General features: G+C 58.9%; 43 protein-coding genes, 1 tRNA gene and 2 pseudogenes (2 of these 46 cut by a window edge). 20 read left to right on the top strand and 26 right to left on the bottom strand.

The window, feature by feature from the left end:
- The 3 genes from BM400_RS10135 to BM400_RS10125 all read left to right on the top strand — a co-directional run.
- On the top strand, positions 1-600 hold the 3' end of the coding sequence (locus tag BM400_RS10135; RefSeq protein WP_089838988.1) for an efflux transporter outer membrane subunit. The gene continues 939 nt to the left of window position 1, outside the view; 600 of the gene's 1,539 nt are visible here — the last part of the coding sequence; its start codon lies off the left edge, out of view; it ends in the stop codon at positions 598-600.
- Between the two features lie 387 nt (positions 601-987).
- The gene (locus tag BM400_RS10130) at positions 988-1,233 is read left to right on the top strand and encodes a hypothetical protein (RefSeq protein WP_089838986.1); all 246 of its coding nucleotides are present in this window, start codon (positions 988-990) and stop codon (positions 1,231-1,233) included.
- 561 nt (positions 1,234-1,794) lie between these two features.
- Positions 1,795-2,550 (top strand): response regulator transcription factor, encoded by a 756-nt coding sequence (locus BM400_RS10125; protein WP_089841723.1) that lies wholly within the window; start codon positions 1,795-1,797, stop codon positions 2,548-2,550.
- A gap of 764 nt (positions 2,551-3,314) precedes the next feature.
- Here the strand turns inward: BM400_RS10125 and BM400_RS10120 are convergent.
- Positions 3,315-4,700 carry a type II secretion system protein GspD gene (locus BM400_RS10120; RefSeq protein WP_245781802.1) on the bottom strand — a complete coding sequence of 462 codons (1,386 nt, stop codon included), beginning with the start codon at positions 4,698-4,700 and terminating at the stop codon, positions 3,315-3,317.
- A 550-nt stretch (positions 4,701-5,250) separates the two neighbouring features.
- Positions 5,251-7,644, bottom strand: a complete 2,394-nt coding sequence (locus tag BM400_RS10115; RefSeq protein ID WP_089838982.1) for a cohesin domain-containing protein — start codon at positions 7,642-7,644, stop codon at positions 5,251-5,253.
- A gap of 581 nt (positions 7,645-8,225) precedes the next feature.
- Between BM400_RS10115 and BM400_RS10110 the strand changes: the two genes are divergently transcribed.
- Positions 8,226-8,579, top strand: a complete 354-nt coding sequence (locus BM400_RS10110) for a peptidase associated/transthyretin-like domain-containing protein (protein ID WP_175528956.1) — start codon at positions 8,226-8,228, stop codon at positions 8,577-8,579.
- A gap of 511 nt (positions 8,580-9,090) precedes the next feature.
- Positions 9,091-9,156 (top strand): annotated as a pseudogene (locus tag BM400_RS22980) (hypothetical protein); the annotation flags it as partial.
- Positions 9,157-9,942: 786 nt separating this feature from the next.
- On the opposite strand, the gene BM400_RS10095 reads toward BM400_RS22980, so the two are convergent.
- The 3 genes from BM400_RS10095 to BM400_RS22280 all read right to left on the bottom strand — a co-directional run bounded on the left by BM400_RS10095 (position 9,943) and on the right by BM400_RS22280 (position 10,834).
- Entirely contained in the window at positions 9,943-10,449 is a 507-nt protein-coding gene (locus tag BM400_RS10095; RefSeq protein ID WP_425432405.1) for a methyltransferase domain-containing protein, read from the bottom strand.
- Positions 10,450-10,474: 25 nt separating this feature from the next.
- Positions 10,475-10,576: a hypothetical protein gene (locus tag BM400_RS22975; RefSeq protein ID WP_425432390.1), complete on the bottom strand. Its 102-nt coding sequence runs from the start codon at positions 10,574-10,576 to the stop codon at positions 10,475-10,477.
- Positions 10,577-10,639: 63 nt separating this feature from the next.
- A complete protein-coding gene (locus BM400_RS22280) occupies positions 10,640-10,834 on the bottom strand; it encodes a class I SAM-dependent methyltransferase (protein ID WP_217644097.1) in 195 nt (64 codons plus the stop codon).
- A 76-nt stretch (positions 10,835-10,910) separates the two neighbouring features.
- On the opposite strand from BM400_RS22280, the gene BM400_RS22520 reads away from it, so the two are divergent.
- The 6 genes from BM400_RS22520 to BM400_RS10065 all read left to right on the top strand — a co-directional run bounded on the left by BM400_RS22520 (position 10,911) and on the right by BM400_RS10065 (position 18,264).
- On the top strand, positions 10,911-11,123 hold the full coding sequence (locus BM400_RS22520) for an ArsR/SmtB family transcription factor (protein WP_245781801.1): 213 nt from the start codon (positions 10,911-10,913) through the stop codon (positions 11,121-11,123).
- Positions 11,124-11,599: 476 nt separating this feature from the next.
- Positions 11,600-12,289 carry a response regulator transcription factor gene (locus BM400_RS10085; RefSeq protein WP_089838979.1) on the top strand — a complete coding sequence of 230 codons (690 nt, stop codon included), beginning with the start codon at positions 11,600-11,602 and terminating at the stop codon, positions 12,287-12,289.
- Positions 12,255-14,144: an ATP-binding protein gene (locus BM400_RS10080; RefSeq protein ID WP_089838977.1), complete on the top strand. Its 1,890-nt coding sequence runs from the start codon at positions 12,255-12,257 to the stop codon at positions 14,142-14,144. The genes BM400_RS10085 and BM400_RS10080 overlap by 35 nt, the downstream gene beginning before the upstream one ends.
- Positions 14,141-15,703: a hypothetical protein gene (locus BM400_RS10075; protein WP_141223867.1), complete on the top strand. Its 1,563-nt coding sequence runs from the start codon at positions 14,141-14,143 to the stop codon at positions 15,701-15,703. The genes BM400_RS10080 and BM400_RS10075 overlap by 4 nt, the downstream gene beginning before the upstream one ends.
- Before the next feature lie 39 nt (positions 15,704-15,742).
- Positions 15,743-16,477 (top strand): cupredoxin domain-containing protein, encoded by a 735-nt coding sequence (locus BM400_RS10070; protein WP_245781800.1) that lies wholly within the window; start codon positions 15,743-15,745, stop codon positions 16,475-16,477.
- Positions 16,478-16,593: 116 nt separating this feature from the next.
- Complete coding sequence (locus tag BM400_RS10065) at positions 16,594-18,264, top strand: TIGR03118 family protein (RefSeq protein ID WP_089838973.1); 1,671 nt, start codon at positions 16,594-16,596, stop codon at positions 18,262-18,264.
- Between the two features lie 493 nt (positions 18,265-18,757).
- Here BM400_RS10065 and BM400_RS10060 read toward each other — a convergent pair whose 3' ends face one another.
- Entirely contained in the window at positions 18,758-20,497 is a 1,740-nt protein-coding gene (locus BM400_RS10060; RefSeq protein ID WP_175528955.1) for an FG-GAP repeat domain-containing protein, read from the bottom strand.
- Between the two features lie 1,119 nt (positions 20,498-21,616).
- On the opposite strand from BM400_RS10060, the gene BM400_RS22045 reads away from it, so the two are divergent.
- Entirely contained in the window at positions 21,617-21,757 is a 141-nt protein-coding gene (locus tag BM400_RS22045; RefSeq protein ID WP_175528954.1) for a hypothetical protein, read from the top strand.
- Positions 21,758-22,054: 297 nt separating this feature from the next.
- On the opposite strand, the gene BM400_RS21630 is transcribed toward BM400_RS22045, so the two are convergent.
- The 5 genes and pseudogenes from BM400_RS21630 to BM400_RS10030 form a co-directional block, all read right to left on the bottom strand.
- Positions 22,055-22,429, bottom strand: coding sequence for a DoxX family protein (locus BM400_RS21630; RefSeq protein ID WP_175528953.1), 375 nt, complete (start codon positions 22,427-22,429; stop codon positions 22,055-22,057).
- A gap of 166 nt (positions 22,430-22,595) precedes the next feature.
- A complete protein-coding gene (locus BM400_RS10045; RefSeq protein ID WP_089838965.1) occupies positions 22,596-30,332 on the bottom strand; it encodes an ice-binding family protein in 7,737 nt (2,578 codons plus the stop codon).
- A gap of 605 nt (positions 30,333-30,937) precedes the next feature.
- Complete coding sequence (locus BM400_RS22040; protein ID WP_175528952.1) at positions 30,938-31,114, bottom strand: hypothetical protein; 177 nt, start codon at positions 31,112-31,114, stop codon at positions 30,938-30,940.
- 187 nt (positions 31,115-31,301) lie between these two features.
- Positions 31,302-31,590: pseudogene (locus tag BM400_RS22970) on the bottom strand (diguanylate cyclase).
- A gap of 1,035 nt (positions 31,591-32,625) precedes the next feature.
- Positions 32,626-32,699 (bottom strand) — tRNA-Gln (locus BM400_RS10030).
- Positions 32,700-32,900: 201 nt separating this feature from the next.
- Here BM400_RS10030 and BM400_RS10025 point away from each other — a divergent pair.
- Together BM400_RS10025 and BM400_RS10020 are read left to right on the top strand one after the other, a co-directional pair.
- A complete protein-coding gene (locus tag BM400_RS10025) occupies positions 32,901-33,326 on the top strand; it encodes a helix-turn-helix transcriptional regulator (protein ID WP_175528951.1) in 426 nt (141 codons plus the stop codon).
- Between the two features lie 229 nt (positions 33,327-33,555).
- Complete coding sequence (locus BM400_RS10020) at positions 33,556-36,912, top strand: TonB-dependent receptor (RefSeq protein ID WP_245781799.1); 3,357 nt, start codon at positions 33,556-33,558, stop codon at positions 36,910-36,912.
- A 70-nt stretch (positions 36,913-36,982) separates the two neighbouring features.
- On the opposite strand, the gene BM400_RS10015 is transcribed toward BM400_RS10020, so the two are convergent.
- On the bottom strand, positions 36,983-37,189 hold the full coding sequence (locus BM400_RS10015; protein WP_089838957.1) for a hypothetical protein: 207 nt from the start codon (positions 37,187-37,189) through the stop codon (positions 36,983-36,985).
- A 202-nt stretch (positions 37,190-37,391) separates the two neighbouring features.
- Here BM400_RS10015 and BM400_RS10010 point away from each other — a divergent pair, with 202 nt between their 5' ends.
- On the top strand, positions 37,392-39,485 hold the full coding sequence (locus BM400_RS10010; RefSeq protein WP_245781798.1) for a beta-N-acetylhexosaminidase: 2,094 nt from the start codon (positions 37,392-37,394) through the stop codon (positions 39,483-39,485).
- A gap of 39 nt (positions 39,486-39,524) precedes the next feature.
- Here the strand turns inward: BM400_RS10010 and BM400_RS10005 are convergent, their stop codons facing one another.
- From BM400_RS10005 to BM400_RS09995, 4 genes are read right to left on the bottom strand one after another with little or no spacing between them, the layout of a single operon-like run.
- Positions 39,525-40,094, bottom strand: a complete 570-nt coding sequence (locus BM400_RS10005; protein WP_089838954.1) for an ATPase — start codon at positions 40,092-40,094, stop codon at positions 39,525-39,527.
- Positions 40,091-40,246, bottom strand: a complete 156-nt coding sequence (locus BM400_RS22035; RefSeq protein WP_175528950.1) for a hypothetical protein — start codon at positions 40,244-40,246, stop codon at positions 40,091-40,093. Before BM400_RS22035 ends, BM400_RS10005 begins: the two co-directional genes overlap by 4 nt.
- 15 nt (positions 40,247-40,261) lie before the next feature.
- Positions 40,262-40,534 carry an exodeoxyribonuclease VII small subunit gene (gene xseB / locus BM400_RS10000; protein WP_089838952.1) on the bottom strand — a complete coding sequence of 91 codons (273 nt, stop codon included), beginning with the start codon at positions 40,532-40,534 and terminating at the stop codon, positions 40,262-40,264.
- On the bottom strand, positions 40,535-42,460 hold the full coding sequence (locus BM400_RS09995) for a bifunctional homocysteine S-methyltransferase/methylenetetrahydrofolate reductase (RefSeq protein WP_281245494.1): 1,926 nt from the start codon (positions 42,458-42,460) through the stop codon (positions 40,535-40,537).
- Positions 42,461-42,667: 207 nt separating this feature from the next.
- On the opposite strand from BM400_RS09995, the gene BM400_RS09990 reads away from it, so the two are divergent.
- From BM400_RS09990 to BM400_RS09975, 4 genes are all read left to right on the top strand, one after another.
- A complete protein-coding gene (locus tag BM400_RS09990; protein ID WP_089838950.1) occupies positions 42,668-44,104 on the top strand; it encodes a hypothetical protein in 1,437 nt (478 codons plus the stop codon).
- Positions 44,105-44,181: 77 nt separating this feature from the next.
- Entirely contained in the window at positions 44,182-44,889 is a 708-nt protein-coding gene (gene bshB1 / locus BM400_RS09985; protein ID WP_089838949.1) for a bacillithiol biosynthesis deacetylase BshB1, read from the top strand.
- A 403-nt stretch (positions 44,890-45,292) separates the two neighbouring features.
- Complete coding sequence (locus BM400_RS09980) at positions 45,293-46,288, top strand: ferritin-like domain-containing protein (RefSeq protein ID WP_217644096.1); 996 nt, start codon at positions 45,293-45,295, stop codon at positions 46,286-46,288.
- A gap of 14 nt (positions 46,289-46,302) precedes the next feature.
- A complete protein-coding gene (locus BM400_RS09975; RefSeq protein ID WP_089838944.1) occupies positions 46,303-47,313 on the top strand; it encodes a ferritin-like domain-containing protein in 1,011 nt (336 codons plus the stop codon).
- A gap of 59 nt (positions 47,314-47,372) precedes the next feature.
- On the opposite strand, the gene BM400_RS09970 is transcribed toward BM400_RS09975, so the two are convergent.
- From BM400_RS09970 to dcd, 6 genes are all read right to left on the bottom strand, one after another.
- Positions 47,373-47,993 carry a hypothetical protein gene (locus BM400_RS09970; protein ID WP_089838942.1) on the bottom strand — a complete coding sequence of 207 codons (621 nt, stop codon included), beginning with the start codon at positions 47,991-47,993 and terminating at the stop codon, positions 47,373-47,375.
- A 2-nt stretch (positions 47,994-47,995) separates the two neighbouring features.
- Positions 47,996-48,862: a UDP-3-O-(3-hydroxymyristoyl)glucosamine N-acyltransferase gene (locus BM400_RS09965; protein WP_089838940.1), complete on the bottom strand. Its 867-nt coding sequence runs from the start codon at positions 48,860-48,862 to the stop codon at positions 47,996-47,998.
- Positions 48,859-49,797: a lysophospholipid acyltransferase family protein gene (locus BM400_RS09960; RefSeq protein WP_342714575.1), complete on the bottom strand. Its 939-nt coding sequence runs from the start codon at positions 49,795-49,797 to the stop codon at positions 48,859-48,861. The genes BM400_RS09965 and BM400_RS09960 overlap by 4 nt, the downstream gene beginning before the upstream one ends.
- 79 nt (positions 49,798-49,876) lie before the next feature.
- Positions 49,877-50,575 carry a lipid-binding SYLF domain-containing protein gene (locus BM400_RS09955; RefSeq protein WP_089838936.1) on the bottom strand — a complete coding sequence of 233 codons (699 nt, stop codon included), beginning with the start codon at positions 50,573-50,575 and terminating at the stop codon, positions 49,877-49,879.
- A 289-nt stretch (positions 50,576-50,864) separates the two neighbouring features.
- On the bottom strand, positions 50,865-51,494 hold the full coding sequence (locus BM400_RS09950; RefSeq protein ID WP_245781797.1) for a response regulator transcription factor: 630 nt from the start codon (positions 51,492-51,494) through the stop codon (positions 50,865-50,867).
- Between the two features lie 173 nt (positions 51,495-51,667).
- Positions 51,668-52,222, bottom strand: coding sequence for a dCTP deaminase (gene dcd / locus BM400_RS09945; RefSeq protein ID WP_089838932.1), 555 nt, complete (start codon positions 52,220-52,222; stop codon positions 51,668-51,670).
- A gap of 109 nt (positions 52,223-52,331) precedes the next feature.
- Here dcd and BM400_RS09940 point away from each other — a divergent pair, with 109 nt between their 5' ends.
- A complete protein-coding gene (locus BM400_RS09940) occupies positions 52,332-52,673 on the top strand; it encodes an HU family DNA-binding protein (protein WP_483866651.1) in 342 nt (113 codons plus the stop codon).
- Positions 52,674-52,931: 258 nt separating this feature from the next.
- On the opposite strand, the gene priA is transcribed toward BM400_RS09940, so the two are convergent.
- The 4 genes from priA to gmk form a co-directional block, all read right to left on the bottom strand.
- Positions 52,932-55,493, bottom strand: coding sequence for a replication restart helicase PriA (gene priA / locus BM400_RS09935; RefSeq protein WP_089838930.1), 2,562 nt, complete (start codon positions 55,491-55,493; stop codon positions 52,932-52,934).
- 631 nt (positions 55,494-56,124) lie between these two features.
- Positions 56,125-57,072, bottom strand: coding sequence for a uracil-DNA glycosylase (locus BM400_RS09930; protein WP_089838928.1), 948 nt, complete (start codon positions 57,070-57,072; stop codon positions 56,125-56,127).
- A gap of 6 nt (positions 57,073-57,078) precedes the next feature.
- Entirely contained in the window at positions 57,079-57,291 is a 213-nt protein-coding gene (gene rpoZ, locus BM400_RS09925; protein WP_089838926.1) for a DNA-directed RNA polymerase subunit omega, read from the bottom strand.
- 70 nt (positions 57,292-57,361) lie between these two features.
- A protein-coding gene (gene gmk, locus BM400_RS09920) for a guanylate kinase (RefSeq protein ID WP_089838924.1) crosses the window boundary here: on the bottom strand, positions 57,362-57,671 show its end. Its footprint extends 359 nt past the window's final position; 310 of the gene's 669 nt are visible here — the last part of the coding sequence; its start codon lies off the right edge, out of view — the gene reads right to left on this strand; its stop codon occupies positions 57,362-57,364.

Raw genomic sequence — 57,671 nt, 5'->3', positions numbered from 1 at the left:
CAACTTCTAGAACGGCGTCCCGATATCGCAGCCGCCGAGCGAACCATGGCGGAGGCAAATGCTCTGATCGGCATCGGTCAAGCTGCCTATTACCCTGACATCTCGCTGTCAGCGAGTGCCGGGACTCAGAGTTCGAGCATCTCTAAGCTCTTCAATCTCTCCGCAGGATTCTGGTCGCTCGGTTCCAGCGCAACGGAGACGATCTTTGACGGCGGAGCAAGGCGGGCCACTGTCCAGCAGTACAAGGCACTATACAACAGCGATGTCGCGGCATACCGTCAGACGGTCTTGAACGCCTTCAAGGAGGTCGAGGACTATCTGGTCGCAAGCCGGCAACTGGCTGAACAGCAACAACGCCAGCAGTCTGCAATCGCGTCCGCCCAGCGATATCAGCAACTCGCTTTGACCCGCTATAAGACCGGAGTGGATACATATCTGAATGTGCTCACCGCGCAAAATAGCGTCTTCAGCAGCCAGGAGACAGAGGTCAGTCTCCGCACAAGCCGCATGACCTCAGCCGTCCAACTGATAGCGGCCCTGGGTGGCGGCTGGAGCAGCAGCGATCTGCCATCAGAAAAAGAGGTGAACCGAAAGCCTTAGTAACGGGAAAATGGTGTTTCAACGAAACAATTTCAAGTTATCCAAAAGCGCCCTTGTCTCGCGTCAAGCGTCGGTAACATTCGAATCTTGATTCCCTACACTTCATCCATCTCATCCGAGGCGGTGAGGCAGTTCGTCCCGCCTCTCTTCCCTTAGGACATTCACGACGTGTTCTCCCGATATATCACGGTATCCGCTCTCAGCCTCCTCCTGTCCGCCTGGTCGGGCATTGCCTGCGCTGGGCCTCAACCGGTGGATGGCACCATGCGGTCTCCATCGCCCATCTCCCTTGGACAAGCGGATCGCTCAGCAGCCTCTGCGGCCGACCTCAACGGTCTCTGGGACATAAGCTGGCGCCGGGATCGAGAACGAATCCAGCACGCAACGATGAGCATCGATCAAACTGGTTTCAATGTGATCATCATCATCCGCGCAAAGGGCGGTCACGACATCGAAGGTGCGTTCGGGAGCGCAAAGTCCATGAAAGGCACCTTCGATGGGACCGATCTCTTCTTCGAGACGCAACCGCTCCATGGTCCCTCCATCACCTTCCACGGCAGCATGAAGAACGGATTGATTGCAGGGACGTCGGAGGTCGGGGTGAGTTGGTTTGCCATGCGCCACTTTGACTGAGCCCCTCAGAATGGCTCTCCATCGGTGATGGCGTGACCAATCGTTACAGATTGACATGCACCGCTCAAGAGGATTACGCGTCTGCTAAGCAATGGAGTCTTCAATCACAATCAAATTCGGATGTACGGGAAAACGGCTTCTTCGATCCATTTGTTCAGCACTGGTGTCGATCGCGCCAATGGTGGCTGCAGAGACAGCTTAAAGCCAGGCCAAGCTCAGCAGCGTGGCGCGGCAGGCCGCCCGCAACAGTGAACGAGTGAAAGTCGCGGAGAGTGACCTTGCGAAAGCCAAAGCTTGCCGTACTGACAGGGACTGACGAGGGAGTTGTATCCGTCGCCCCCGAGTCGGCAACGCTCAACACGTTTGAGCTGTTCGCAACGCCTCCAGACGTTGTCGAACGAATGAAACGGATCAGATGTATCTCTTCCCATGATTACCCAGAATAGACCTTCGCTCCTGATAGGCGGGAACCATTGAGTAGGGTTCCGTAACGGGGATTCACCTCCAGTAAGATTGGTCACGGCAAGGCGTCGTCGCGGAAAGGACGGATTCATCGAAACGGTGCAGGAGAACCACAATCACGACCTATCGGATCACTACATCCATTCCCGCGAAATCCTCATCGTGGAGGATGACGTAGCTTTGTGCCAGATGATGACGAGCTTTCTCGCAAAGCACGGATGGATCGTCCATGTCGTGCACACCGGCCAACAGGCATTGGAGACCTTCCGGCGCAGCTGTCTCGCCATGATCTTGCTGGACATCGGCCTGCCAGACTACAGTGGGTTCGACCTGATGCGAGAGATGCACCGTTTCGTCGATACCCCGGTCATCGTCATCAGCGCGCACGGGGAAGAGACGGATCGTATCGTGGGCTTGGAACTTGGAGCCGACGACTACCTCGCAAAGCCATTCAGCCTTCGCGAATTGCTCGCACGGATGGAAGCCGTGGCGCGTCGCAGCGTGTCGCGCTCTCGACTGGAGTTCCGTCTCCCTCCCATCGTGATCGACACGTTCCTGATTTACACGGAAACACGCGAAGTCTTCTACGGAACGACGAAACTCGCATTGAGTGCGACGGAGTTTCAACTTCTCCGCTTTCTCCTGCAGAGACCATACGAAGTGTGCAGCCGTGAGCTCTTGGTCCGCACCGTGCTCCTTCGCGCCTACGAGCCCCTCGATAGAAGCCTTGACATGCATATCCTCCGTTTGCGAAGAAAGCTGAAGGGCCTTTCGAAGTTCAGAGGAGGCATCCGGACGGTACGCAGCGGCGGCTACATGCTTGCTCTGCATCCCGAGAAATCCATCGACATTTGATCGCGAAGGCTGAGCATGGAGAGCTGATGACCAATCGCTACATCTTCACAAGCTTCCGCGACAGTCGGCAGCTCATTGCGGCACTAGCATGAGGCCAGGCTGAAGTTTATCCGGTGTTGAAAGCGATTGTCCGATACCATCTCACGAAAGAAGAGAACCGTTGGGAGACCTGCCCACGCGATGGACCGATCGGCGACCGCCGCTCATGGCATACCGTTTCACCCAATGGAATCCGTCGTGGAAGGAAAAACGATGTGGCTCTCCCAGCTTCAATGTCCGACTTTTTATTTTCAGCTCCGATGCTAGACCCTCTCGGCGCCGGCATATCGATTTCCTTCTCAGGCTGATCGCCATCCGGCCGTGTCGGTGTGTCGCATGCGGAACACGCTACTACCGGATTCATCTTTTGGCGGTGTGAGATAGAGCCTGCTCCCGCCGCGTTTGCTGATTGGACAAAGCACTCCAGACGATATTCGCGAATTTAGGAGACTTCAGAATGTGGCCGTTTGCAGGAAATACCAGCTAATGACTGAAGAGTTGCGTACCGCTCTCTATGCACGAACCGCAGCGGTTCCACGGAGACAGACATCGATAGCAGACAAGGCAGCAAAAAAACGCGGAGTCGCGAAGCTCAAGAAAGAGAAGGTGGCTCCCGCTTTCGCCAGGCTATTGGGCCACGTACAAAATTGCCCTCGCTGTAACGGATAAGAAGCCTTGGGAAGTAGCGCTCTCGCATAGTGAACGGCAGCACTGATGCATGTATCTCAGCGGCCAACCACTCGGTACATAGTGCCACGCATCGTTGCGCCGCTCACAATGTGTGGTGTCACCGAAATCAGAATCTGATTCTTCGTTCCATCTGTATTCTTTTCGGTACTCTGAAAGCCCGGGAGTTCATCCAGGCTAGGGACACCGCTCAGAGCATTGACCTCATTGGTGCTGACCAGTGCGGCAAGCATCGTCGATTGTCCGGGCTCGATGGTCACCGCAGACTTCAACGCGCGGTTATTGAGAATCGGTATGTTTTCAATTCCGCTCCCTCCCAAAGATTCAAGTTTCAAATCCAGATCGAGATGCACCTCTCCACTCCGCAACACGCGCGGTGTAACCTTCAGCGTAAGACCGATATCTTCGAACTCAATCTGAGGAATAGTGGTGGTGCTGCTGGCACTCGAACCGGTGAGCTGCGCAATGACGGCGCTGCTCACACCGGCAGCTGCAAGCTCCGTAGCTATCGAGCTGCTCGAAGTGGAAGAGGTTAACGCTGTCAGGATGGGATAGCGGGACCCAATACGGAGCGTGGCTTCCTGTCGATCGCTCGAACGCACTTGAAGAGCATTCAACATGCGCGCATCAGTCGAATCCAGAAGCAGGTTTAGACTCGTCGACCCCATCGAGATGCCGAGCAGAGGAACACCATCAAGGCTTCCCACAGTGCCCAGGATACTCGTCAACGAGCTGCTCCCTGAAACGCCTGCCGCAACCAGAAAAGAAACCTCTTGCAACTCTTGCTGATACGCTGAGCCGGAGAGAGTCAAAGCTCCGCTCGAGATCGATTCGTTGAGAAGGGTTTGATTGTCCGAGATGAGTTTCTGTGCCGTACTCGAAATATCCGTGGCCGTCGCGGTGGTCGGCGGTGCAAACCCGATCTTGCGCGTCGTGGACTTGTCGACCTCATAGATGTTGATATCCAGCAGCACATCCGACGGTTTTTCCGTCAACTCACTGAAGAGATCGTGTGCTCGTTGTACCTCATCCCGCGGTCCGCGCACTACAATCGCACCGTTATCCGTGTTCACCCCGAGCTGGGTCAGATCGAAGAGCGTACGCGCCATGTTCGCCAAGTCCATCATCTGTTGTTGTTTTTGTCCGGAGAGGTAGATGGTCTCTTCAACCCACGGGGTCAGAGCCTCACGCAATTCCTTGATATCTGCCGCAATCAGTGCATGCGTCGGGTCGACAGGGACAGCGAAGAGGTGAGCTGTCTTCTTGAGAACGCGAACGGATTCAACAAAGTCCACATCGTCCAGATCGATGCGCAGCAGCGTGTCGCTCGCAACCGACGGATCGAACAGGCTTACGATGCCGAACGAGCGGTAGATCTCGCTGACGACTTGCTTCTTCTCACCACGAAGATGAAAGCTCCTCACCCCGGCGAAGGGCGTAAGCACAATGGGGCCGTCGAACCCATCGGAGAGGAGTTGCTTCTGGGCTGATGCGATCTGCGGAACGTCGCTTTCCTGGAAGGATTGGACGACCAGAGGGTTGGTTGGATCGAGACGTCTGGCCGCCGCGAGCATTCTCTCCGCGCCGGCAGAATCGCCTCGCAGACGAGCCTTGAACGCCCCTTGCACCAAACGGTTGACATCGATTTCGTGCGCATAAAGTAGCGCGAGGACATAGGTCTTGTTGCCGGGATCGAGGTAAACGGCTCGCTCGAAACGCTGTTGCGCCTTCTCGAATTCTTTCCGAGCGAAGAAGCGTGCGCCTTCGAGATATGCATCATCGGCCTCGCGCGACTGTTTGCGAGACAAGCGAGACGCCGTCTTCTTTGGCTTCGCTACCACCGCCACGGATGAAGCCTGCGCTGCCCGTTGGCCCGCTCCGCTCGCCGATGCGGCATGGCTCTCTGCTATTCCGCCTGGACTTTGGACGAGAGAGGCAAGCGGGACGAGTAGGACGAATACCGTCGCCGCCAATCTACTGAACATGCACCACCGCTTGGGTGCCGGCCGCGGGCAGGCTGACATGCTTACTGTCGGTGGCATTCAGGTCGGTCAGGAACAAGGTCGAATCTCCGCGGCCTATGGCTTTGAACGTAAGAATTACCAGACTTCCATCCCCCGTCACGCCGTGAGCATTCGGTGGACGTGCCGCCGAGATGGAGATCCCACCATCGCCGCTGTCACGCTGCATCAGCGCCGCGGGTTGGCCATCGCGGCCAAAGAGCTCTCCGCTATCCACGCCCACCAGCGACAAGACCCTCGAATCGAACTTCAGTTGGAAGGGTGCGCTGAACAAGTCCACCGCGTGGCTGGCCATAACCACCACCTGGAATGTGGATCCCAACGTTTGATCTCCAGCGGTTGGCAATAGACTGAACGTGACGGGATCCATGGATGTTTTTGGTGCGGCAACATGATCGTCTGCGGTCGCAGCGAGCGGACGCGCTTGGGCCGCAAGCTGGCCGATCATCGCGGACGCGGCGTTTGCAGCCGATGTGGATTGGCTGGTGATGTTCAGGACCGTCGCCTTGCCATCGGCGAGGCCATCCTTGCTGGCAAACCCGTCATTCATATTGCGCCGCCGCAGTTCGATGCCTTGGCTCGTACCGCTATCGATGATCCGTGTGTTTTCATCGGACAGCAGCGATTCCCGAACGATATGAGGGATCAGGAGAAAGACGATCTCATCCTTCTGCTGTACCTTGTCTTGGCTGCTGAAGAAGTATTTAAGGAAGGGGATCTCTCCGAGTCCCGGGGTTCCGCTCACACTCTTCGTATCGCTCTGCTGCACCAGGCCCGCCAAAAGAGACGGCTCTCCATCCTTGAGCTGGATCACCTGTTGCACCACACGCTGCGAGATGATGGGTTCGGACACGCCACTGATGGTGCTTGTCCCCGTCTGAGACGACACTTCAATCTTCATCTTGAGCGAGACCTGGCGGTCCAGATGTACAGTCGGCGTCATCTCGATGTTCACACCCACATCGACATAGGTGAATTGTGTCGTCGAGGTTGCGGTGGAGGTGAGCGTCGACGTGGTCGATCCAGTGGCGACCGGAATCTTAGAGCCGATCTTCAAAGTTGCCATCTGGCCGTCGCTCGCGCGTACACGCGGATTCTGAAGGACGCGCGTATCTGAGTCCGAAAGCAAGGCATTGACCGAGGCACTGCTCATGGTGACGGCGAAGTTGGTCGCGTTCACATTGGCAAGCGTGTTTAACGTAATGCCGGAGGTAGAGCTGGAACTGCTGGAGGAGGAACTTGAAGAGCTCGACGCATTTGCATTGCTCGCCTGAGCCGTGACGCTAAAGCTTGTGGGCAGCGTGATACCGAGGTTCCGCTCAAGATCGCGGCTCACCTCTAACACCGCCACATCCACCACTACTTCCGCGCGAGTGCGGTCCAGATCGTCCATGAGTTTCTCGACGAGTAGGAGCTCGCCGGGGGTGGCGCGCAGAACGATTGCATTTTGCGATGCCAACAGAAAGACTTTCGTACTCGGATCCAGCAGGTTTCTCAAAGCCGTCATCACCTCATTGGCGTCGTTCAGTTGCGAGACATTGGTCAAATAGAAGGTCTCGATGGCAAGATCGTCGTTATCGGTGTGCTTCTGCCGATTGTTCTGGGCAACGAAGATGGTGTTCTCGGTCAGCGGCGACCAGAAGGTCCCGGAAATCTTTCCAAGAATGCGAAGCGCATTCGGCACCGACACGTCGGTGAGGTCCAGGGGGATTCGTTTCGAGACATAATCCGCATCGAAGAGTACGTTGAGGCCCGCGATCTTGCCAATCGCCTGATAGAGAAACTTACTGTCCTCGACGGCATGCATCGTGATTGAATCGTTCGACATCGGCTTGAGTTCAACCGGACTATCCAACGAGTCGATATCGCGTCGCACACGCTTTTGACGAGCAGTATCGGGCCCCGCTTGGGTGCTCGTCGCACGACGCCCATCGGTCTCAGCCTCCGTACTCGTGTTCCCGTGCGCGGCGTCCCGACTTTTTTGCGCTGTAAGAAGTTCCTGTGCCGCCGATTGATTTCCTCGGTCGATCTGCAGTGCGCGCGCGAACTCAGTCATCGCGCCGCTGAAGTCGCCGGATTGACGCAGCACCCTCCCTCGATCGAGATGTGCATTCGCGGCCTGGAATCGCATCCGTTCATAGCCGGTCCGGTAGCGGAGATCCTTGGGTTTCAGAAGATGCGCTTGACGATAGGCTTCAAACGCCGCGTCGAAGTCGGCATGCGACTCAGCCTCGCGTCCGCGCTTGTCCCATTTCGCTGCATTTTGAGCATGGGACAGCGAAGGAACAACGAAGGTTAGAGTTCCACAGAGCAAAGAAAGGAGGATGGTACTTTTGAAGGAAGCCATTGCGCGTCGGATATTGAAAGTAAGAATATGTTCGCTCCCGATGCAATAGACGTTTCCCAAGCGCCCCGGCAACGTCGCGGCAGGTAACGAATTGTCACTGAACTATGTGACATTCCCTAATTGGAAGGCCCCTGACAAAAGAAAAGACGAGAACTGCTTTGCGTGGGGCGTCACCGTGAAGCGGAACAGTGCACTGCCTCCAGCCTCGCTCAAACTCATCCCCGCAGCGGGACTCAATCACCCTTGTCACTCTACGACGTGACAAGCCGTTACCAATCGTGACGTCAGAGCGCCATTCTTTGATCTCTACTGGAGATGCGGCCAGGCAAGTGTGTATGTCGCAGGGCCTAGGAGACCAAAGAATGATCTCATCAGATTCGCGTCGCAGAGCATGGATGGATGTTCTCGCCTTCTTAGGGACGCTCTGGTTCTCGTTCCCGGCAGCGCTCCCCGCAGGAGCGCAAGCGCCTCCGGCCCCGCCTTCTGGTCCGCCTCCGCCGTTCAAGCCCGTAGTGAGCGTGCGCTTCGGTGGTGCCTACGATGGCCCTCGTTTCACACCTCATCGAACCATCCTCGGATGGGTGAAAGACGAAGAAGGCCAGGTGGTCGCCACCGCGATGGTCTACATCAAGGACATTCAAGGGAAGTCGACTCTCGTAGCTACCGTCGACGCCAACGGCGCGTTTCACTTTGGCTCTCTTACTCTAACTCATGACTACGAGATCTGGGCAGAGGCAGGAGAGCTGAAATCCCCGATCCGTTCTGTGACGACTTTCATGACTCAGAATGAAGTGTCGATGCCGTTGCTCATGCGCGCGGAACGCAACCGTGGCACACCGGAGCTGAAGAGACGACCTGCCGCAACTGGTAACGCAACTGCGGTCCAAGGACCGGACGGACAGGAACCCAAATCTTCCGGGCCAGTTCAACAATAATGTTACTCAGTAGGCACTGCTGACATTGGCACGCGCGGCGATCGAAAGAAGGAATGTCCTGAGCTTTCCATGCACCGAATATGAATCTATGCTCCTTGGTGGGCTGGCATGAGACGAACAAACATAAGCCAGATCATAGAAGGTATCAGTGAGTTGCCTCCAGAATTTGCGAGTATCCGCAGCAGAAGCGAAACGAAATCGTCCCTTGGCATCTCTTCAATCTGAATGCACGCTGGACTACTCTTCTACGCTCTCTCCAACAGCGCAGAAGGGCGTAAGTCTCCAAGAGCTCGTACGATCCAAGATGAGTTACAGACGGTTGTGCTGCTACAGCCTTCGGACATTAGCCGCACAACTAAGCCCTTCCGTAACTATTAGGCTCCAATAACTAAGCAGACCTGCTATTTAGCAAACGCCGCATTGCTTCAGTAACGATATAAAAGTCTTATAACCGAATTGAGTTCATAAACACGCGATTAGGTCGGCACATTGAGACCTTTGCTGGTACGTTCGCAAGGAGGCAGTGATCTCCTCACGAATCGAGGGAGCGCAGTCTACTTTGACAGATCTCCATTGAGTCGAGACCGATGCAGAAGCCGGAGCTGCGGGTTCCCTTTGGTGCACGAACCGATTTTCAGTCAGCAGCGGGTTTTGTTAAAGGCACCGACTGTGAATCTGGCACTCGCGGATCTAGCGACCCTCGAAATCTTTCTAAAATCACCAGACGACGCCGTGGGCGAATCTTTGGATACCGCGTATATCTCGAAATTTTGAGCGAGGGAGCGAATTCGGTACCGAAGCTTCCTCATTAAGGCGATGCACCACTCGTCTTAAATCCCGCAACCATCAACAGGGCGCGATGCGACCACATGAACTGGCTACGATAAGTCGACCATTCAACCGAACGCCGCTTTATCTGCACGGATTACATAAGTCAGTCGCGAGGCGCTTAGAAGTTGAGAGATTCGTTTTGCAATAGATCTTGCATCTGTCCTTTGATTTCGTCGCGGATGAGCCACAATTCGTCCATGGGTAGCCCCTTCGGGTCGCGTAATGGCCAGTCGCCCGCCGAAGCCCAAGAACGTAAGGCCACTCGTCACCGCAACCCATCGTAATGAGCAATGATCTTCCCTTGGCAAGTTCCTCGGTCAACCACTGAGGCTTGGCATGACTGAGGTCTACGCCGACCTCCTACATCGCGGCGACAACCTCGGGATGAATACTCAAGCCTGCTCCGTACCCGCAGAAACAGCCTCCGCCTTTGACCTATCGGCTAGCGCGTTAAAACGCTTTAGCCATTTGCGAGCGTCCGGCGTTATGAACACAAGCGAAGATAACTCTTTTCATCGGTTTTTCGTAACCTTCATGCTGTCGTCACGGGCTTTATCGCATAGACCCTCACGCTGACGGCTGCAGCGTTGATGTCATACTGCGAAAGCAGCTTTGCAAGTTCATCGTGAAATGAAGACAGTGACGCAGTGGCTGGGACGCAGCAAAGCTCCGACACGACCCGGAAGGGACTTCCTGGGTCCATACTGGGTGAGCAGCATCCGGTATGGTTCTCTAACTTGGCGTAGGCGTTCAAGTCAGCCCCGTTCTCGACGATTTGAATGTGTTCGAGTCTGGCCCCGCTCAGGCCGGAACGGTAGGCTTCTATCAAGATGGCGCCGGCGATACAGCCGACATACGCGGCCATGCTCCTCCCCACGGCCTCGGGCAGTTCGTGCTTTAGGGCGATCTCACTGACAGCCACTCGACCACCGGGTTTGAGGACGCGGGCTATCTCTCGGAAGACGGCGGGCTTATCGGGAGCGAGACTCAGAATGCAGTTCGAGATCACACAATCCAGGGAAGAGTCGGGCAATGGAATCTGGTCAATCTTGGAATGGTAAAACTCAACATTGGTGAAGCCGCTCGAGTGAGCATTTCTTCCTCGCTCGGTCAATCATTGCTGCGGTCATGTCGATGCCGATAGCGCGACCGGAGGGACCAACCATCTTCGACGTCAGAAATACATCGAGCCCACCGCCAGAGCCTAGATCGACGACGACCTCACCAGTTCAAATGCGAGCTGTGGCAGTCGAATTGCCACAGGACAGCCCCATGTTGGCCTTAGCAGGAATCGAAGTCAGTTCCTCCGCCGAGTAGCCTAAGACTTCCGCAATGGCCTTCACACCTGCATGATCGTTGGAAAGACTGCTCTCCGCCACCGACCCGTACTTTAATCGAACCGAATCCAATATCCCTTCTGCCATGACCGTCTCCGTGAACATACTTGCTTTGGCGACTATGTGCATCGCCAATATATTCGTGGATGCGTATAAGTAAAGGATGGCAACGAGAACAGCACCGTTCGATATGGAGCGCTTCTTTCAGGCCGTCGGAGACAATACGCGGCTTCGGCTGCTCAACCTGATGGGCGATCAGGAGATCTGTGTCTGCTATTTCGTGGTGATTCCTGGTGGGCCTCAGCCGAAGATTTCCCGGCATCTGGCCTACCTTCGCAACGCTGGTATCGTTGCGGCTAGACGAGAGGGAAAGTGAGTGCACTATCGAATTGTCATGCCTCCGAACATCGGAGCGACGCAAGTCCTGAAGCAGACACTCGGCTGGTTGCGGGAAGAAAAGACGATGCAGGCTGACAACGCTCGGCTTAAAAAGGCCTGTTGCTCCCCAGCAAAGTATGCCCTTCTCGATGGCGCACCCTCGCCTATCACTGTCAGCGAATCCTACGAGGCTTGCTTGATGTGAGCGGCCACTACCCAGGGACGGGTATGCGCCCCTGCCGCCCGCAAGAAGCTGTCGTTTCTTGACCGCTTCCTAACACTCTGGATCTTTCGGTTTTGACTTTCCCGCAACTTATAGAAACAGACACATCAACGACGGTTGACCGCATGGCTTCCCGCTTCAAGTGCGAGGTCTTAGAGGCATAGATAGGCCAACCAGGGTCTTGGCACTTCGTGGTCTCATTGGCCGTACCGATATCAATACAATCTGAATCTGTCCGATAATATCTAGCTATGGGCATCATTGTGGTGATTGAAGACGACAGTCGTATTCAAAAGACGCTGCGCCGTCTATTTGAAGGAGAGAACTATGACGTCCACGTCTTGCATGACGGTCTGCGTGCCAAAGACGCGACGAGCGCGCCTGGGGTAGAAGCAGTCGTTCTCGACCTGATGCTTCCGAAGATCTCAGGTCGCGACATATGCCGCAGCCTCAAAGAACAACATCCGAATCTGCCGGTCATTATCTTGAGCGCCGTGAGCGAGGTGGCCGACAAAGTTCTGCTGCTGGAGATCGGCGCGGACGACTATATGACCAAGCCATTCAGCCCGCGAGAGCTTCTGGCAAGGGTCCAGGCAGCCATCCGTCGAAGCAGCCGCATGGGGGTGAGGCCAGCGGCATTCAAAGGCTTTGGAGATGTCACAGTCGATCTGGAGCAGATGGAAGTATTGCGATCCGGAAGGCCGGTAAATCTGACAGCGCAGGAGTTCAAGCTGCTGCGATACTTCTTAGAGAACCCCATGCGGGTCATCTCGCGCCAGCAGCTGTTGGCCGACGTTTGGGGATACGAATCCTACCCGACGACAAGAACCGTGGATAATCAAGTCTTGAAGTTGCGACAAAAACTGGAAACGAATCCGACCGAGCCTCGTTATCTGAGAACGATTCATGGTGCAGGCTATAAGTTCGTTCCTGAAGGCTGAGCGGAGATTGCAAGCGATTGAGGATTGGAGCGCGATGAGACGCGGAAGACCAGGTATTCGGCAAAGTCTGTTCTTCGTCCTGCTCGCCATCGTGGTTGTGATGACCGCTCTGTTCCTGCTGCTGGCCAGCTTTACCGTCAACCGTCAAATCGGGCGCACCTCCCTGGCGGAGATGGCTCGTTCTCGCGACACCTTTCAGGCAGTCGAACAACAAAGGCAAGATCTTCTGTTGCGCCAGACGGCCCTCCTGTCGGAACTGCCCAGCCTAAAGGCTTTGATGACGACGAACGACCAAGCGACCATCGTGGACGCTGGCAAGACGTTCTGGCAAACCAGCGGCAGCGACATCTTTGCGCTGATGCGTCCGGACGGGACTGTCCTTGCGGTCTACTCCAAGGGCCACTCTCTCGCGGTAGACGACTGCGCGCCGGCCCTGGACCGCGCCCGCGACACACCCTACCGGACCACGCTCATGCTCAGTTCCGGGCGCCTGTTTGAGGTAGCTACAGAACCTATCTCGTTCGCAACCGGAGAGCAACGCCGCGTTTTGGGTTATGTCAGTACCGGGTACGAGTTGAACGATCGTCTGGCCACCATGATCGGACGGTCCCCTGCTGGGCAGGTGATCTTCGCAACGTCTGACAGGTTAATTGCCTCAACATTGGACGCTACACAAGCAAGAGATCTGGCCACGGCAATCACGGCAAACCTTTCGACGAACGATACTCCGCATACCTTGAAGTCCGGAGATGAGAGCTATCTGTCCTCTTCGATTCAACTTCAAGGCGCAACGGACACGACGCCGCCGATCTATCTCGTCCTGTTGCAATCGGACAAAGAGAAGAGGGCATTGCTGCGACAGCTCAACGGCGGCATCCTGGCGATCGGCTTGTTGCTTCTGTTGGTCGGTGGCGGCATGGCGCTTGCACTTGCGGGAACTGTCACTCGACCGCTGGATGGCCTGCTTCGCAGTACGCGGCAGATGGCGCGCGGGGAGACCTTCGCTACCGTGCCGGCAACAGGCCCACACGAGTTGCGCGAACTCCGCGAGGCTTTTGAGAAGATGCACGCTGAAGTGCTTTCCAGCCAGGTCAAGCTGATCGAGGGTGAGCGACAAGCCACCATCGGTCGTCTGGCCAGTTCCATCTCGCATGATCTGCGCCACTATCTTTCGCCTATTTACGCGAATGCGGAGTTTCTCTCTACAAAGAACCTCCCGCGTGGGGAACGAACAGAGCTGCTCGGCGAGATTACAGAATCGGCCCGCGGCATGACGGAGCTGCTGGATGCGATCCTGACATTCAGCCGAACAGGCATCGCGGTGCAGCTTGCACCGGACTCAATCACTGCCGCAGCACGACGCGCCCTGGCCATGCTTCAACCGCATCCGGACGCGCGCGGAGTCGCAATCCGAGTCGGCGATCTTGCGGAGTTGGCAGGATACATCGACGGGAAGGAGCTTCAGCGTGCGGTCTATAACCTGCTTCTCAACGCGTGTCAGGCGGCACGGCGATCCTCTTCACCGCCAACGATCAACATCACCATACAGCAGGAGATCGAGCAGAACGGAAACACGTTCGCCGCCATCCGGATCCTCGATAATGGAGAAGGTGTGCGCGAGGAGATCGCGCTTCACCTCTTTGAGCCATTCGTCAGCGCAGGCAAAGAGAGCGGCATCGGTCTTGGCCTGGCACTGGTAAAGCGCATTGTGGATGCCCACGGAGGAAGAGCGGGAATGCGTCGGGTCGAAGACTGCGCTGCTGGCTGGCAGACTGAGTTTTTCATGTTGATCCCATCTGAGCCAGTCATGCCCAGTGTGCTCGCAGGCGAAGCCTCTTTGGGAGTCAAGCCATGATCTTTATTCCGGCGAAGAGCCATTGCAGGAAGTCTTCCGCGATCCATGTTTTTGCAATTTTGCTCGCTTCACTCCTATGCCTGCTGACATCTCTTCCTGGGACGGCACAAATGCAGAGTGCAACGGATCCGTCAATTTCTGAGCAGTTGGAGAAGCTCTCTGTTGCCCTGCACGCAACGCAGCAGGAGGTAGAGCGGTCCCAGCAGCAGATTCAGCAGATGCAGGCGGAGATCGATCGTCTGCGCGCGGTTTTGGCTCTCAAAGATACGCACCACCAGCCCAGCACAGACCCCGTGCCGCCATCGGCAAAAGCCGCTGACGAATCAAATGAGCCCTCCTCAGAAATTTCGGAAGATCTTGACGTCCTGAAGTCTGCATCGGCCCAGCAGCAACAGACCAAGGTGGAGAGCTCATCCCGAATGCCGGTGCGCCTGACAGGATTGGTGCTGTTCAACTCCTTCGTCAATCAAGGTACAGTCGACCAAACTGACCTACCCAGCAGCGCACTCCTTCCAAGCGCAACAGGAAGCAATATCAGCACGGGTGCGAGCCTGCGTCAGACGATTCTCGGCCTCGAAGGGACCGGGCCCATCTTGGGCGGCGCGCAGACAAGCGCTCGCGTCAGCATGGACTTTTTTGGCGGAGTCACCGGTGCGGCTGCGAGTGGCCCAGCGGGCACAGTCCGCCTCCGTACGGCAGCGATCACTGCCGCCTGGGCCCATGACAGGCTTGAGGCCAACTACGACACACCTCTGATCTCGCCACATTCCCCCGAGTCCTTCGCCACAATCGCCCAGCCTTCGCTGGCCTGGTCGGGAAATCTTTGGACATGGGCACCACAATTCCTGTGGACGCATACATTCGGATTGCGGAATACCGACCGCGCTTTCACCCTGCAGCTAGGTCTGCTCGATACGCAAACTCTAAATGCTGCGGCCAACCTTACACAGCGAACCGCAGGTGCGGGAGAAGCGTCCGGCCAGCCTACCTATGAGACACGCCTCGCCTACAGTTACGGCAGGGATCAACATCATTTTGAACTTGGCATCGGCGGCATGTATGGCAAACAAGACTACAAAGGCAACCAGCGCGTCGACACCTGGGCGACGACAGCCGACTGGCTGATTCCCCTCAGCACAAGGCTGCGCATTTCCGGCGAGCTTTACCGGGGCCGGGGCCTTGGCGACCTCGGCGGTGGTGCGTATCGCAACGTCGTGACCTACAGCTTTCCGAACAGCACGGCGACCTATCTCCGTTCGCTCGATGCCGAAGGCGGCTGGCTGGAGTTGCACTACCAGCTATCCTCCACGCTGCATGCCAATGCTTCCATCGGCCAGGACTCTGCATCAGGCAACGAACTGCGCACCTCGGTCCCTCTCTCGGGTGCCGTTCCTATCTTCTTCTACGCCCGCAACCGCAGTATCGTCGGAAACCTGATATTCCGTCCGTGGTCCTCCATCATCATCTCGCCCGAGTATCGCCGTCTGCAAAGCTGGCCCATCTTCGGGAGCGCCAACATCTCCAACATCTATACGCTAACTTTTGGCTACCAGTTTTAGTCTTGGAGCAGTCCGATCATGCCGCACACTCGTAGAACAGTGAATATCTATCGCCGGAGCGTACAGGTTCTGCTGGCATTCGTCCTCATAGCCAGCATCCTTGCGCATCCTGCAGCCGCCCAGAGGAATGCCGATGTTACCTTCCACTTCACAGTGAGAGGAGCCGACGGAAAATTGCTCGCGCCTTCGGCCAACGCTCCGGTAGTGCTCTGGCTCTCTCCGGTCGGCGCGGAAGGACAAATGAATCCTAGCGTCAAGCTGGGGTCTGGCAAGAGTTTCCAGATGGTTCAGAAGGACAAGATGTTCCAACCGCATCTTCTGGTGATTCCCACTGGCAGCCTCGTATCCTTCCCCAACCGCGACCCGTTTTTCCATAACGTGTTCTCTCTTTTCAATGGTCGCCGGTTCGATCTCGGTCTGTACGAAACAGGCGCGACACATTCAGTACCCTTCAACCGCGAGGGCGTCTCCTACATCTTCTGCAACATCCATCCGGAGATGGGGGCCGTCATCGTGTCGGTGTCAACGCCCTACTTCGCGCTCGCGACACAGGCGTCGATCGAGATGCACCAGGTGCCCCCGGGAGCGTACCTGCTCAAGGTATGGGTGGAAGGCGCAACCGCGACGAGCCTCGAGAAGGCATCGCGCCGTCTCAAGGTGGACGCAGGGAATACCGATGCTGGCCTGATCGAGATTCGACTTCAGCCGCAACAGGCACACACTGACAAATTCGGAAAGCCCTATTCGCAACACCCAGAAGGCTCTCCTTATTGAAGGAAAACAAATGACAAGCTAGAGACATTCTCCTGACAACTCCCCTCTGCGGCGGTTCTACTTTGAGAGTCGAGCCAAGCCTGTGCGTCTGGCGACTTACTCCCGGAGGACTGCCAATGACCAACCAAGCCACCGTAACTCTCAACTTTTCTGCGTTCCTCTTCAAGATCGCGGTCGTCCTCATCCTCAGCCTGTCCGCCGCCTCCGGCATTGCCCAAACAGCCGGCAGCTACAGCCTCACCAACATCATCTCCGACGGTTACGTTCCCGCCACCACCACCGACGCTGGCTTCGTCGACCCATGGGGCATCTCCCTGGGCAACGACTTCTGGATCGATACCGCTGTTACCGGATACTCTTACGTCAACTTTGCCAACGGTGCCATACAGTTCAAGGCAACCATCCCGGCAGCGAAGGGCACCGGCGTCGGTCAGCCCACCGGAACCGTCTTCAATACCACGACGGGCTTCGTGCTCTCCAACCACTCGAAGGCCAGCTTCCTCTTCGCCTCGTTGGACGGCTCCATCTGGGGATGGAATGGCGGCCTACTCTCCAGCGGCAACATCTCGCTGAAAGCCATCGACAACTCCGCCGCGAGCGCCGTCTACACAGACATTGCACTCGACCCCAGCGCGGGGGGCACCGTCCTGCTAGCTACCAACTTTGGCAAGGGTGCTTCCGTGGAGGTCTATGACCAGACGTTCAAGGCCACCACACTCGCCGGTTCCTTCACCGATCCTAATGTACCTGCAGGCTATGCCCCCTACGCCGTCCACATCATCTCCAGCCAGGTCTACGTCACCTATATGCTGCGGTCGACGACCACCTACAGCGAGACGCTTGGCACCAACACCGGCTTCATCAGCGTCTTCGATGTCAATGGCAACTTCATCAAGCGAGCTATCACGGGCGGCAATCTGAATGCACCCTGGGGTATGGCACTTGCTCCCGCAGGATTCGGCATCTATGGTGGCGACCTTCTCGTCGGCAATCTCGGCGACGGTCTCATCAATGTCTACGACCCGAACACCTACGCTTATCTCGGTCAGATCGCCGATGCCAGCGGATCTCCCATCCTCAATAAATATCCTGGCGCAGGCGCTACCAACAGCTACGTTGGCCTTTGGGAGTTAGTCTTTGGCAAAGGTACAGCTACAAGCACTCCCTCTTCCACAAACGTCGGAGACAGCAACACCCTCTACTTTGCAGCGGGTCTCGACGCTGAGACGCACGGTGTCTTCGGCTCGATCAGCCAGAACGCGGCCACCGGCGGCACCACCAACTTCGGCTTCAGCACCTCAACCTCCGTGGCCACTGTTGCGAACGATGCCAGCACCACACTTACCCTTGCAGTAGCCCCGATCAACGGTTTCAGCGGTCCAGTCACGTTCGCTTGCAGCGGACTTCCCGCTAACTCGACGTGCACGTTCAGTTCGCCGACACTGACCGTAACGCCGAACGCGAGTGCCACGGAGACGCTCACCATCTCCACAAGCGGCTATAAGGCCAGCAACGAGGTTGCTCCATTCCATCGCTCCGGCAACAGCCCCTATTCAGTGCTGGCCTTTATGCCGTTCACCTGGGTTCTGTTCTTGGCTGGACGCAAGAAAACTGTGATCTCAACCAAGTGGATGCTCATGCTCGTTGGCGCAGCATTGACTGCAGCAACACTTACGGGCTGCTCCTATACGGATACCACCACTCCGGCCGGAACATCGGCCGTTACGATCACAGCAACCTCTGGATCAACGAGTCACACATCTACAGTCAACCTGACCGTTCAGTAGTCGCTCGCAACCGACGAACGCCCTTGTACTCCTTGTCCCCCAATGCAATTTGCACATCAGCCGGGGGCATCCGACTTGTGGATGCCCCCGGCTAGACGTTCAGAAGCACACAGTAGATCGACGGTCTTTGGAGCGGCAGAAGCCACTCCTGTTGAATCTCACACGAAGATACTTTCTTTCCACAGAGCGGAAACCCTGTTCATCCGACGAGACGAAACATCGTCGATCAGACGCTTCAGCTTCACTCCATTGATACGTTCGCCTCGTTTGATGGCAGAAAGCCCGGAAGGGAAAGGTAGCATCATCGTTTGTTTTTTGAGAGCTCACCGCTAGCCATGGTGTTCCACTTGAAGTCGTTCGATCTCGCAGAGAAAACCGATGCCGATAGCGGATGAGTCTTTGTCTGTGTCGGAGGAAAGCCGCAGACGGATTGGGTCGATGCCAAACAGTTGGCCAGCGCGACTTGGCAGGCCAGATCATTACGGCAGCAGACCTAATGCATAAGAATCAGGGTCAGGGTCGTGGGCACGGAGATGCCGGTGAGCGATAGGGCGGGCGAAGTACTCGGGCTATACGTGGCATCTCCGGCTTGCACCACCACAGTGTGGGTTCCATTCCCGTAGAGGGTGACGCCCGTGGCCGTCCCGGTGGAGATGGAGGTGGCGCAGCTCAGGTATGCGTGGACGAGTGATGGAGCGGAAGTACTACCCACATCCATATTGGAACCCACGAGAAGATCCACATAGCCGTCGCGGTTGAGGTCTCCGGCGGCGATTGCGCTCACATAGGACCCGTCCGGGAGCGGGAAGCTCACGGGATTGAGAGCTCCCGTTGGCGTGACCATCCAAACTTGACCGAGGGGCCATCCGGTCGCCGCGAACAAATCGGGAATGCCGTCACCGTTGAAATCTGCCACGGCTAGCCCAAAGTAGTGCGCCGCATTGTAGATGCCGCCGCTTCGAGTGAAGGTTCCATCGCCCTTGCCGAGCCAAATAACGATGTCGTTCACTTGATCGGATGTGATCAGGTCGGTATTGCCGTCGCCGTTGTAGTCTACCGCGACGATGCTCAGGCCCCGGTTTGCGGTGGTGTTCAGGCTGCTTGATTGCGTGAAGGTGCCCGTACCCGTGCCCAGGTACACCGCATTCACCGAGTTCCCGACGATGGCGATGTCCGCGTTCCCATCGTTGTTGAAGTCTGCGACCGTCAAGGCTACCGGTCCCTGAGCGCTGGTCGTGAACACGGTGACTGGGGACGAAAAGCCTCCCCCGCCGGTGCCATAGGAGATCTGCACGGCACCGCTCACAAGGTTGGCGAAGACGAGATCCAGCATGCCATCCCCGTTGAAGTCACCCGACCCCAATGCCCCTCCGAAGAGGCCCGCTAATCCTGGGATGATTTGAGGACTCGAAAAGACGCCAACGCCATTATTGAACAGCATCAGCACCTGGAAGGAAGTCTCAACAACGAGATCCAGGGAACCGTCTCCGTTCAAATCGACAGCCATTAAGGCAGAAATGGGGTTGATGCCCGCGCTCAGATTCAAGATATGAGGATTCGGAAGAAACGTGCCGTCGCCCTTCCCAATGAGAAGTGTGAGGGTGTAGTTCACGTTGTAGTTGCCACAGCAAGTACTCGACACGACGGCGTCATTGATGCCGTCCCCGTTGAAGTCCCCAATCAGCACCTGATCCAGGCCTTCGTTGACGGTTTCCGTAGAGGATCGAGCAAAGCTTACGCTCGAGGAGGCGGGGACCAGGGATACGTTCGACAGTACGCCGGGGGCAGGGGCGCTCTGATCCACAAGCTGGACCGCGGTCGGATAGATAGCGCTGCTTCCGGTGACCTCTGCCGTCAGGTTGTAGGTTCCGGCGGATCCGGTGGACGTCAGGACGGCTAGAGCAGTGGGTGATGCTGCGGTCACCGTCAAAGGAAGAACGGACGATGTGCACGTCGCCGCAAGATGCGTGGGCATGAAGACAGCTTTGTAGCTGCGGACCCCAGAGGCTGGAACGAACCGGAGGGTGGCCACACCAGCGACCGCCGAAGCTGTGCCCAGCAGGTGGATATCGGTGCAGTGGGCCGCCGACGCATCGCAGAAATTAACCAGACCAAGCCCGCTGAGGATTCCGCCAGTGGTCGAAACGGTGGCTGTCAAGGCGATCGGCGTGCCGGATGCGACGGTGGTGATCGCCACGGAGGGGGACGCGACCTTCGCGATCGCGAGCGTCATGGTAGTCGGAAGTGGGGTTGTGACGGCTAGTCTTGGTTGCACCTGAGCGTCTGCCTTGTTGTCCACGCCCAAAAGCAGCCCTCCCATTGTCACAAGCAACAGCGCCGCGTGGCCGCACCGCTTCAAGCTGAGGGCTGCGCATGCGCGGAAGGAAGTCGTGGAGGGGGACATAACAGACGAAAAGCGGAGGGCGAAAGACAGCATCGGGATGGAACTCCTGGATAGGACGGCAAGCTGTAACAAGGCGCGATGCGGCTGACGCGTAGCCCGGAAGAAGCTCCGGCCGCGTTCTAACCTTTAAAAAAACGGTGTGCCTGCAGAGAACAAAAAGCAGAGGAAACGGGCTGGCTCGGCTAGGAAACGAGAAATCCGGGAACGATCCTTGACCTCTTGAAGGGAACATCAAACCGTAGCATTGATCCGCCGCTACGCGGCACCAAAGGGGTTACACATGGATGAAACAGACCTAACCCTCTTCGAATGATGGGGATGCAGGATCGATCCAAAAGCAGGCATGGCTGCGGCACCGTACAAGATCAAGGAAGCGTTCGAGATGGTGCACGCGTGTGCGCGGCGCGGCGTTCGCCATGGACCTTTGGATCGTAAACAAAGGGAGGTACGGAAGGCTCGACTACGCGAGTTTCGAGCACAACCCTGTAGGATCCGACAGGAATAACGATTCGCTGAAGATCGTGCTTCCCTTCCCCTTGCCTGTATTTCTCCATACGTGCGCGGAGCCGTTTGACGTTGACCCTGACAATGGAGTCGAAACGGGGATTATAGGTTCCCTCGCGAGCATAGAGCACGCTGCCGATATAGGTCTCCTTTGGGCCTTTGCCAAAGGAGTCGGCATGCTCGATGAGAAACCGCAGGAGTTGCAGGAGCGTGGCCGACCGGGCGCAGGTCTGACTCTGCTCAAGGCGCACGCAGGCCGCATTCGTCTGGGCAAGGTTGACCGTCCGCGCACCAGCGTTTCGGGAGAACTGCAGACCAACGCCTGGAATATCTCCAGTGTCGAGGCTGTCCCGACACAACGCCTCTCGCAGTTAGAGGCGATCTACGCTGGAGCACCCGTTGGCCTATGCTTCCTTGGTTGCCACCTCCGCTACGTCAGCTTGAATGAAACGGCTCGCGGCCTGGCTCAACGATCTGCACAGCGAAGTCGGTCAAGCCCTTGTCGTGCTGCGCCGTGCTCTAGTCACTGGAGCGCAGATCGACATCCGCTATAGCGTGAAGAAGCATTCGGGTGGCCGGCGTTGAATGTGCGCAAAGGGATCTCCGCAACTGGTAAGGGCGGCGAGATCATTCGATGATACGGGACCGTAGAAGACCTCGATGCACGCGAGAAGGCCGTCAGCAGGAGGCCAAGTTCACCATTAGCGGCTGCACCATGCCTCTGAAGCAACCACGCTCTGCAACAGAGTCTTTTTTTGCGAACCCAGAGAGCAATGTTTTTTGCCTCGAGCAAAATGAGAAACTTACGATCCCTACTCTCCATGGTTGAACAGCAAGAGTCCACCAGGCAGCCTGCCCGGGAGATTTTGAGCGTCTGTCAGGTCAGGGTTGGCGGGAAAGCAAGCAGATACCAAGACCCAAGGTGAACATGGCAAATGCTGGAAGGAACTTTATCCGCGAATCCTTTACCTTCAAGTGCATTACCAAAGCCGCGAGCATCAGGTCACAAACCAACAGCGCCGCAGGAAGTATAAGAACATGCGCCCAGATCCCTACGATCAAACATGCTGCGGAGCCGATCGTCATGGCACCCACAAGGTACATGACCCATCCGGGTAATCGATAAACAATGAATTCCTTTCGCATCGAGTTTGCATTTCCCCCGCGATAGGCGCTGCTTCTTCTCGATCGAACAAGCCATACATTCAGCAAGCCCAAGGCAGCAATCAACTGGAGAGCGGTCCGTAAATAATGCATTTTCGTCCTCATTTCGTGCAAACTTTTTGACCTAGATAGCGAAGCCGTCGCGATCTCGGAGACTCTGGCCGCGGCAAAGCCGCGGACCAGATATTGCGCTCTTATGGGTCAGTTGAGCGCTCCGCTCTACTTCCTATTCCTGCTCAGCCCCGGATCCTGATCATCCCTAGCGCGTGACGATCAGGGTGAAGGTTGCGGTTTGATTGCCGGTCGATCCGTTGGGGGCTGTGGTGGTGGCGGACGTCTGCGCGGTCACGGTGACCTGCTTCGTCCCGGCGGGTGTGCTGTACATGATGTTGGTCCCGCAGCCTATCACTCCTCCAAGAAAGGTGACCGAAAGAAGTGTGATGAGAAGCATGCCTTTCAATCCACGCTTCAGAGACCGTCGACGCCATCCCAGGAGACCTCCAAGCAGCAAGCCGGGAAGGACGAGGATGGATGCAAGGGTGGGCGACGAAGAGACCTCGTTCCGCGCGATCGTCGCAATGCCGTTGGCGGTTGTCGTGATGCTCAACATTGAGGTTTGCACTGTGTTTGAACCATTGGCGGTGAGGCTGGATGGCGAAAAGGTGCAAGTAGCGCCGAGTGGCAGGCCAGCACAGGCGAAGCTGACAGTGCCTGTGTATCCGCCGTACGGGCTGAAGGTGAAGGTTGTGATCGCTGTCTGCCCCGCCACGACCGTGACGGAGGATGGGTTGACCGTGAGGCTGTACCCAGCACCAATGTTGAACGTGCAGGTGCTTGCGGTAGCTCCCCTGCTGTCCGTCACCTTGATCGAGAAGGATCCTGCTACGGTGGGGATGCCGGTGATGGCGCCCGTGGAGGTGTCAAGGGTGAGGCCAGCTGGAAGTGTACCGACTATGGCGAACGTATAGGGGGCGGTTCCACCGGAGACGCTCAGCGCACCGGAGTTGAAGGCCGCGCCGAGTTGACCGCTGGTGACTGCGGGGCAGGTGATAGACATAACCGTCGTGCTGTTGATGGAGATCGCTGCCGTTGACTGGACGCAGGCAGCGTTCGTCGCGCAGATCTTTGCCGTGTTGGTCAGCACGCCCGTATTTGTCGAGGGGTTGAGATCGTTGCCGGTGGTTGTTCCGGTGATATGAACGGCGAGCGACGCACCGGATGCCAGGCTCTGCCCGCAACCGCTGATGACATCGGAGTCCAGCGTGACCGCGCCATTCCTGGCCAAAGCTGTACCTTCGAGGTTGACGCCCGTCGTGACGGTGACGGAGGTCAAGGCAAGGATATTGCCCTTGAATACGGAGTAGGTCCCTAGGGTCGCTGAGCTACCCACCTGCCAGAACACATTGCAGGCGTTTGCCCCGTTGGCGAGAATGATGTGACTTCCGGTTATGGTGGTGAGCGTCGATCCCATCTGGAAGGTGAAGGTCGCGTTTGGATTACCTTGAGCGTCCAGGATCAAATCACCCGAGTTCGCAAGCGAGGACGCTGACGTGTAGACACCAGCGGTCAGGGTCTGCCCCGCGAGATCTCCGGCTACCGTGATCCCGCCTGATTTACCTGCTGCGGTAAGGTATGCGTTCGTCAGGTTGGTCTGGGCGGTTGCTGCGGCGAGATCGGCAGCGTGGATAGAGCCTGTTACGACGCCCGGGGGAAAGCCTGTGACCGACGTACCGGGACTCAAACCAATATCCCCGGTAACGACGGTCGGGCCAGTGTTCGTGATCGTGGACGCAGCCAGAACAGACATCGTTCCATTCATGACGAGCTGCTGATTGGGGATAGAACCTGTGATGTTGAATGCAGAGGGATTGCCGGTCGTGGAGTCGATCGCCCACTGGATATCTCCCCCAGCGCCTGCAGGGAGCAGGTCACTGAGCGTCAGGCCGGATGCGGTCATGGCGCCAACGTTGCTGATGATCACTCTGTATCCGGCAACGCCTCCGGCTGTGATGCTGGCACTGTCGGCGGATTTTGTGATGGAGAGCGAGGGCGTCGGGCTGACGCCGATGGTGACGGTGCTGCTGGTTCCGCTGACACCACCAGCGTCCGTGACCTTGATCGAGAACGTACCTGCTGTGGTGGGAGTACCGATGACAACACCGGTGGAAGGGTTGAAGGTGAGGCCGGCTGGAAGTGTACCGGTGATGGAGAAGGCATAGGAGCCCGTTCCGCCCGAGACGGTGGTCGCACCGGAGTTGAAAGCCGCACCGACTTGACCGCTCGTGACCGCAGGACCAGTGACAGATAGGGCTGGGTTGATGGTGATCGAGCTACCGGTAACGGAGGCACCAGCAGCGTCGGTGACCTTCACCGAGAAGGTACCTGCGTTGGTGGGGGTGCCGGTGACGGCTCCGGTAGACGGGTTGAGGGTGAGGCCGGCGGGAAGTATCCCGACGATCGAGAATGTATCAGGGCCAGTTCCGCCCGAGACGGTCAAAGGGCCCGAGTTGAAGGCTGCACCAACTTCACCGGTAGTAACACCAGGACCGGTGACGGCGAGAGCCGGGTTGAGGGTGATGGCTGCTGTTGACTGAGTGCAGGGAGCGTTCGCAGCGCAGACTGTTGCCGTATTGTTTAGGATGCCTGTGTTCGTCGAGGAGTTTAGATCGTTGCCGGTCGTGGTTCCGGTGATATGAACTGCGAGTGACGCCCCCGCTGCCAGGCTCTGCCCGCAACCGCTGATAACATCGGAGTCCAGAGTGACCGCGCCATTCCGGGCCAAAGCCGTGCCTTCGAGGTTCACGCCGGTGGTGACCGTGATGGACGTCAGGGCAAAGATATTTCCCTTGAACACGGAGTAAGTTCCCAGGGTCGCCGAACTACCCACCTGCCAGAACACATTGCAAGCGTTAGCCCCATTCGCAAGAATGATGTGACTTCCGCTCATGGTGGTCAGCGTCGACCCCATCTGGAAGGTGAACGTCGCGTTGGGATTGCCTTGAGCATCCAGGATAAGATCACCCGAGTTCAAGAGCGAAGAGGCTGACATGTAGACCCCAGCGGTCAGGGTCCGTCCCGCGAGTTCTCCACCTAACGTGATTCCGCCTGATTTACCGGCTGCGGCAACGTATGCAGCAATCAGGTTGAGCTTGGCAGTGGCCGCGGCCGCGTCCGTATCATGGGTCGCTCCTGTCACAACGCCCGGGAGGAAGCCCGTAATCGACGTACCGGGACTTAGACCAATATCCCCGGTAATGATGGTCGGACCGGTATTCGTGATCGTGGTAGCAGCTAGCACCGACATCGTTCCGTTCATGACGAGCTGCTGATTCGTCGTGGAACCGGTGATGGAGAAGGAAGAGGGATTGCCGGTGGTGGGGTCGATCGTCCACTGAATATCGTTTCCAATGCCTGCGGGCAGGGGGTCACTGAGTGTCAGGCCGGAAGCCGTTGTCGAGCCGACGTTGCTGAGAATCACCTTGTATCCGGCAATGCCGCCGGCTGCGATGCTGGCACTATCTGCTGACTTCGTAACCGAGAGCGACGCTGCCGGAGTGATGGTGATGGGGCTGCTGGTGCCGACGGCGCCTGCGGCGTCGGTGACCTTCACTGAGAACGTGCCTTCGCTGGTAGCGGTGCCGGTGATCCCTCCGGTTGCGGGGTTCAGCGTCAGGCCGGCGGGAACGGTGCCGACGATCTTGAACGTGTCAGGGCCAACGCCGCCGATGACGATGATCGGTCCGGAGCTAAAGGGCGCACCCACTTCACCAGTCGTAACGGCTGGGCCACTGACAGCCAGGGCCGTGTTGATGGTGATCGGGCTGCTGGTACCCGTGGCACCAGCAGCATCGGTCACCTTCACCGAGAACGTGCCTGCGGTGGCGGCCGTGCCGGTGATCGCGCCGGTGGACGGGTTGAGCATCAGGCCGGCGGGAGGCGTTCCGACGATGGAGAACGTGTCAGGACCGACTCCACCAGTGACGATGAGCGGACCAGAGTTGAAGGCCACACCGACTTCACCAGTAGTGACAGCAGGACCAGTGACGGCAAACGCCGGGTTGATGGTGATCGGGCTACTGGTGCCGGTGGCACCTGCGGCGTCGGTGACCTTTACCGAGAACGTGCCAGCGGTGGTGGCCGTGCCGGTGATCGCACCTGTAGACAGGTTGAGCGTCAGGCCGGCGGGAAGCGTACCGACGACCGAGAACGTATCAGGACCGACTCCGCCGGTGATGGTCAACGGACCAGAGTTAAAGGCCGAACCGACTTCACCAATAGTGACAGCAGGACCAGTGACGGCAAATGCCGGGTTGATGGTGATCGGGCTACTGGTGCCGGTGGCACCTGCGGCGTCGGTGACCTTTACCGAGAACGTGCCAGCGGTGGTGGCCGTACCGGTGATCGCGCCGGTGGACGGATTGAGCGTCAGGCCAGCCGGAAGGATTCCGACGATGGAGAACGTGTCGGGACCGACTCCGCCGGTGACGGTGATCGGTCCGGAGTTAAGGGGCGCACCCACTTCACCAGTCGTGACGGCTGGGCCGCTGACAGCCAAGGCCGGGTTGATGGTGATCGGGCTGCTGGTGCCGGTGGCACCGGCAGCATCGGTGACCTTCACCAAGAACGTACCGGCGGTGGTGGGGGTTCCGGTGATCGCGCCCGTCGAGGGGTTGAGCGTCAGGCCAACCGGAAGGGTGCCGACGACCGTGAAGGTGTCAGGGCTGGTGCCCCCGGTGACAGTCAACGGACCAGAGTTGAAGGGGGCACCCACTTCACCAGTGGTGACAGCAGGACCGGTGACGGTCAGAGTAGAAGGAGTGCTGCCGCTGTTCGGGAGCGTGCCAGTGAAGGGAATGTAATGTGCTTCACCGGTCGAGCCGATGCTGGCTGCGAGGAACACGCCGCCCATTTGGCTGAAGCCGCTGAGGGCCGCATGCGGTGCAAGGACTGTCCCGTCGAGCTGTCCATTGATCGTCAATGAATTCGCAGCCGGGAAGCTGTACAGGATCGTGCCTGCGTTTGCATTGGTGACGGTATTGCCCTGGAAGTACAGGTCCGTGTGCAGCGTGACGTCGGCACCGGTGACGTTAATGACCGTGGTGGAGCCGGTCGGGACCTCGATGTCAAGGTTCACGTTGCTGGTCTCGAACTGGGCCTGCGTCAGGTTGAAGACATTAGTGGTGGCGTCGGTACCGTAGAGCACGAGCCACGAGGGGTTATAGTGCTGCGAGTTGGAGTTGAAGTAGATCGGGTTGGTTGGGCAACCGTTGTCCGGAATGATCGTCCCGGTGGAATCGACGGAGCAAACCATTCCGTTCGCAACCGAAGCCGAGAGCTGGCTGCTCAGGCTGCTGATCCAGGCAGAGAGGGAGGAGAAGTCGATGGGAGAGGTACCGTCCGTGACGAGAGTAGATCCGGAGTAGATGCTTCCGGAGTAGTTCTCGTTGGCGAAGTTGAAACCGGCCGAAGTGGGGGTGAAGGAATAGACGTTGCCGCCGGCGTTGATGTTGAACGAATCGCTGGTCGGGATGCCGGCAGCGGCGACGATAGCCCATGGGCCGCCATTCCCCGAAGCCAAGGCCACATATGGATCGCCATCACGCAGCGCCGTCCCGATGGTGGTGGCAAGCGTGACCTGACCGGATGCAGCGATTCTTCCGGTAATGTCGGCGGTGTCACTGATGTTGCCGTTCAGGGCGATCAGGTTATAGGCATTCGCGATGCCGAGCGGGTTGGCTGCCGGAGAATTTCCGTTTGCGGGGGTACAGGGCGAGGCACCGCAGTTCGACGGGGAATACAGTCCGGTGATGCTGATCGAGTCGCTGCCCGCAACGGGCGAAGGAAGTCCGCCGCCTGAGACGATGTCCGTGAGGGAAGCGCTTGTGCCGACGGGATAGGTCGCTTCTACGGCGACGGGGATCGAGATCAGATCGGTAGCGCTTGCGGCAAGAGAACTCGAGCGCGTGCAGGTGAAGGCGCTGCCGCTGGATTTCGAGCTACAGCTCCAGCCTCCTGAGACGAAGGAAGAGGTGTTCACCGTCACGCCGGAAGGAAGCGCACCGTTGACGACCAAGGTCGATCCGAGCGCGACCGCCGAACTGGTGTTCGTGATCGCGATGGTGACCTGATCTGCGCTATCACCCTGCTTGAAGGAAGAGGGGCTGTTTGTAAACGTCTGCGACGCGGACGCGGCCACGACAGGAGTGATGGCGTTGGAGAGGTCGAAGAGTGAGTACTCTACCAGATGCTCTTCTGGCGTCATCGGCGAAGCGCTGCATTCGGCTGGAAATGTGCTTCCGTTTGCATTGGTCTTCACCGTGGGATATTCGGTGTACAAGACGCGCCCACACTGGTTTTCAGCCGCAGCACCCACGGGCGTATTGAAGGTGAACTGCATCGAGGGATGTGCTGGACCGGTGGGCGTGAGGCCTGCGTTCAGGCTGAGCCACGATTGGGTGGGAGCGATTGGGCCAAGCTGATCTACATAGGCGGTTGGCAAGGTAACAGGACCATTCGAGGGGTTGACGATCAAGGAGCCTAGCCAGGTGGACAGAACGGAGCCAGCCGGGAAGCCGCTGTTAACCGTGGCCGATGCGGAGTCGGCGGAGGCGTTGGCTTGCCAGGAATCCCACTGGGCCGCGGCACCGAAGCCCACTCCTGAGAGTGGATTATTCGCAAGCCACGTCACACTATCGTGCGACGCGAACAGCCTGCCACCGATGTTTGCCCACTCGTAGATGTTGGCCAGGTCGGCGCTGGTCTGAGGGTAGAGGGCTCCCTGCGATGGGAGCATCACCATGTCGTAGTTGCCGAGCGTAGCCGGGTTCCCCACGAGAACTTCCTGTCCGGGAGTCGCGGGATCGATGCTGGAACCAGGATTTCCGCCGCCCAGGAATAGATTGATCCGGCCGGTACCGTTGCTGTTAGTGAATTCAGAGTCGAGGACACCAGTTTTGCGGAGGACGCACTGGATGGCATCTTCCGATCCCGTCACGAGGGCAATCTTCGGAATATCGCCCGCGAACTGATTGCTCGGCAGAGTGGTGGAAAGTGCGGCGAGTGGGGTATTGCCGCACGCGGCGACCGTGGCGATCGTTCGCTGCATGCGCCACTTTCCAACCTGGATGACGATTGGGATGTTCGCGCCCGAGGGGACGCCAGTGAGAGTGAACGTGCCATCTGCCGCCGAAACGGTCGAGGTGATGACACCGCCTAAGGGAACCGCGGACGCCTGGATGCATTGCGTACCAGACGTAAGAGCTCCAGGCGCAGACCTGGGGATGGAAACAAGCGCGTTGGGAAGAGGATCGACACCGTTGGGCGCGTACACCACTCCTTTCACGGTGGTTGCGGCCGGGGTAACCCCGCAGGAAGAGACTGCGCTCGCGTAGTTTGCCACCTGTCCCCCGAAGGAGATGCCCGTCTGATCCACGCCCGTCCACGAGGCCCATTGCAGACCTACGTAGGAATTCATCGGAACGCCGAAGAAGGTGATGGTCACGACAGCAGGCCAGGAACCGCTCGAACTTGCAGCGGGGTAGGTCGCGGTCGAATCAGGGCTCGTTTGCGAGTTAAACGTGCCACTCGGACCAGAGATTTCGCAACCTGTGCTGCCGGTTATGCCCTGACAGCTGATCGGCTGGTTGGAACCGATATTGCCGACGAGCTTCAGGCTGACCGTAGTGCTGGATGTGTCGTTATACAGCTCCAGAGTTGGCGTGGTGTTGGTGGCGAGCGGGAATGTCTCGACTCCAGCTTGCAGGGCTTGCAGGCTGAAAGCCCTGTAGTTGCTGCTGTTTGTGCCGCTCCAGCAGAGATTGGTCGCACTGGGAGAGTACTGATTCAGCAGACTTGCCGAACAGTCCTGCGCCGGACCGCTCGTGGTGTAGACGGTACGAATGGTGTTGCCCGCGGCGAGCGCATCAGGAGGAGTGCCGAAAAACAGCGCAATGATGGCAAACACAATTGAGAGGGCAAACGCGGGCGACTTCTTCATGGATCTACTTTCTGGAGTGCGGATGTTAAGGCGCGGGTTGTCGGCTGCTCGAAAGAGCAAGCGCGCGAGAGATCATCTCTTCGAACGAGGAGAGAATTTAATGGATTGCGACTAGGCACTCGTCAGAGGCGATGCGTGCGTGAAACTGAGAGGGTGCTCACCAGTAGGCAGAGCAAGAGATGTAGATAAGGTTCTTCCGCCCAGACAAGCGTGAAGCTTCATGCGCGTGGTTCATCTTGCCAGTCCCCCTTGCCTTACCCAGCCAGAATTGGCCGTCTTCCCCATAGAGATCTCAATCTATGTGTCAAGAAGATAGGCAACGCCAGCGAGAGGAGAGAAACGCTCCACATCTGCGTGCGATACGTGCTTCATCCTTCAGCGATCCACGACAACATGGGTGATGCCCGTATCTGCTACTTGGAGGCTCATAATCACGACGCCGCTCTCGTGCATACCGTGATGCATCTAACAGTGAGCAATATTGACCGTGTTTTTATTATACGCAATAAAATGAGTTATATGTTTATAAAACTGAAGTAAACCTGGCAAACGATTGCGTGTTTTATTTCGCGCTTCCGATTGGTTTATGAAAATTTTCTTTTTGATCAATCGTTGATACGTCTTTCACTGCGGCAACGAGAAGCCAAGAGACGGCTGTGATCGCAGCCGATTCCGAACACCGGGTAGGCTTCTCCGGTAGCAGCGAAGGTCCAGAAACGTCTGTCGCGCACGCTGCCACCGGCGGCGGTGGCCATCTGCCAGATAGCGCCTTCAACAGCCATTTGGCTGCAGGAAGTCGACTGACAGCCGTTCTCATATCGTTTGTTCAGGTATGTGTGAAGGTGCGATGGGAGGCTGAACAAACAGCTCCAGATCATTCACGCAGACGCGTTTTCTACGATACGTCTGCCAGAGCGCTTCATCGGCGCTTTGAAGAAAAGCATCTTCATCCAGAACCTGTCAGGCAGTTCAGCAGGCAAGACCGATACTCGTGGTCACCACGGAGTGCGGGCTTGCCGGGTGAGGGATCGCAAGACGAGCAAGGTCTTGCAAGATCTTCTCCGCGAGGCTGACGGCGCACGCTCTATCCATCATGGGCATAAGGACGACGAACTCCTCTCCACTGAAACTCGCCACCAGGTCCGCGTCGCACCGTATGCGTGCCTTCAGTCTCTGCGCGATCTCTCAGACATTGATCTCCAGCGAGGTGCCCGTTCGTATCATTGAAGAACTTGAAGTAATCAACATCCAGCGGCATCAGTGCGTACAGTACACAGCCAAGATCCAGGCTTCGGAAGGGCGCGACGGATCAGCCCACAGCATCGATAAACACCTCGCTATCAGGCTTACCGTTCCCGGAACCATTGGCACGGGGACCAACCCGGAGCGGTTGCTGACAGCCGGCTGGTCGGCGTGTCTTCTCAGCGGATGTGGGGTGTGAAACGTTCAGCAGATCGGCGGCTTCCTGCGTCGTCGGTTCTAATTGAACGGGAATGATCTTGACGGCATTGCCACGGCTCATTTCATCAGGAGTCTAGACGAGAAGCCGCGCGGCTAAGGCTGGGATTCGGATTGTCGGCTCAGTGGCAAAATTGAGAGCGCATAGGTTAAGCGACGATGCGAAGTGCCGAAAAGGAGCGAGCATGTTCCTCGTCTCGTTGGCGAATTGGGCTTCGGCCTGTGAGGGATTTCCGGCGTGAGCAAAGCGATAGCGGACATTGAATCTGACCTCTCTCACATTCGACAGAAACACAAGAATCGAAAACGAGTGCAACATCCGAAGAATTCACCACTTACATCAGGGAGGTCCGAGACCGAAAGTGAGACACGCGGGAGGTGTCAGCCGGTCTCCTAGACTCCATACGCCGAACTCGGCTCCGACCTGAACGTGAACACCGCTCCGCTTCGCGACTGTGTTGCCGTCGCCGCAGACGAATGCGAGGCAGAGAATGCTCCAGTTCCGACCGCCGCAACGGAGCTCACTTCAAGGCAATCCTGTTTGGGCACGAGCAAACTGACGCAAGAGCAATCACGACTAAGCGACCATATTCGGCTTGGAAAGCAGGGGCCCAGGTGAGGCCTCTGAGGGGCAGAACCCATTCCCCACAGTTCGCTTTCGCTAGATGTCTCGCAGCGGCAATCGTTCAGTTTTCCCAAAATCCAAACCGTGTTGAGACGATTATGCGGGAACCGCAAAAGCGTGCCATTTTGGTGATTTCTTGTCTCTTGGAGGCTCGAGCCGAATCCCCACCGCTGTTTCACAAATCATCGAGCCTGAAATCTTCATACTCGCTGGTTGCCCCCCAGGGATTCGAACCCCGATTGATCGGTTCAGAGCCGACTGTCCTACCATTGAACGAGGGGGCAACAGACTGTTTAGGCGTCGCGATCTACTCGCTGACAACCTCATTCAGTGTACGGTCTTCCCGCTCATAGGTCAACGTACAAAGCGGTTGTCTAAATCCCAGCAGAATCGCGAATGCTCTCAGTCCTGGACTGAACAAACGATAACCCGGCGCCCCAGGTGCCCCATCCCCGAATGCCCATCGCGCATGCTAGCCTGTTGCGATGAAGAGCTCAATGCCGATGCTGACGCCGAGAGAAGCCGCACGGATGCTGGGGATCAGTTACCCAACCATCAAACAGTGGATTCTCGGTGGAAAGCTGAAAACCGTTCCAACACCCGGAGGACACCATCGCATCGCAGAGTCTGCGCTGAAGCCATTCCTCGCCAAAGACGATGCCAAAGCCCCATCGGACTCACGCCAACGCTTCCGTCGAGTCAGCGGAAGGAACCAGATCGCAGGCAAAGTGGTCAGCGTCCGTATCGAAGGCCTGCTCGCCGAGGTGATTCTCAAAGCGGGCGATCAAACCGTGACCGCCATCATCACGGCGAATGCAGTGCGTGAGTTGAAGCTGAAAAAGGGTGACAGCGCCGCAGCCCTCATCAAATCGACCGACGTCATGATTGAACGCCTGGAAGATCCCTCCTAGTACTCCTCCCTCTTTCGAGATCCACGCCGCATCCATCCACGCTCCGCCCGCATCGATGCGGCGTCCGCTGCGACAGGTTCGCATCAATTGACCATACGATTTTAACTGTATAAATTCGAGATATCAGTTATTGAGGTTGTCTCGACGCGCAGTTCTGTGTGTCTTCGTTCGCCTACCCCCTCGATCAAACCCGATGCGGCGAATCGTTGCGTCGACTGGAGTTTCGCGCGTGAAAATCAAGCACCTGTTCCCTGCTCTTATCTTGCTTCTCCTCGCCGTGTCGGATACATCCGCACAGATCGCCGCACGCATGCAAGGCCGCGTCTTGGATGCATCCGGCTCGGTCGTTGGCAAGGCACACATCGCTCTCACGGAGACGGCGACTGGAACGCATCGCGAGACCACCACCTCAAGCTCAGGGGACTACTCCTTCGGAGAACTTGCACCCGGTCGATACAGCATCGACGTCACCGCCGTCGGCTTCCAGCATCTGAGCCGCACGGGGCTCACTGCACTGGTGGGCGATACGATTCAAGTTGACCTGACCTTGACTGCAGGCGGCGAACAAACCACCGTTACCGTGAACGCGGACGCGCCGCTTCTGCAGGCATCCGTCTCCGACATCGAAACCCACCTGCCTGGATTGACCGTCGTGGCCATCCCCCTCAACAGCCGCAACTTCATCAACCTCACCGCACTCGCACCCGGCGTCTCCCTTCCCCCGGGAACCCTTCTTCCCCGCATTAACGGAGGGCGTCCACGCACCAATGAGTATCTCTACGATGGCATCTCCGCTCTCCAGCCCGAACCCGGCCAGGTAGCTTTCTTCCCCATCGTCGACGACATCCGTGAGTTCACCGTCGAGGCCAACAACGTTCCCGCGGAGTTCGGTCGCTTCAACGGCGGAGTGGTCAACGTATCCACACGCGGCGGATCGAACCAGTTCCACGGAAGCCTCTACGACTTCTTCCGCAACGAAGCACTCAACAGCCGCAATTATTTCGCAACAACGGGCCGCAAACCCGAGTACCGCAAGAATCTCTATGGAGCCACGCTCGGTGGTCCCGTACGGCACAACAGTCTCTTCTTCTTCGGCGACTACCAAGGCATCAAGACTCTTATCGGCAAGCCCATCACATCCACCATCCCAACCCTCGCCGAACGGCAAGGCATCTTCACCGGTGTCGCAAAAATCTACAACCCCTTGCAGACAACAGTAGTTGGCGGAAGATACATTCGTCCTGAATTCGCGAACGACATCATCACAGCCCCACTCGACCCCGTGGCAAAAGCTCTCCTCGCACGCTTTCCAACACCCACCACCACAGGCGCTGCGAACAACTACACCCGCACCGCAAACGACGCCGACCACCAGAATCAGTTCGACGTCCGCGTGGACGGAGCACGTGGCACGCACGATCACGCCTTCGCACGTTACACCTACTTCAGCGACGTCGAGCAGCCCATCACCGCTTTGCCGGATGGCTCCGGCCCTACGGCAGGCGCGGTCCTGGGCACCGGCAACGTCGCCGGCCTCTCGCACGTCCTCGGCCAGCAGGCCGTCTTCGGCGAAACCCACACCTTCACCGATCACCTGCTGAACGACCTGCATCTCGGATACACACGCCGCAGCAACAACATCGCCGGTCCCACCCTTTCGAGCACGGCGTCTGCAGCGCTCGGCATTCCCGGCATCCCCACCAACGCCGCCTTCAACGACGCGCTCCCCCTCTTCACCTTTACGGGCTTCCAGCAACTCGGCCCTGCGGCCAGCACCTTCTCGCAATACCAGACCGGCGTATGGCAGCTTGAGGACGCCGTTGTCGTCAACCGCGGACGTCACGCTATCAAAGCTGGCCTCGACTTCCGCTGGTACCAGTTGAATGCCGTCTCCCCACCAAACCCCACCGGTTCCTTTGCCTTCACCACCACCGGGACCAACACCCAGACGACCACGGCTACCACCACCACCGGAGGCAACGCCATCGCCAGCTTCCTGCTTGGCCAGGTCGACACCTTCTCCATCGATCTTCAGTCCAGCACCATCCGTCCCCGCGACGCCATCCAGGAGTACTTCATCCAGGATGACTGGCGTGCTTCCGATCGTTTGACCCTCAACATCGGCGCCCGCTGGACCCTCCATCATCCTTCTACGGAGAAGACCAACCAGGGTGCGATCTTCAATCTCACGACCCAGCAACTCGACTACGTTGGCCAGAACGGGAACCCACGCAGCGCGCGCGAACTGCACTACGACAACCTCGCCCCTCGCATCGGTCTGAACTTCATGCTCACCCCAAAGACGGTCCTCCGCTCCGGCTACGGCATCGTCTTCATCGATCAGTCCGGCATCACCACGCCCTTCACCGTTCCGCAGTTCCCCTTCATCCAGAACGTGCAGCAGAAGACGCAGGACAGCATCAACGCCGCCTTCGCCCTATCGAGCGGCCCAACCGTAGCGCCCATCCCCCTCACGCAGGCCGCGGGCCTAGGCCAAAGCGTCTACACCGTAAACCGCACTGCGGGCTCAGGCTACTCGCAACAGTGGAACGTGGCCGTCCAACGTGAGATCACCCACAATCTCTCGGTCGACATCGCCTACGTCGGCACCCACATCGTTCACGTCGGTATCCCCGACTCGAACCTCAATCAACTCACGGCGGCGCAACTCGCCACAGGTCTCACCAACCCCACTTCGCTCACGGGCGCCGTCACCAATCCCTACTACGGCCAGATACCCTCTTCCAGCTCCATCGGCGGCAAAACCGTAGCAGCAGCCCAGCTCCTTAAGCCCTACCCGCGCTTCCAAAACGTAGCGACCTACCGCAACAACTCCGGCCAAACCAACTTCAACGCACTCGAAGCCAAGGTGGAGCAACGCCTCGCCTACGGACTCACCTTCCTCTTCGCCTACACCCATTCCAAGCTCATCGATGATGCGTCCTCGGTCTTCTCGTCTACCGTCCTCTCGTCGCCCAACTCAAGCTCGCTGATCGCCGCCGACACCTTCCGCCCCTATCTTGAACGCGACTCCTCGAACGGCGACATGCCCAACGTCACCTCGCTCAGCACGACCTACGAGCTGCCCGCAGGCAAGGGACACCGCTTCGCGTCCTCCGGCGTCCTTCGCCCCGTGCTTGGCGGATGGGCCGTCAACGCCATCATGTCGCTCCAATCCGGAATGCCCGTCACCGTCACGCAGGCCACCAACAACAACGCTTTCGCGGGCTTCGCGCTCCAGCGCCCCAACCTCATCGCCCAGCCCGCCCTGCCGTCCAATCAGCGCTCAACAGCAAAGTGGTTCAACACCGCATCCTTCGCCACGGCGCCGCAATTCACCCTCGGCAACGCCTCACGCAACCCAGTGCGCGGCCCGGCGTATCGCGACCTAGACATGGCCCTCGTCAAGCACACCAAGATCGACGAGAAGACCGACGTAGAGTTTCGTGGCGAAATCTTCAACCTTGCCAACACCCCCGCCTTTGCACAACCCAATGGAAGCTTTGGAGCAGCCGCCTTCGGAAGCATCACCGCCACGAGCGCCGAGCAAAGAGTTGTGCAGTTCGCTCTCAAGCTAAGCCGCTAGGCTCGACACGGAAGCAGAAAAGCCCGGTCCCTCGTCGAGAGGCCGGGCTTTCATTTTTTGAAACGACCTCTTATGCCTGCGCCGCCGGCACAAAGCCGTCACAACCACTGATCGGAGTAACCTTCAAATGCAGAGCCGCATGTTTCGGGTGGCCGCACTCATCCAGCAGGGTCGTCTCCGCCTGCTTCGTGCTCATAATGCTGATGAGCGCATCGTTCTTCGCATGCGTCTCGCCGAAATGTCCGCACAAACCGCACTGTCCTGTCTGAACCTGCATGGTGCCTCCTTGAACGTCTCACTCCGTGTAGAGGCGTAAACCGTGAGGAACGTTGCCTCACTAAAAACCTTAGTTTCTTACATATAAGATCATTTCGGTCCTATTCGAACGAGATGAAACCAATTCTCATTCTGCGTTTTCAAGCAGTTCCGACGTTTGACCTATGTCTCCCCGCCCGGGCATGGGTAGAATCGCTCACACCATGAGACTCGCTCGCCACGTCACCTCTCTTTGCCTGCTCGTTGCCTCCGCCGCCTGGGCTCAACAGCCGCATCTCATCCCCATGCCGCGCGAAGTACACCTGGCTACGCCCACGCCAGTGCCCAGCGCAATCGTGCTTGTCCCAGGCAATGACGTGGAAGACAACAACGCCGCGGACGATCTCACAGAAGCGATGAGCGTGCGAAACATCCGCGTGACGCCAAACACCGGCTACGCAGCAATGACCATCTCTCTCCTCCGCGAAGACACCCCTGGCGCGAAAGAAGCCCTGCGATCCGCCTCCGCAACCTTCGATCCCGCGATGCACGACGAAGGCTACCTTCTGATCGCCGCCCCCGGGCACGTCAACATCATCGCTCAGACTGCGAGCGGCATCTTCTACGGCGTACAGACGCTCAAGCAAATGATTACCGGATACGGCTCGTCGGCCACGCTCGCGACCGGCAGCATCAAGGACTGGCCCGCAATGAAGTATCGCGGCATCGACGACGATCTCTCCCGCGGCCCCTTCCCCACTCTCGCCTTCCAGAAGCAGCAGATCCGCGAGTTCGCCGCCTTCAAGATCAACGTCTACTCTCCTTACTTCGAGCACACCGTCCAGTACGCGGCAGACCCCATCACCTCGCCGCAGGGCAGCTCCCTCACCCGTTCCGAGGCACAGGAGCTCGTCCGCTACGCTGCCCGTTTTCACATCATGATCATCCCGGAGCAGGAAGCGTTCGGCCACCTCCACCACCTTCTCAAATACGAAAAATACTCAGACCTCGCCGAGACCCCGCACGGCCACGTCCTCGCCCCCGCCGCCGATGGCACCCAGCCCCTCATCCTGTCCTGGTTCAAGCAACTCGCCGAGGACTATCCAAGCCCCTTCCTTCACATTGGCGCCGATGAAACCCAGGAGCTAGGCACCGGACGCACCAAAGATGACGTCCAGAAGCGCGGCCTCGGCCCCGTCTACGCGGACTTCCTCGCGAAGATCCACGACACCCTCAGCCCCCTCCATCGCAAGCTGCTCTTCTGGGGCGACATGGCGACCGGAGATCCTTCTGCCATCCCCAATCTTCCCAAGGACATGATCGCCGTCCCTTGGATCTACTGGCACCTCGACAACTACGACCCCAATATCCTGCCCTTCAAAAACGCCGGCATCGAAACCTGGGTCGCTCCCGGCGACTCCAACTGGTCGCAGATGTACCCCCTCGGCGACCAGGCCATCGACAACATCTCCGGCTTCATCGAATCCGGCCAGCGCCTCGGCTCCACCGGTTCGCTCCTCACCGTATGGAACGACGACGGCGAAGGTCTCTTCAATCAGGACTGGTTCGGCGTCCTCTTCGGCGCGGCGGCAGCCTGGCAACCGGGCAAATCCTCGGGCGATCCATATAAGGCCGCCTTCGGAGAGCTCTTCTACGGAGACACTACCGGCAAGGTCATGCAGGCACAGGCCGAACTCATGGATGCGCTCAAGAACTTCGATGGCAACGACTCCACCTTCTGGGTCGATCCATGGAGTAAAGCCGGCGAAGCCAAGGCCGTGAAGTTCCGCCCCAGCCTTCACGACACACGCATGCACGCCGAAAAGGCCCTATCCTTTCTGGCCGAAGCCCGCGCCGGAAACGACCATCTCCTCCATCCGGATGCCATCGCCGGCATGGAACTCGGAGCCCGCCGCATCGATCTCGCCGCGATGAAGTTCCAGCTCGCCGACGAGATCGCCGACGCCTACAAACAGGCCTACGCAAAGAGGGCCGTCCAGGACAAGAAGGAGCAACGCGACGTGCGCAGCCTTCTCAGCGTATGCCCCGGCAACAACGGCCGCTGCGCCGATCTCCGCGACGCCTACTCCGCCATCAAGAACCTCTACAAGGACGCCTGGCTCGCGGAGAACCGCCCCTACTGGCTCGATAACGTGCTCGTCCGTTACGACATGCAGATCCAGCTATGGCAGCAGCGCAACCTGAACTTCGGAGCCATCGCATCCGACTGGCAGAAAACGCACCAGCTCCCCACACCGCAGGAGCTGGGAATGATCAACGAACCCGCTATGCCAGCAACCGCCAAAAAGAAGGAGTAGAAAAAGAAGAAACGCACCTGACGGTGCCCACCAGCAACGTCAGGTGCGAAGCCCAGCCGCCCAGTCTGGCAAGGGTTCAATCCAGTGCATGTTCGCGCCGACCCCATAGCCGACCACCGTATGCCCTTTCGGAGTTGAATTGTCCAAAATCCCGGCGAACCCCGCTGAAGGCAAGAGCTTTTTCATATTTGCTAGGGTTCGCGGGTAGCGCCTACGTTGATCCTCTTCAGGAACATCATGACCACCCTTTCTAACCCTGGCCTTGACTCGCTCAATATTGATCTCGACCGAAGTAGTGCCTATAAAGAAAACCCTGATGTCGAAGCCTGCTCGCTTGGCGCGATCCGCCATCCTCAGATAAGTTCCGCCCGATAGCGTCGTCTCTACGGTAAAAGACTGCCGATTCTCAATCAGCTCTTCCGCGATCCGCAGAACTTGCTTCCCGGCTTCGATATTAGAGGGTGACCCGTACGTGGCCTGAAGGGACTTTGCGATGGCATCCGGATCCAAAACCGGATTCTGCTGAAACTCCTCGCGCGCGCCGCGAGTCAGGGTACTCTTACCGCATCCGTTGGATCCCGCAATGATCGTAAGAACCGGACGGCTCACGCCGCTTCAACCTTATCAGCGGCTGAGTCCTTCGCGCCCTCTTCCCGTATCCATTCGAGCTTACGGTGCTCCCACTTCACTTCTTCCTGGCAGTCCTTCGCCACTTTATCCAGGAACCGCTTGAAGCTCTCGATATCGGCAAAGTTTCCCATACAAAAATCCTACTCTCAGAGTTCATCCTCATCAACGAGTTCTTCCGTATCCTCTTCCGCGTCTTCCCCTTCTGGATCATCCAGAACAGCGGTCCGAAACCCACCACTCTCCGGCTCAACCAGCACCTCAATCCGAGCCTCCGCGGCCTCCAACTCCGCCTTACAGGCATTCGAAAGCCCCACGCCCTCCTCAAACAGCCGCACCGACTCATCCAGCGACAACTCGCCGCGTTCCAGCCGCTCCACCACCGATTCCAGCGAAGCCAGTTTTTCCTCGAAGCTTGCCATTTATCCCTCCAGCCCCAATACATCGGCGGCTGCCTTGTACTTTCCAAACGGCGCACTCACCTGCACGCCCCTTACCATCATGTGTCCAAGCAGACGAGCCTCGGCCAGCATCTCCCGCGCAATCGCCAAGCCCTCGGCACGAGCCGCATCCGGGCCCGAAGCCTTGCCCATCCGCGTCATAATCTGGTCCGGCACACGCACCTTCAGATCGTTCTTCATGAATTCCGCGTTCTTCAGGCTCGTCAGCGGCCAGATCCCCGCGATCACCGGTATACGGAATCCTTCGATCCGCCGCAGAAAGTCCTCCAGCACCTGCAGATCGAAGACCGGCTGCGTAATGCAGAACTCAGCTCCCGCCTCGACCTTCGCCTCGAACCGCCGCACCTCAAAATCGAGATCCGCCACACCCGGGTTCGCCGCAACCGCAATCGCAAATCCCGTCGACCCACCGATGGGGTTATTGCCAATGTCCAACCCATGGTTCAGGCCGCGGACAATCTTCGTCAGCCCAATCGCGTCCACATCGAACACCGCCGTCGCATCCGGGTAGTTCCCCATCTTCGGTGGATCGCCCGTCAAGCAAAGCACGTTCTTTAACCCAATCGAAGAAGCCCCGATCAAGTCGCTCTGGATCGAAAGCACATTCCGGTCCCGGCACGTGTAGTGGATGATCGTCTCGATCCCCACCTGCTGCTGAATCTGCACACAAAGGCTCTGCGCCGCCATCCTGGCGCTCGCCCTGGGGCTATCCGGCACATTGATGACATCGACGCCCAGCTTGTACAGCATCCGAGCGCCTTCAATCTCCTTCGTGCAATCGATCCCCTTGGGCGGCACAATCTCCACCATCGTGATCCAGTCGCCCGCCGCGATCATCGCACCCACCTTCGACCGCTCCTTCAGCGCCGGAGGCTTCACCGTGCTTTCAATCACGACCGCAGCCTCGGCGTGGACACCCTCCTGCATCGCTCCCAGCGCCCGCAGTGCATGCCGCATCGCCCGAATGTGCGCCGGCGTCGTCCCGCAGCATCCCCCCAGGAACGTCGCACCTGCCTTGACGGCCTTCCGCGCAAACCCCGCCATATACTCCGGCGTGGTCATATACATGTGCCGCCCATCCACCTCACGCGGAATCCCGGCATTCGGCATCGCAGCCAACGGAAGCTTCGTCACCGCGCGCATCCGCTGAATCACATCGAGCACCGTCTGTGGCCCGTCGCTGCAATTGCATCCGATCGCATCCGCCCCCCAAAGCTGCATCAGGCGGGTAGCTTCCTCTGCGGAAGTGCCATCCAGCGAGTTCCCTTTGTCATCCACCGTCAGCATCACGATCAGCTTCAGCCCCGGAGCCTCTTCCTTGACCGCGGCCATCGCCTCTTCCGTCTCGGCCATCGACATCATCGTCTCGATCACGAAAAGATCGGCTCCCACACCCGGCCCGCCCTCCGCCAGAGCCCGCACCTGCTCGCGAAAGGTCTCACGAGCATCTTCCCGCGAGACCGGCCCATGCGGAACAAGCCGAACACCCAGCGGCCCCAGCGCTCCGGCCACATACGCCTCCGAAGCCTGCTTTTCGCGCATCTGCGTCACGCACTCCCGCGCCAGCCGCATTCCGGCCAGGTTCAGCTTCCTCACCGAGTCCCGCAGCCCGTACCGCTCCAGCCGAAACGCATTTGCGCCAAACGTATTGGTCTCGATAATCTCCGCGCCGGCCTGAAGGTACTCCGCATGGACAGCCCTCACCAACTCTGGCTGCGAAATATTCAGCTCATCGTACGAGCGATTGATGAAAACGCCCCGGTCGTACAGCATCGTGCCCATGGCACCGTCGCACAGCACAGTGCGCCGCGCCGTCTCGCCATCGGGTGCGCGAAAGAGCTCGTCCAGCGCCTTGTTTGTCGTCTCTACAGCCGTTCCGGTCATCATGCTTCCGTTTCTTTCAGCTCCTGGTCCTTCTATCAGACTAGCCGAGCCAAGTCGCCGACAGCCTCTCTTCGGCCAGTTCTCTCTATTATCGCCCGGATGCGCTCACCCCCTTTGGTATACTGGCGTCTATACCAGCGCGGCATAAATCCGCATCCGGCAGCAGCGAGTGACCTCGCCGCGGAGCCCTCTGGTCTGGAGTCGTTCACGTTGAAGAATCAAAGTCTCTGCAACAGGATTATCTGCGGCACCGTTCTCGCCGCAGTCACGCTCGCCCTGTCCTCCTGTGGGCAGCAGCTCTATAAGTTCCCCCAGAACAACTTTGCGGGGCGTCCTGTCCCGCCGAGCCAACTGGCACAGCGCGTCATGGTCTCCGTGACGGCGACCGGAACCAGCGGCGGTTCTCTGCAGATTCTCGATGCGCTGCGCAACATTCGCAACAACCTGCAAAACACCAAGCCCTCCTTCAGCATCAGCGGATACTCCGGCGGATATCCTAGCCTCATCATCAACTACCCCGCAGAGACCACCGGATACGTCTACTCCGATCTCGACGGCAGCGTAGCCATCATCAACTACGGCAAGGAGGCTACCGCAGGCTCGGCCGCATCGCTTCCCGGCCTCTCCACCTCGCTGGCCATCCCGTCCAACAATATCGCCGTCTACTCGGCCGAACAGGCCCGTGGCCAGCTTGTCATCTTCGACAACGCCAAGGGCACGGCCTACGCACTGAACCTGCCCAACGTCTTCAAGGTCGCGATCAATCCCGCGGCCTCCATCGCGCTGGCCATGGTGCGCAATTCCAATACGCTCTATCGCGTCGTCAAGCTCAACGCAAACCAGGCCACCCCTCCGGGAGCCGTCGACTGCCAGCCGTACAACCTGCCGGTCTACTGCGTCGTCCCCGTGACCGGCAACTTTGACCGCCCGGTCGATGCCTACTTCTCGCTCGACGGAACCACCGTCGACGTCCTGAATGCAGGCCCTGAATACGGTGGCTCCACAGCCAGCATCTCCGTGCTGACCCTCGGCACTCTGAATCTCAACAACATTCCCACAGCCTCGCCCGACGCCAACGCCGTCATCGCGAACATCCCCGTCCCCGGTGGCGTCACAACGGCTATCTCGGACGGAACCACCCTCTACGCGGCTGGACAGAAGCTCATGCCGGACGGACTCTTCGCCGGCAACCTGACGACCATCTCGCTCGCGAACAACACCGTCACCGGCACCTACTCCATCTCCGACGGCAACCACTCCAAGCTGCTCTTCGCCGACGACAACACCCTCTGGATCGGCTCACAGTACTGCGCCACCGGTGAGCGCGCCAAGCTCAAGCAAAACTACAACTGCCTCACCCGCTTCGATACCAACGCCAAGACCGCAAGCATCGTCCCGGCCGTCGACCCCACCTCCTCCACCTCTGCGGTTCCCTACCCCAACGGCGATGAGAACCAGTACTACTACGGTAGCCTCACCGGCATCTGCTGGGTCCAGACCTTCCACAAGGTCTACACAGCCTACGGCGGACAGGTTCATGCCTTCAACACCGTGGACGGCTCCGAAATCAACAATCAATACATCACGGTGCAGGGCACAGCCCTCGACGTAGCGTATATGGACGCCCTCACCGACCAGGCCAACTAACTGCAGCACATTCGACAAAATAGAAACCTGGGACACCGCACAGTCGGGGTCCCAGGTTTTCACTTTGAGGGGTATTCATGCTGGATGTCTTAGCCATCGCCGCCCACCGTGACGACGTCGAACAGACCTGCGGCGGAACCCTCCTCGTCCAGCGCGCCCTGGGCTGGAAGACCGGCATCCTCGACCTCACCCGCGGCGAATCCGGCACCCGCGGAACCGCCGCCGAGCGCGAGGCGGAGGCTAACGAAGCCGCCCGCATCCTCGGCGTCTATCACCGCGAAGCACTCGACCTCCCCGATGGCAACGTCCAGAACACCCTCGAGAACCGCCTCAAGATCGCCGCCGTCCTCCGTCGCCTTCGCCCCCGCGTCGTCATCCTCCCGTACTGGCAGGGCCGCCATCCAGATCACTACACCTCCGCCACCCTCGGCTACGAATCCTGCTTCGTCTCCGGTCTCTCCAAACTCGATCTTCCCGGCGCCCCCCATCGCCCCTACAAGATCCTCTACGCCTCCCTCTACGCCGATGTCCGCCCTACCTTTGTCGTGGACATCACGCCCCACATGGAGACGCGTCTCGCTTCGCTCTTGGCCTACCGCTCCCAGTACACCACCCAGCCCCAGGGTGGAGGCCTCTTCGTCCCGGAAGAAGAGATCCGCGAGCGCACCTTCGCCTCCGCGCGCCACTACGGTCTCCTGGCCGGCGTCCGCTACGCCGAGCCCTTCGTCCAGAAGGAAGTCGCCCTTGCTTCCGACCTCATGGCCCTTCCCGTACAGTCCATCTAACGACTTAATCAAACTTACTTAGCCCCATCAACAAATCGCCACAATCCCCTCTCTCCCACTCCCAGCACCCCAATCTGCTCCCCGCCGCTCTTCGTACAACAAGCGTCGGAGCCTGTAAGCGCACGACACATCGGGCTTAGAAAGGCCCTGGATATCTCTGCGCTCGACGCGCGCTCTGCTCCCCGGCAGATGCGAAAACGAAAACCCAAATGTGGCTTTCGCGGGATCCCATACCCTAATCCAACACTTCACTAAAACATTGTAAGTGCTGTAAACAAGTTACTTAACTTGCCATTGCGGGCAATCCAACGAGGCTGCGACTCCGTATCTCAAACCAGTAGCAACGACGGGAGCACGATCCCGTCCGATCAACCCTAACCAGTAAGATCCGGAGATCAATCCAGTGAATCCTCTCGAAACTATTCTCGACAAACGACGCTCACGGCGGAACTTCCTCGCCGGTGCAGGCGCAAGTCTCGGCGCAGCCGCGCTCCTCTCCGGCTGCTCGGACCAGGGCTCCACCACCACCACCGTCACCACTCCCACGACGACGGCCTACACCGACACGGACATCCTCAACTTCGCTCTCAATCTCGAATACCTTGAGGCCGAGTTCTACCTCCGGGCTGCCACTGGCGTCGGGTTGTCCTCCACCAACGTCGGAGGAGCCACCACCGTCGTCACCGGTGGCGCCAAGGTCCCGGGCCTCACCTCCACCCAGCAGAACATCCTCAACGAGATCGCCTTCGACGAGCAGCAGCACGTGCTCTTCCTCCGCTCGGCGCTCGGTGCCTCTGCGGTGAGCCGTCCCAACATCGACCTCACCAATTCCTTCAATGCACTCGCCAGCGCAGCCGGAATCGCCAGCACCTTCAACCCCTTCGCCAGCTGGGATGCCTTCCTCGTCGGCGCCTTCATCTTCGAAGACGTAGGAGTTACCGCCTACAACGGCGCAGCCCCGCTCATCTCCTCGGCAGGGATCACCGCAGGCTATCTCGCCGCAGCAGCAGGCATCATGGCCGTCGAGGCATACCACGCCGCCTACGTCCGCACCGCCCTCACCGCAAACGTCATCGCCCAGGGCTCCACCGCGTACCCCTACTTCGGCTACGCCAACAAGGTCTCCACCCTGCGCGGGCAGCTCGGCGGCGGCAACGAGACCGCTCTGGTCATCCCCACTGGCACCAACTCCTCCACCTCGGTGGTCTCCGGCAGCTCCATCGTCGCGGCAGATTCCACCAACGCCATCGCCTACCACCGCACGACGGATCAGGTTCTGCACATCGTCTACGGCACCTTCTCGAACACCGCAGGCTCCACCACCCCTGCGGCTGGCGTCAAGGCTGGCGGCTTCTTCCCCAGCGGACTCAACGGCAACATCACCGCAACCCTGAGCTAAGGACAAACACCGACATGGCTACTACAGAGACCAAAATCCTCGACAACATCATCGCCAGCCGGCGCAGCCTGCTCATCGGCGGCGGCGCAGCCATGGCTGCCCTCGCGATGCCCTCCATCGCCAACGCAGCCAGCACCGTCTCGTCCTACACCGACGCGGACATCCTCAACTTCGCCCTCAACCTCGAATACCTGGAGGCGAACTTCTACTACCTCGCGGCGTTCGGCTGCACCATCTCCGCACCGAACTCCATCGCCACCGGAGCCGGCGGCACCACGCTCGGCATCACCGGCGTCGGCACCCAGGGAACCGTCGTCTACAAGAGCACCTCCACCAAGGTTCCCTTCGCCCTCCCGGCCGTTGCCGCCTACGCAACGGAGACCGCCATCGAAGAAGGTAAGCACGTAGCCTTCCTCCGCTCGGCACTCGGCTCGGCAGCCGTCGCGCAGCCCCAGATCGACCTGATGACCAGCTTCAACACGCTGGCCTCGGCGGCTGGAATCGGCGCGGCGTTCGATCCCTTCGCCTCCGACGCAAACTTCCTCGTCGGCGCCTACATCTTCGAAGACGTTGGTGTCACCGCCTACAAGGGCGCGGCTCCCTTGATCAGCACCACCACCACCGGCAAGACCTACCTGCAGGCTGCAGCCGGCATCCTCGCCGTCGAGGCCTACCACGCCGGTCTGGTCCGCTCCACGATCTACGCCCTCGACCCAACCAACACAGCCGGCTATCTCACTTACACGCAGAAGATCTCGGCCACCCGCGCTGCCCTCTCGAAGGCTGCGCTGGCAACTGCACCCAGCCCCGACGACTACGGTCTCTCTTCCACCAATACCTTTTCGCTCGGCGGCACCTCCGTTAGCGCCTCGGTCCTGGTGGACGCCGACCAGACCAACGTCATCGCCTTCGGTCGCAACACCACCCAGGTGCTCAACATCGTCACCGGCGGAGGAGCGACCACAACCGGCACCAAAGCCACCGGCGTCTTCTTCCCCAATGGCCTCAACGGCCTCTTCTCCTAAACCCAAACCAGCCACAAAACCGGGCACCCCACATCTTGTTTCTGAGATGTGGGTTTTTTTTATCGAGCCGCTGAACTTCCCAACAGTCGTTCCCTCGCAAACTCCAGAAACTCCTCCGGGCAATACTCCGGAGCTCGCATCGCAAACACCGGCGTTCCCTCCACAAGCTTCAGCGAAACCCCATCCCAGGCTGGTCGCCCGATCACCCCGTCCGGCACCAGCACCGCATCCGCCCTGTCCAGATACCTCTTCGCCGATTCCTTAAAATCCGCCACCGCCGGATCCAGCACCGCAACATAGAGATCCGGCCGTAGGAACCGAAGCACCGAATTTGACTCGATCACCGCATTCCCCGCGCGTTCCAACTCTTTCCGCAAACGAGGCATCGCCTCCGACAGTTGTCCCTGCCGTGTCCTCACCCAGAACGACCGCACCGCCCCCGCATCCAGGTACCGCGAAGAGTCCGTCCCACTCCCCCGTTCCCTCTCCTCGCTGATCGCAATCGTGTGCTCGTCCGTCTCGCAGTCGCACGGCTCTCCATTGGCCGAGCAGACGCCATGCCCAAACTGGGTAATCTTGAACGCGGTCCACCCCATCTCCAGCGTCCCGGCGATCAAACCGGCCATCACGCTCGTCTTCCCGATATTCCGGGTATGCCCGCCGATCACCACGATCGCCATCGCTACCCCTTCCGCAACCGCGCCAGGTCCCGCAGATACTCCTTCAGCGGTCGAGCCGGCCTTCCCCAAAACACCTGCCCCGGGCCGGTCATCTTCTTATTGGTCAACACGCCGGCACCGCCGCCCAGAATAACCCCGGCGCCGACCGTCGCATGTTCGCCAATCCCTACCTGTCCGCCCAGAATCGCGCCATCCTCCACCACGCTCGACCCCGAAATCCCGGTCTGCGCCGCAATAATGACGTTCTTCCCAATGACGCAGTTGTGCCCAATATGCACCAGATTATCGATCTTCGTCCCCGCCCCAATCCGCGTCTCCCCCAAGGCGCCCCGGTCGATCGTCGTATTGGCCCCAATCTCCACGTCGTCTTCAATCACAACGGTCCCCTGCTGCGGGAAAAGCGTGTACTTCCCATCCCGGTCCCGCGCATACCCGAATCCCGTAGACCCAATCACGGCACCCGCCTGGATCACCACGCGATCGCCAATCGTCACCCCGGGATAGAGCGTCACATGTGGCCCGATCTGATGATCCGCCCCCATCACCACCCCCTCGGAGATCACCGCCGTCGGATGAATCGACGGCCCACCCAATCCACGAAGCTCCTTCGCCGCCAGCGAAAACGCCAGTCGCGGATCCCGCACAAAGGCCACCCGCTCTGCAATCAACTGGTCGCCAAACTTCTCCGTCAGCTTCGACGCGGCCAGAATCGCCCCCGCCGCCGACTCCAACGCCTCCGTCAGCGTCTCCGTATCGGTGGCAAACACCAGTGACTCCCGGTCCGCATCGCGCAGCCCCGAAACCCGCCGAATCTCCGCACCACCCACCGCTCCCAACTCCCAGCCAGGTAAAAGATGCTCAAGCCTCATCGCGTATAGATTCCCTTCTCACCCTCAGGTCTGGTCTTCCAGCGCCGATGCATCCATAACCACTGATCCGGATACCGCCGAATGTACTCCTCGAGCACCGCCGTAAACTGAGCCGTATTCGACAGTGCGTCTGCCTCAGCATTGCCCGTCGAGACCACCGCAAGTTCCTTACCGAAGACCAGCCTGTACTTCCTTTCCGTCTCCTGCCAAAGCAAAAAACCCGGCAAAACCGCCGCCCCCGTCTTCTGTACCACCCGCGCCACGCCAGAAGCCGTACATGCCAGTTGCCCAAAAAACGGCACAAACACTCCCTGCGGTGGCGTCATGTTCGTGTCCATCAACACCCCCACCGCCCGCCCCGCTCTCATCGACGCAATCAATCCACGCGCAAAATCGTCCTTATGGAGCACCCGGTTCCCATATAGACACCGAATCCGGTTCACATACGTATCCACAAGCGGATTATCCAGCCGCCGGATCACCATATCCATCGGATGGCCCATCAGTGAGTGGTAAAAACTCGATAGCTCCCAAGCCCCCAGGTGCCCGGTCAGGACAAAAACACCCTTCCCTCTGGCCATCGCCGCGCTGAAATGCTCAAATCCGTCATACGAGATGAAGCTGCTGGCCTCCGCCTGCGAGTACCCAGCCATCTGGCAAAACTCCGCGATCTGGTATCCAAGATTCCTGTATACGCGCTGCAGAATCGCCTCGCGTTCCTCGTCTGTCTTTTCCGGAAGCGCCATCGCCAGATTCTGCTGGCCCACCCGCCGCAGCCGCCCCAGAGCCTTGTACGCCACCCAACCAATCCCCGCACCTAACTGCCTTGCCACACCGCGCGGCAGTCCGCCAAGTACACCGACAAACCCGCGCAGCGCCATAAACTCCAGCTTTTGCTGCCACGGAATGGAGGACGTGCTCGCGCCGGAACTCACCCTCCCAGTGTAACCGTCTCACCAAAACAAAACGGGGCGACCCGAAGGCCGCCCCGTCTATGCTTGAAACGCTCTGCCTTTACTGCGCGTCCTTGGAGATAACGAAGTACTTCGCTACCGTCCGCACAAAGGCGCGCGTGTCGGGCGGAGGAGTCTGCTCACCGCTCAGCACAGCCTTGAACGGAACGTTCGCGCCGTAAATCGTGCGGGTGTCATCCTCATTCTGCGAAAGCACTGTGCCGTCCAGATCGATACCGGCAAACAGTCCCTTCGAGCGCGAATAGGTCAGGAACTCAGCATTAAGCTTCCAGTCCGTACCAGCCTGCGCATTGCGGCCAACCGGGCCCGCCGAAGCCGCTGCGTCGCCACCGATCTTGAACTTGTTCTTCAGCATATCCTGCAGTCCGTTCTGGTTCATCGCGACCAGAACCAGATCCGTGGACTGTCCGCCGATCTGGAAGCCGAAGCTTCCGCCCGCCAACTGCACGAATACAGGAGCGCTCCAGCCATGGCCGGTGCGGCAGGTCGCAACGCCCTGTCCGTACTGTCCGCCCACGACGAATGCGCCCTTCTTGAAGCTCGGGATCACCACAACGCACGAAGCGCCGGCAAGAATCGACTGCGGAATGCCCTTATCCGGGGTTGCCATCACTTCATGCAACACAGCCGAAGCATTCGCCAGACGCTCATCCAGCTTCGCGCGGTCGGAGGCTGCAAACGACGTCATCGAGGTGGCTCCAAGCGCCAACGCACACACCAGTCCAGTAAACTTTCTCATCGCAATAACCTTTCGAATCTTGAGTTTTCGGTAGAAACCGTGAGCGCTCGAAGTATCAGCGCTAACTCTTGGTACGATGGCAACCCACCCCGCGCGGTTGCACCGGACGCACAAATCACTTCATAGAACCGTCAAAACAAAAAAATAGGGGCAGTGAGCAATAGAGCTTTCACTCTACCGACTCACAGCCCCTCTCCCAGGTCTGTGTTGCGTAGACCTACTTTCAATCCTCACGCGGCGAATCACAAGAGTACGTAGGTCTAGCGACTAAAGTAACCAAAATGTTTACTCATTCGACAACAGCTTCGCCGAGGTCGTAATCGAGCGCGTGCAGCGTTAAACCTATTCTGTTTGTTACTCTTACCTTCCGCATCAGACGACTAATGTGAGCCTTCACCGTTTTTTCGTCGATACCCAGTGCCTCGCCAATCTCGCGATTTCCAAGACCGGTAACCAGGTACCGCAGCACTTCCACCTCTCGCGCCGTAAACTTCACCTGGTCCGAACCCCGAATCCCGTTGTCGCTCGTGGAATCCAGCAGACGCGCCAGTACCTTCCGGGGAGCCCAGACCGAACCGTCGTTCACGATATCGAGCGCCATTCGGATCTCACCCTCCCGCGCGGTATGCGTCAGGTACCCCTTCGCACCAGCTCCGATCACCCGCTGGATATACTCCTGCTCCATCGAATCACCGATCACGATCAACCGGATCAGCGGTCGAACCCGCCGAAAGGTCTCCAGCAACTCAAACAGGTGCTCGGTGCAGCTCGCGTCCACCATCACGATCCGCAGACCGCCATCGTTCAGAATGCCCGGAATCGACAACGGAACGATCTCTGCGAACGGCCCCACCCCCGTGGGACCGCTTTCCAGAATCGACTGCATCCCCGCGATCCGCAGGGGATCGGTCGCAACCATGCCCACACGCAAGGATACTGCCGCTTGGTGCGCAGCCTCCCCAGCAACATCCTCTTTCGGAGCGCCGGTGTTCCCCGGCGTCAGTGTTTCATCTTCTGGCATTTCGGATCAGACCCTGGTCCTGCATGTTCGACATGGCCCGTCACGTTTGCTTCCCGCTCTTTGAGAGCGATCTAGAGCTTCGGAAGAACGATTCCCTGCTGATTTTGATACTTGCCCTTGCGGTCCGCGTAACTCACCTCGCAAACCTCATCGGATTGGAAGAAGAGAATCTGGCAAAGCCCCTCATTCGCATAGATCCGCGCCGGCAGCGGTGTGGTGTTCGAGATCTCCAGTGTCACGAACCCCTCCCACTCGGGCTCGAATGGCGTCACATTCACAATGATGCCGCACCGCGCATAGGTCGATTTCCCCACGCAGATCGTCAGCACATCCCGCGGAATCTTGAAGTATTCGATCGACCGCGCCAGCGCAAACGAGTTGGGCGGAACAATGATCGTATCCGCCGTAACCGTCACAAACGATCTCTCGTCAAACGCTTTGGGATCGATGATCGCGCTGTTCACATTCGTAAAAATCTTGAATTCGTCGGAAACCCGCAGGTCGTACCCGTAGGAGGACAAACCGTAAGAGATGACTCCCTCACGGACCTGCTTCTCGCTGAACGGTGCGATCATTCCATGCTCCAGGGCTTGTTCCCGAATCCAGCGGTCGCTCTTGATTGCCATCTCTTTGCCTTTTCCTCCAAGTCGTCTGCGGCCACACCCGCAGGCCACGCCTCGATAGTATGTCACGGCCTCGCATTGACAATCGAATCGGGAGTTCCTACCATCAAAGTTGAGGAAGGCTTCATATCCCTCAAATCCCAGGCCGCATCACTCCAGGGCCATGAAAAAGAAGGTCGATCGCGTGATTAAACAGGATCTCGTCCTCCGAGTCGTAGAGCGCACTGGTCTTCCTCGCACCAAGGCAGAATCCGCCGTGGACGCGATCTTCGATTGCATGAAGAAGAGCATGGTCGCCGGTGACCGCATCGAGCTCCGCGGCTTCGGAGTCTTCACCGTAAAGCCCCGCAAAACTGGCATCGGCCGCAACCCCCGCACCGGCGCGGAAGTCAGCATCATCCCCGGTAAGGCCGTACGCTTCAAGCCCGGCAAGGATCTCCACCTCCTCGACTAAGTTCCAAGACACGCTTGGCGTTCAGACCTGCGATATGTGCAGGTCTGGACTGCCTGATGTCTGCATCCACTCCTGGCGTTTCAAGCCGTTGCGTGCGGGCAGATGGCCTTTCAATGCAGCACAGAACCAACGACATCGGAAGAAAGCGTAACAAAGGCGGATAAGGATGAGCGTGTGCTTGTCCTTATCCGCCTTTGATCCTTTTGTCCTGGCTACGCCTTGCTTTGCGTGCGGGGACGAGATCCAGCCTGGTTCCACTCACATCAAATGCACCGCATCCACATCCACCACCAGCCCCTTCCGCGGAATCCCCTTCTCTTCCGCGAACTGGAGCATCGCCCGTAGCGTCTCCCCCAGCACCTGCCTCTTCTCCGCCTTCAGCACAAAGTGGTACCGGTAGATCCTCTTCAGCCGCACAATCGGAGCCGCCGCCGGCCCCAGCACCCGTACGTTCTTCAGCGTCGTCTTCTCAAACCAACGCCCCAGCGCCGTCGACCACCCCGTCGCCTCCTCCAGCTTGTCGCTCTGGATCACCACATTCGCCAGCACCGCATACGGCGGATAGTGCATCCACCGCCGGTAGTTCATCTCCTTCGCCACAAACGACGGATAGTCGTGCTTGGCCGCAAACTGAATCGCATAGTGGTCCGGATGATATGTCTGCACCACCACCTTCCCCGGCAGATCCCCCCGGCCCGCCCTGCCCGAAACCTGCGTCAGCAACTGAAACACCCTCTCTGCCGCACGAAAGTCCGGTAGACCCAAGGCAAAGTCCGCACCGACGACCCCAACCAGCGTCACCCCATGGATGTCATGCCCCTTGGCGATCATCTGCGTCCCCACCAGCAGGTTGATCTCCCCCGCGTGCAGCCTCGTCAGCAGCCGTTCCATGTCGCTGCGCCCCCGCACCGTATCCCGATCCATCCTCCCGATCCGAGCCCCCGGAAACAGCTCCTGCAACCTCTCCTCCCCCTGCTGCGACCCGGCCCCCATGTAGTACAAATGCTCACTCTCACACTTCGGACACACCTTCGGCACACTCCGCCGAAACCCGCAGTAGTGACACTCCAGCCTCTGCCCTGTCTGTGCTCGGCCGTCCGAGCCCTCCACCGGCTTGTGGTACGTCATCGAGATCGCGCAGTTCTCACACTCGATCTTCTCCCCACAGCTCCGGCACATCACCACAAACGAGTAACCGCGCCGGTTCAGCAGAATAATCGCCTGCTCCCCGCGGTCCAGCGTAGCCTGCGTCTCCTCCAGCAGCTTCCGCGAAAACACCTCTTCCTTCCCCACCGCCTGAAACTCCGCCCGCATGTCCACCAGCTCCACCGCAGGCAGCGGCCGGTCTGCCACCCGATTCAGCATCTCCACCCGCGCATACCGACCCCGCTCCGCATTCGCCCAGCTCTCCAGCGAAGGCGTAGCCGACCCCAGCACCACCACGGCATCGTTGAACTTCGCCCGCATCACCGCCACATCGCGCCCATGGTAACGGGGCGTCTCCTCCTGCTTGTAGCTCGAGTCATGCTCCTCATCGACGATCACCAGCCCCAGTCCCACCACCGGAGCGAACACCGCCGACCGCGTCCCCACCACGATCTTCGCCTCGCCCCGCCGAATCCGGTGCCACTGCTCCGCCCGCTCATCCGGCGTAAGCCCCGAGTGCAGCAGCGCGACCTCGCCACCAAAAGCCGCCACCATCTGTCCCGTCATGGCAGGAGTAAGCCCAATCTCCGGCACCAGCATCAGCGAGCTCTTCCCAGCCGCCAGCGCCCGCTGCATCGCCGCCAGATACACCGCCGTCTTCCCCGACCCTGTCACCCCATACAGCAGATGCGGCGCAAATTTATTCCGTTCCAGCGCCACCGCAATCGTCCCCAGCGCCTCCATCTGCGTCTCGTTCAGCGCATGCTCATGCGCAAACTTCTTGCCCGCCGCGTGCACCCCGCCCATATCGAACGCCTGCGCGACCTCTTCAATCCCCACTAAACCCCGCTTCACCAGCGTCCCAAGCGAAGACTCCGGCACCCCCAACCGTTTCAGCGCATCCCGCAGATCCCTCACCTGCATCCGCCCGCCCACCGCCGCCAGCTCCGCCATCACGGCCAACTGATTCTCATTCAGCTTTGGCAGCCGCAAGGCAGGGATCAGGGATAAGGGATCCGCGACCTGCCCACCCTCCTGATCCCTGTTCCCTGTTCCCTGCTCCCTGCCTTGCAGCACCGCCACTCGCTCCAGCCGCCGCGCATCCCTCTCCTCCGCCGCGGCCTCCCGGATGAGCCACTTTTTCTTCACCATCCCATCCAGCAAACCCTTGTTCGCCTGGGTAGCCGACCGAAGCGCACTCGCCTTAGCCGCCTCGCCATCCTCCAGGTAATTCAAAACCGCATACTCCCGGTTCTGCTCCTCGGGCGTCAGCTTCGACCGCCGCGAAGCCCCCTTCGCCGCACCGTCGTACAACACGCGCCGTCCCGCCTCGCCGATCCGGTAAACAAATTGCCGCTTCACCTCCGCGTTCAGCGGAAGCATGCCCCGCAGTACCTCACCCAGCGGCGCAACGTAATACTGTGCAATCCAACCCGCCAGCTTCATCAACTCATCCGGAACCAGCGCCGCCTCATCGAGCACCGCCTGTACCGGCTTCACCTCGATCCCCTCCGCCGGAGCATCGTCATGTACCCGCGCCACGACGCCCATCAGCCTCTGTCCGCTGAAGGGCACGATCACCCGCGCCCCCACCACCGGCTGCACCAGCCCGCACGCATACGTGAACAGGCGATCCAGCGGAACAGGCAGAGCGACATCGCAGTACAGGGCCATCTGACCAGTTTATCTACTTGCCCCTCATCGTCGCTTCCACCTCGTCGAACGTATGAGAAGCTATGCCGCATGCGCGACTTTTCGTTCTTGGCTTTCTTCCCTTAGCTCAGGAACACTGATGAAATTATTCCGTCGCGACAAGTCGAGGCGCCGTGATAGCAAGGTGCCAGCTTGGCTGACAATTCTGCTGCTTCCCATCCCTTGCCGTGCTTGCCTCTGCGATCTCCATTCCATGGACGAAGCTTCACTTCATAAGTGCAGCGCGCCAAGGAGCAGGATTTCGCCTCTAAAATGTCGCTCACAAACCGCGCGATCTTTTACACCGAGATCACGATGGTTTTCGAGCCCGTACGCGATACACCAGTCCTGAAAGCGGAAGCGCGCAACTTGTCCTGTTCGACAAAGCCACCCGGCAGTCATCCATCGCGGCACTCTCAGAGCCACCGATGATCAGGATTTTCGGGGGGCTGTCCTTGGACAAGCTTCCAGAGCCTTAGGAGCGATCACCACTCCTCCGTTGGGCTCCAGAGTCCAGGTGATCTCGTCACTCGCATACAGACCGAGATGCTTCCGAATTTCCTTGGAAGTGTCACCCGCCCCTTCGCGTCGACCACAGATTCCATGAATTCTCCTATCCCCGGCTAGGCCCCTTCAGCCCCAGCTCCCCCATCACCCGCTGCAGATCCTTCCACGCTTCGCCCTTCTGCCGGGGATCCCTGAGCAGAAACGCCGGATGGTACGTCACCGCCACCTTCGCGCCCCTCGCCTTGAACCACTCCCCACGCATCGAGCCCAGCGACTGCCTCTTGCCCAACAAATACGTCGCCGCCGTAGCCCCAAGAGCCACGATCACCTCCGGCTTCACCACATCGATCTGCCGGATCAAAAACTGCGAACACGTCCCCGCCTCCACTGGCTCCGGCGTGCGGTTCCCTGGAGGCCGGCACTTCACGATATTCGCGATATAGACTTCTTCGCGCTTCAGCCCCATCGCAGCAATCATATTGTTCAGCAACTGCCCCGCCTTGCCCACAAACGGCACCCCCGAGGCGTCTTCATCCGCACCCGGTCCCTCGCCAAGAAACATCAGCCGAGCCGTAGGCGCACCATCCGCGAACACGATCTTGTGTCGCCCGCCATAGGCCAGCGGACACCGCGTGCAATCCCCGATCTCATCCTGAATCACCTTCAGCGCCGCCGCGCGATCCGCGGGCGCAACCTGCTCCGTCGGCACCGGAACAAGCTCATCGAAGCTAAGCAACTTTGCCATCGCAGGCTCCGCATACACCTTAGCAGGAGCCACCGGAACAGGGACTACCGGCACAGCAGCCTTCACCGCGACCGGTGCGACATAACTCGGAGCCGCCACCACCGGAGCCGCAACCGCACGCGGCACAGGAGCCTTGACCGCAGGCACCAGAGGAACCGCAGGAGATGCGGCCGCCAGCGAATCAGCCAGCGCAGCACCAGCGGCGCTCCACTCCCCCTCGCGATGGTAGAACTCATACACGCCCAGGTCGCGCAGATACTCCACATACGCCCGAAGCTGCTCCGCGCCCAACACTGCCTCTACTGCCATGGTTCTTTAGATTCCGTTCTCAAGCAGAGGCTCAACGATCTTGCGCGCGGGGATCACGAACGTGACATGACCCTGCTTGATCTCATCCTGCGCAACCCGGCAAGCCTTCATGGATTTTGAGACTCCCACCTGCGGAGCCCCCGACTGCAACTGGCGCGCCCGGCGTGCCGCACCCTTCACCAAACTGTACTTGTTGAACAAACCCTCGTCGATCGACATAGTGGCGTCCCCCTCAGATTGTGTGGCGTGTGCTACGAATCTACCGCAGCCCCGCCTATTTCACAAACCGTTAACCTCGGGAGAGCCGAAAAGTTCCCAGTGCCGTCTGCAATTTCACCGAAGGAGAACCCGTCCGGCACGTCTCCGCCGTCGACACCGAAGCACCCTCATCGCCTCGCTCCGTCTGCACAATCGACTTCATCTCCGTCACCGCAACATCCAGCACGTCATTCACAATCGCATACCGGTACTTGGGCACGTAGTTCAACTCCTCACGAGCCTCACGCAACCGCCGTTCGATCACATCCTCGACCGTCATATTCTCCGCCTCGCTCCGGTTGCGAAGCCTCATCTCCAGCACTTGTGGACTCGGCGGCATA

Source organism: Granulicella pectinivorans, from assembly GCF_900114625.1.
GTDB lineage: Bacteria > Acidobacteriota > Terriglobia > Terriglobales > Acidobacteriaceae > Edaphobacter > Edaphobacter pectinivorans.
The sequence above is the reverse complement of the archived record's forward strand: the minus strand, read 5'-3'. Positions and strand labels throughout refer to the sequence as shown.

Bases quoted from the DNA above. Each gene is read 5' to 3' on its own strand.
- BM400_RS10085 (WP_089838979.1), top strand. From the start codon at position 11,600: ATGGGCATCATTGTGGTGATTGAAGACGACAGTCGTATTCAAAAGACG.
- BM400_RS10075 (WP_141223867.1), top strand. From the start codon at position 14,141: ATGATCTTTATTCCGGCGAAGAGCCATTGCAGGAAGTCTTCCGCGATC.
- BM400_RS22045 (WP_175528954.1), top strand. From the start codon at position 21,617: ATGAAACGGCTCGCGGCCTGGCTCAACGATCTGCACAGCGAAGTCGGT.
- BM400_RS09930 (WP_089838928.1), bottom strand. From the start codon at position 57,072: ATGGCAGTAGAGGCAGTGTTGGGCGCGGAGCAGCTTCGGGCGTATGTG.
- priA (WP_089838930.1), bottom strand. From the start codon at position 55,493: ATGGCCCTGTACTGCGATGTCGCTCTGCCTGTTCCGCTGGATCGCCTG.
- BM400_RS22280 (WP_217644097.1), bottom strand. From the start codon at position 10,834: ATGGCAGAAGGGATATTGGATTCGGTTCGATTAAAGTACGGGTCGGTG.
- BM400_RS09970 (WP_089838942.1), bottom strand. From the start codon at position 47,993: ATGGCGATCGTGGTGATCGGCGGGCATACCCGGAATATCGGGAAGACG.
- BM400_RS10015 (WP_089838957.1), bottom strand. From the start codon at position 37,189: ATGCAGGTTCAGACAGGACAGTGCGGTTTGTGCGGACATTTCGGCGAG.
- BM400_RS10045 (WP_089838965.1), bottom strand. From the start codon at position 30,332: ATGAAGAAGTCGCCCGCGTTTGCCCTCTCAATTGTGTTTGCCATCATT.
- BM400_RS10080 (WP_089838977.1), top strand. From the start codon at position 12,255: ATGGTGCAGGCTATAAGTTCGTTCCTGAAGGCTGAGCGGAGATTGCAA.
- BM400_RS22520 (WP_245781801.1), top strand. From the start codon at position 10,911: ATGGCAACGAGAACAGCACCGTTCGATATGGAGCGCTTCTTTCAGGCC.
- BM400_RS10065 (WP_089838973.1), top strand. From the start codon at position 16,594: ATGACCAACCAAGCCACCGTAACTCTCAACTTTTCTGCGTTCCTCTTC.
- xseB (WP_089838952.1), bottom strand. From the start codon at position 40,534: ATGGCAAGCTTCGAGGAAAAACTGGCTTCGCTGGAATCGGTGGTGGAG.
- BM400_RS21630 (WP_175528953.1), bottom strand. From the start codon at position 22,429: ATGCATTATTTACGGACCGCTCTCCAGTTGATTGCTGCCTTGGGCTTG.
- BM400_RS09975 (WP_089838944.1), top strand. From the start codon at position 46,303: ATGGCTACTACAGAGACCAAAATCCTCGACAACATCATCGCCAGCCGG.
- BM400_RS10025 (WP_175528951.1), top strand. From the start codon at position 32,901: ATGAAGAGCTCAATGCCGATGCTGACGCCGAGAGAAGCCGCACGGATG.
- BM400_RS22035 (WP_175528950.1), bottom strand. From the start codon at position 40,246: ATGGGAAACTTTGCCGATATCGAGAGCTTCAAGCGGTTCCTGGATAAA.
- BM400_RS09950 (WP_245781797.1), bottom strand. From the start codon at position 51,494: ATGGTTGCGACCGATCCCCTGCGGATCGCGGGGATGCAGTCGATTCTG.
- BM400_RS22040 (WP_175528952.1), bottom strand. From the start codon at position 31,114: ATGGCTGTTGAAGGCGCTATCTGGCAGATGGCCACCGCCGCCGGTGGC.
- BM400_RS10010 (WP_245781798.1), top strand. From the start codon at position 37,392: ATGAGACTCGCTCGCCACGTCACCTCTCTTTGCCTGCTCGTTGCCTCC.
- BM400_RS10115 (WP_089838982.1), bottom strand. From the start codon at position 7,644: ATGGCTTCCTTCAAAAGTACCATCCTCCTTTCTTTGCTCTGTGGAACT.
- BM400_RS10060 (WP_175528955.1), bottom strand. From the start codon at position 20,497: ATGACGCTCGCGATCGCGAAGGTCGCGTCCCCCTCCGTGGCGATCACC.
- BM400_RS09995 (WP_281245494.1), bottom strand. From the start codon at position 42,460: ATGATGACCGGAACGGCTGTAGAGACGACAAACAAGGCGCTGGACGAG.
- BM400_RS22975 (WP_425432390.1), bottom strand. From the start codon at position 10,576: ATGGTTGGTCCCTCCGGTCGCGCTATCGGCATCGACATGACCGCAGCA.
- dcd (WP_089838932.1), bottom strand. From the start codon at position 52,222: ATGGCAATCAAGAGCGACCGCTGGATTCGGGAACAAGCCCTGGAGCAT.
- BM400_RS09955 (WP_089838936.1), bottom strand. From the start codon at position 50,575: ATGAGAAAGTTTACTGGACTGGTGTGTGCGTTGGCGCTTGGAGCCACC.
- bshB1 (WP_089838949.1), top strand. From the start codon at position 44,182: ATGCTGGATGTCTTAGCCATCGCCGCCCACCGTGACGACGTCGAACAG.
- rpoZ (WP_089838926.1), bottom strand. From the start codon at position 57,291: ATGTCGATCGACGAGGGTTTGTTCAACAAGTACAGTTTGGTGAAGGGT.
- BM400_RS09965 (WP_089838940.1), bottom strand. From the start codon at position 48,862: ATGAGGCTTGAGCATCTTTTACCTGGCTGGGAGTTGGGAGCGGTGGGT.
- BM400_RS10130 (WP_089838986.1), top strand. From the start codon at position 988: ATGAGCATCGATCAAACTGGTTTCAATGTGATCATCATCATCCGCGCA.